This window comes from Schnuerera sp. xch1, assembly GCF_019931165.1.
In the GTDB taxonomy this organism is placed as follows: domain Bacteria; phylum Bacillota; class Clostridia; order Tissierellales; family Tepidimicrobiaceae; genus JAIOUP01.
This window is the reverse complement of record NZ_JAIOUP010000013.1, coordinates 1-57,671: the sequence shown is the minus strand read 5'-3', so window position 1 is coordinate 57,671 and position 57,671 is coordinate 1. Positions and strand designations below refer to the sequence as shown.

Sequence of the window (57,671 nt, the reverse complement as noted above, 5' to 3'; positions counted from 1 at the left end):
GGGTTAATGGTAGCAGTGCCATACTTACCATATAGTGTATATTTAGTTGAAGCTTCTAGTAACTCATTTAGAATCAATTTTACAAAAGAAGGTTTAGATATAGATAAGGCTAATGGATCTTTATACTATGAAGATTTGATAATTTCAACTATAGAATTAGACCATTCATCTTCTTGTATAGGTTATAGCTTCTGTATACCAAGAAGGCCCAAATTCAATCCTAAAAAGGCTAGATCACTGAACATACCTAAGAATCTGTGGAAAAACTTACAAAATGGCCAATCCATAGAATATGAAGGTCAAGTTATTAAGCCTAATACAGTCCTAGGTAACGAGAGAAGAGGCATTAAGTTAAGTTATATTACTGATACTAGACCTATTGATCCCATAGTGAATTTTATTAGAGAAAGTGATTTATTTATTTGTGAAGGAACTTATGGGGATAATGATGATTTGAAAAATGCTATTAAAAATAAGCATATGACATTTGCCGAAGCTGCTGATTTAGCATCAAGAGCCAATGTTAGAGAATTGTGGCTTACTCATTTCAGCACTGCTATGGATAATCCAGAAGGATATATTCACAATGCTACTGATGTATTTCCAAATACTAAAGTTGGATATGATAGGATGATGACCACTTTAAATTATAAAGATGATTATTGATAGGTAAAAACTATTTTTGACATTATATTATAAGAAATTTTTAAATAGAAACACTATTGAAATTATAGAAGGAAAAGCAATAAGAGTAAATGGACGAGTTCCAAGTTTAAGGAATTTGGAAAAGTTGATTGATTAGTACCTCTGTAAACCGACAAATTTTTTACCACAAATAGAGTTTTTTACCTAGTATTATCTCCATATAGAATGGAAGGATAATATTAAATAGATATAATGACAGAGGTTGATAATAGACATGAAGAAAAGATTTTTAGCACCATCAGAAGTTGCAGAGTCAACAATTATTTCAGCAGAGACAAAGGCTAATTTATCTACAACCAGATTATTACTTCTTGGGATAATGGCAGGGATCCATATTGGTTATGGAGCTTTTGCATATATTATAGTTTCTCAATCTTTAGGAAGTATAGATGCTGGTTTAGCTAAATTTTTAGGTGCTTCTGTATTTCCAGTAGGATTAATGTTAGTAATATTTACAGGAAGTGAACTTTTTACTGGAAATAATCTAATGACAATGGCTATAATGGATAAAAAAATAACCATAAAAGGTTTATTTAAAAATTGGTTTTTTGTATACTTAGGTAATTTTATAGGTTCAATACTGCTAGCATATACTATATCTAAGACTCAGTTAGTGAATAAAAATATTTTAGATTTCACACTTAATACAGGATTAGCCAAAACATCCCTTAGCTTTCAAGCCACATTTTTAAGAGGTATACTTTGCAATATATTAGTTGTTCTTGGTGTATGGTCATCTGCAGCTGCACAAGACATAGTCTCAAGAATATTTGCGATATGGTTTCCTATAATGCTATTTGTTGTATCTGGATATGAATACAGTATAGCAAACATGTTTTTTATACCTTTTGCGAAATTTATGGGATTATCTATTACCTGGGTGGATATTTGGATTTCAAATTTAATCCCTGTAACTTTAGGGAATATTCTAGGTGGTGGAATAATAGTACCCATTGTTTACTATATTGCATATATATTGCCAGCACAAAAATAGCTTTCTTTTTTGGTGTTTAACATTAAAAAAGAAAGTTTTTTATTAGTATTAATGAATTTTCTAAATTGTGTTGACAATATTTTGTTTTTAAAGTATTATTGTAGTAAGTGGTACGTACCATTATACGAAAAAGGTGATATATAGATGAAGAAAATAGATAAATCCAATCGAATTCCACTGTACTATCAATTGATGGATATAATTATAGAAATGATTGATGAAGGAAATCTTGAAGAAGACGATCAGCTACCTTCTGAAAGGGAGCTTTGCGAAATATATGATGTAAGCAGGTCTACCGTTAGACAGGCTATACAAGAATTAGAAAAGGAAGGATATATATATAAAGTTCATGGTAAAGGAACTTTTGTATCAAAAGAAAAGTTCAAACAAGATCTATTAGAATTTTATAGTTTTACAGAGGAGATGAAAAAAATTGGCAAAATCCCTTCGTCTAAAGTGTTGGATTTTGATATAGTAGAAGCTAATGATGAAATCGCAAGGAAAATGAAACTAAATCCTAAGGATAAGATATACGTATTTACAAGATTAAGATTAGCTGATGATGAACCTATGATGTTAGAAACATCTTATGTTCCTTATAGAAGGTTTCCTGGAATAACAAAAGAGAATTTAGAACATAATGCAATGTATGATATATTCACAAAAAAATATGCTGCTACTTTTACTGGAGCAGAAGAAATATTTCAAGCAGTGTTGACTAGAGAAGATGAGGCTGATTTATTAGAGTACTTTCCTGGACTTCCTAGTATGATGATAGAGAGAGTAACATATGAGAATGGTTCCATAATTGAATATACTAAGGGAATTGCAAGAGGAGATAGATTTAAGTACCATGTGTATTTAGGGAAATAATTTTTTAAACTAACTGGTAATGACAACATAACAACATTATGTATGTAATTTTTATAATAGGAGTGATTTGATGTTTGGTTTTAGCAAAGAAAAATGGAAAAAGTTAAATGGAGTTTATACAGCAACTGAGATATTTAACCAACCGGACCTTTGGATAGAGACTTTGAAGAATGTTGAACTAAACCAGGAAAAAATAAATAAATTTATGAAAGATAAAATAAAAAAGGGAAACCTTAGAATTATTTTTACAGGTGCTGGTACTTCAGCCTATATAGGGGAAATTATAACTCCTTATTTGAATAGAGAAAGAAAGCTAGATTTTCGAACTATACCTACTACAGATATTGTTTCTAATCCAAAAATGTATTTAAAAAACGATATACCCACAATAATGGTATCCTTTGCTCGTTCTGGGAACAGTCCTGAAAGTATAGCTACTTATAATTTAGCAAATAAATTGGTTGATGATATTAGCCATATATTTATTACTTGTAATAAGGAAGGCAAGTTAGCGAATATATCAGCTAAAGATGAGGACATTTTGCTACTTCTTATGCCAGAAGAATCTAATGATAAAGGATTTGCGATGACCAGTAGTTTTTCTTGTATGACAATAGCAGCCTTACTATTGTTTGATAAGGATAATTATGAAGAAAATAAGAATCAGTTGTTAGATACAGTTAAGATAGGAAAAATAATATTGAGCAATGATTATACAATTCTAGAAAAATTAATTGATGAAAATTATGGTAGAGTAGTTTATTTAGGGTCTGGAACTTTCTATGGTCTAGCAAAAGAAAGTAGTCTAAAGCTATTGGAATTAACTAGAGGACAGATAGTCCCCCATAACGAATCTGTACTTGGGTTTAGACATGGACCTAAATCAATAATAGATGGTAATACCTATATATTTATTTATATTTCTGATGACGATTATACTAAAAAATACGATAGAGACCTAATTAATGAAATACACAATGATGTAGGCGATCATAAATTAATAACTATAGCAAAAGAGTATTCTGAAGACCTAGAAAATATCTCTGATTTTCATATTAGTTTAAATAATGCAGATGGAATAAATAATGATGTATTTATTGGACTATTATATATACTTTATGCACAAATATTTGCATTATTATCTTCAGTGAAATTGGGGATAGAACCTGATAATCCTAGTCCATCTGGAGTAATTAATAGGGTGGTACAGGGAGTTAGGATATATGATTATTAATAATTATAGGGGTTGAGAGAAACAGCTATATATTTTTTTACCAGCATTTTTACAGCTGAAATTATGCTAAGATTTTAGTATTATTTTAGAAGTCTTTAAAAAATGATAATTTTATATTTCGTTAGGAGGGTTAATTTGAAGTATTTAGAATATTATTCAATTATTAAGGAACAGTTAGAAGCTCAATTTGAAGAAGAAGGAAAGAAAATTGAGGAAGCAGCTAAGTATTGTTCTAATTCGATTGTGAAAGATCGTCTAATACATGTTTTTGGTTGTGGGCATTCACAAATGTTTGCAATGGAAGTGTTTTACCGTGCTGGGGGACTTGTACAGGTTAATCCGTTACTTATTCCACATATGGCTTTAACACCTAAGGCTAAACTAAGTACTATACAGGAGAGAATCGAAGGTTTTACGCCATCATACTTAGAATTGGAGAATACTTCTGAAGATGACACTATGATCATAGTGTCAATTTCCGGAAGAAACGCTGGAGTCATAGATATGGCTTTAGCAGCCAAAGAAAAGGGTATGAAAGTAATTGCTTTAACCTCATTAGAATTTACAAATAGTGTTACATCACGTCATAGTTCAAGAAAGCTATTAAAGGATTTAGCTGATGTAACTATAGATATAAAGTGTGTTAGTGGTGACGCATGCTTATCAATTGATGGAATGGATGCACAATTTTGTGGGACTTCAACTGTACTAGGCATGGCAGTTATGGAAGCAATAGTTGCTCAGAGCATTGAAAACTGCGTAAATAATGGATATATTCCACCTGTATATGTAAGTTCGAATTTAGATAAGGGAGATGAAATTAATAAAGGGTATATAGAAAAATATAAAAATAAAATAGGAAGTTTATAAGGGAGGAGAAATAATGTTAAAAATAGTAACGGTGTGTGGTTTAGGTGTTGGTTCTAGTCTCATATTGAAAATGACAGTTGATTCTGTGACAAAAGAATTGGGTATAAAATGCAATATAGAGCATTGGGATATGGGCACTGTAAAGGGAAGAAAAGCAGATTTAATAATAACTACTAGCGAGTTTGAGAAGTCTTTTGAAGGACAGGAAAATGTTATTTTTATCGACAATATTGTAGATAAAAAGGAGATAAAAACTAAGCTAGTACAGTATTTTGACAAATAAATGAATTTTAAGGGGGAATAAAAATGTTAGATTTACTGTTAGGTATTTTAGGTACCCCAGCTATTATACTTGGCCTTGTTGCTATGATTGGTTTATTACTTCAGAAAAAATCTGTTGGACAAGTATTTGCTGGTTCATTGAAAACTGCATTAGGTATGCTTGTATTATCAGCTGGTGCAAGCCTAATTGTTACAGAGATCTTACCATTTGTGAATCTATTTACTCATGTATTTAATTTAAATGGATTTGCAGCATCATCGGAAGCAGTTGTAGGGGCTATGCAAACGACAGTACCTATTATCGCTTCCACAAGCGCGCTAATTATGGCTATTGGATTTTTAGTTAATATAGTACTAGCAAGATTTACGCCTTTAAAATACATCTTTTTGACCGGACATATGATGTGGATTTTATCCGTTGCATTATCTTATAGTCTGTATACACTAGGTTATAATGAGATTACAATTATAGTACTTGGTGCTTTATTACACGGATTGATATTGACCTTGTTACCTGCAATTGCACAGCCTATGGTAAGAAAAATTATTGGCAACGATAGCATTGCAATAGCTCATTTAACAACTCTGGGGACAGTTATTTCAGCACAAATTGGTGGCTTTGTAGGAGATAAATCTAAATCTGCTGAAGATATTAAGCTACCTGAATCATTGGAATTTTTTAAAGATACGTCCATTTCAGTTTCTCTAGTTATGATGATTTTCTATCTAGTTGTTGTAATTGCTGCAGGGGCAGATACTGTAGCTGAATACGCTGGAGAGCAAAATTATATTTTATTTGGACTGTTGAAAGCTATGGGATTTGCAGCTGGTATTTTGATATTACTGCAAGGTGTAAGGATGTTCTTAGGAGAATTAGTGCCTTCATTTAAAGGTATTGCTGATAAACTTGTTCCAGGAGCCATACCTGCATTGGATGTTCCGGCTTTATTTGGGTTTGCTCCAAATTCTCTAATGATTGGATTTATAATGGCTGTTATTGGTATGATAGTAGGCATGTTTGTGAGTTCAGCTGTGTTTGGTTCAACACCCCTTGTATCAATAATTGGAGCTTTTTTCACTGGTGGAGTCGCAGGGATAATGGGCAATGCTACTGGTGGCCGTAGAGGTTCAATTGTATCAGGATTTATATATGGATTCCTTTTGATTTTCCTATCTGGAATGCTTTACACTATGTTTGATTTTGCAGCAGTAGGTGCAGGAGGAGTAGGACATGATTGCATAGATATCATGGTGTTAATGATGCTTTTAAAACAACCATTTATTGGAATACCAATAATAATTGGGGTTTATGCATTATATAGTTACCGAGAAATAAACTACAGTAAGACTAAGAGGTCTTTGTCTTAAAATTGTATATTAGAAGAGGATTTAATGGAGCAATTCAAATAATATAAATTAACAAAATCATATCTTATTGAGGTGAGAATCTTGTTATTAGATTTATTAAATGAAGAAACTGTTAAAATCTATTCAGGGGCAAAGGACTGGGAAGATGCTGGAAGAATTGCAGGACAACCATTACTAGATAATGAGATGGTAGAAGATAGATATATTGATGCAATGATTGACTCTGTTAAGAAGTATGGACCATATATTGTTATAGCTCCTGGAATAGCATTATTTCATGCAAGGCCGGAAGATGGAGTAAAAACTATGTGTATAAGTCTAGCAGTTTTTAAAAAGGGAATAATTTTTAATGCTCAAAAAAATGATCCAGTTAAACTTGTATTTGTGTTAGGGGCTATAGATAGTGAATCTCATTTACAAGTTTTATCTGAAGCCATGTTATTATTGCAAGATAGTAGTGCTGTGAATAGTATTATAGCTTCTAATGATGAAAGTGAAATTATCAGAATAATTAAAAATGTTTTAGCCTAAGTTTTGTTGAATTTAGTGAAAGTTATGAAATAAAATAACCAAAATAAATTTTAATCACGATTTATCATAGCTAAGTATTTTAAAAAGAGAGGTAAGATATAATGGACATTATTTCTACAAAGGAAATGCTTTTAGATGCAAAAAAGAATAAGTATGCAGTTCCAGCATTCAATATACACAATTTAGAAACCTTTCAAGCGGTTTTAGATGGTGCATGGGAGATGAAGTCTCCTGTAATAATAGCCACTACTCCTGGAACTATTGACTATGCTGGATTGGATTATTTAGTGGCCATAGCAAAAACTGGCGCTAAAAGATATAATATACCATTAGCCTTACACTTAGACCATTGTGGTAGTATAGATTTTTTACAAGAGTGCATAATGGCTGGCTATAAATCAGTAATGATAGATGCTTCATTAGAGGGTTATGATGATAATATAAAGATTACTCAAAGGGTGGTTAATTTTGCTAGAGAGTACAATGTATCAGTAGAAGCTGAGCTAGGAAGAGTCGGTGGAGTAGAGGATGATAGAAAAATAAGCGAAAGAGATGTTTTACTTACAGATCCTGATGTTGCATTGGAATTTGTCAAAATAACAGGAGTGGATTCTTTGGCTATAGCCATAGGAACTGCTCATGGAGTATATAAAGATGAACCAAAATTGGATTTTGAGAGATTGGATATTATAAATAATTTAGTTGATGTTCCCCTAGTGTTACACGGAGCTTCAGGAGTACCAGATGAAAGTGTGAAGAAGGCAGTAAAAAAGGGAATTTGTAAGGTTAATATAGCTACTGAATTAAAAATTCCTTTTGGTAATGCAATTAGAAGGTTTTTTGATGAAAACCCCGAAGATAACGATCCGAGACATTATTTAACTCCTGCTAAGAATGTATTAAAAGAAGTTGTAGTAAAGAAAATTCAAGTTTGCGGTAGCGCAAATAGAGCATAAGAATAGTTAGTAAGGGGGATTAAAATGATTTTGACTGTTACATTAAATCCTTCCATCGATAGGAGATATAATATAAATGAATTCCAAAAGGGGAAAATTTTTAGAACTAATGATTTTCAATATACTCCTGGAGGTAAAGGTTTAAATGTATCGAAGGTAGTAAAAGTCTTTGGGGAGCCTGTGGTAGCAACAGGTTTTTTGGGTGGCATGTCTGGAAATTATATAGAAGAAAAATTAGATACTATGAATATTGGTCATAGTTTTGTTTCTATTGATGGAGAGACTAGGAGTTGTATGGCCATACTATCAGACGATGGTAGTCAAACGGAGATATTAGAATCAGGTCCTACTATAGCACAAAAAGATATTGGAAGATTTTATGATTTATATAAAAAACTTATCAAAGATTTTAATATAATTTGTGCCTCAGGAAGTGTTCCAAATGGTGTAAATGTAGATGTCTATAAAGATTTAATTAGTATAGCGAATAGGGAAGGAAAAAAGTTTATACTTGATACCACTGGACAGGCATTAAGGAAAGGTTTGGGAGCCAGTCCATATTTGATAAAACCGAACAAGGAGGAGCTAGAAAACCTTATTGGAGATACTGTTTTTTCAGAAGATGATATAATAAGAGGAGTAAAATTTGTATTAGAAAAAGGTGTTAAAATAGTTGCAGTATCATTGGGCAGTGAAGGTTCATTAATATTTAATGACAATTATATGTATAGAATCAAGGTTCCTACAGTGAAAGCTGTAAATCCAGTAGGCTCAGGAGATTCTATGATAGCAGGATTTGCAGTATCACTAAATAGAAACTATGATTTTGAAAGCATGTTAAAACTAGCATCTGCTTGTGGCACTGCAAATGCTATGGAGAAGGAAACTGGAAAAGTTGATATTGATAATATAAATAAACTCATGAAAGAAACATTTATTGAAAAAATTAGATTATAAGAAAGGGAGCACAACTAGAAGAGTATATTAAAGAACCAATATAGTAGAAATAAGCTACTACGATGGTGCCAGGCACCATCGTAGTAGCTTATTATTTTAACATTTCCTTAAATATTCTTTTAATATCCTAATATATCTATTAGCTTCTCTTAGAACATGATCTGCTAATAATGGTGTCATAATTGCTCTTATTTCACAATCTAGTAAACCTTTAGTGGAATTGGACTTAAATTCTTTAATTTCCTTAGTGGCTTCTAAGTTCTTTTTCGTAACTTTACAGATATCTTCCTTATCGGCTTCCTCGGTTTTTTTCAATAACTTTTCAAAAGTTTTGGCAAAATCATTAGCTGTTTTTATTAGCTGTTCTTCTGCTGGATCTAAGTAACCTCTAATAAATAAGGCATGTTCTTCCATTATATGGTTCCAGAAAATTTCTTTTTCTAAGATATCCTTTTTGGGTTTTGTTTGTTCTTGAAGATCCAAGAGCATTTCTAAATAGAATTTAGCTTCTCTTAGAAGGTGATCTAACATTTCGGGATATATTGATGTTAATAATTTACAGTTCAATACTTGATTCAATATTTCTTCTTTGAATTTTATAATATCTATAAGTAAATTGATAATTCGATTATTTAAATCAAAGACACATCCCTTTAAGCCAGGAGATAAATCAGAGTCCTTATTGGGTTTTAAGCCTAACTGAGCCCGAGTTATATTTTTATTGATACATGCTCCAGATAAAAATTCAACTTTACTTTCAGCAGCTAAAGTATACGGTGTGACGAATTCATTGGAGTCAATTGCCTCCTTACTTATAACTCCTTGAGATAAATCTACGGTTTCTTTTAGTATTTCTTCAAAACTTACTTTTAAGTTATCTGCTTCTAAGATATAATTGCTATCCTTTAGTAGGAAAGCAATTTCCATAAGTATCATATGTTCTTTCATTATTCTTCCGAAGAATAAATTTAATTCTAATGACATTTGAATAAATTCCTTTTGCGATAACACAGAATTCCCCCTTTATAATAAGATTAACTAGTAAAGTGTATTTCTCCATATAGGAATTTATTACAATATTTTTTCTTTAAGATATATCTTGACATTAATAATCTATACTGTTATGATTAGGTTGTACAAATTAATAATTAAGCTCATATATTTCTCATAATAAGGTTGAGGAGTCTCTACAAAATGACCGAAAATCATTTTTCTATGAGTGAAAGTGTACCTAGGGTTCCGAAGATTTATTCTTGTCTGGTCCAAGCGGTACAAATATTGTTTTATGTTGTATATAAATGATATTACACCGAAGGGATAAAAGCCCAGCCGGGTAGGTTTCGCTTTGAGCGCCTACTCGACTGGGCTTATTTGTTTTTTTGTAAATAATATAAATTTATTCATTTTAATAGATAAAAGTCTTTAAGAATAAGTAAGTGCATCTAGGAAAATATAACATCATGGAGGAGGAGTCACAATGGAGAACTTTTTTAATCTTAAGGGAAATAATACAAATGTGAAAACAGAAGTACTTGCAGGAATTACTACTTTTATGACCATGGCTTATATATTAGTTGTAAATCCTATTATTTTAGGAGATGCGGGTATGGAAAGTGGAGGGGTATTTACAGCTACTGCTTTAGCAGCAGTTATTGCTACGGCTGTTATGGCATTATATGCTAAATATCCATTTGCTTTAGCACCAGGAATGGGTTTAAATGCATTCTTTGCTTATACAATAGTATTAGGACCTATGGGAAAATCATGGCAGTTTGCATTAACAGCTGTATTGATTGAAGGTATAATATTCATATTATTATCGGCTGTTAGGGCAAGGGAAGCCATATTCAATGCGATACCTGCAAATTTGAAAAAGGCAGTCTCAGTAGGTATAGGATTATTTATTGCATTTTTAGGTCTTTCTGGGGCAGATATAATAGTTCTAAATGAAGATACTATAGTAGCTCTTGGAGATTTAAAATCAGCAGCATCAATTTTAGCAATTATAGGGTTGATTATCACTGGCATTCTTTTAGTCAAGAATGTTAAAGGGGCATTATTAATAGGTATTATCATAACAACTTTAATCGGTATACCTATGGGAGTTACTATGGTACCGGAAGATTTTAGCATAATATCATTACCTCCATCCTTAGAGGATGTAGCATTTAAATTTGTTGGCTTTGATGAGGTACTTTCTTTTGATATGTTAGTCGCAGTTGTTACCTTCTTATTTGTTGATATATTTGATACTGTAGGGACTTTAGTAGGAGTATCATCAAAAGCTGGTATGTTGGATAAGGAAGGGAAACTTCCAAGGGCGAGTAAAGCTCTAATGGCTGATGCCGTAGGAACAGTAGCGGGAGCATGTCTTGGAACCAGTACAACTACTACTTTTGTAGAATCTGCTTCAGGTGTAGCTGAAGGTGGCAGAACAGGACTTACATCATTGACTACAGCTGGTATGTTCGCTTTAGCTCTATTGTTTGCACCAGTATTCACCATGGTACCGTCAGCTGCTACAGCACCAACCTTGGTATTAGTTGGATTGTTTATGATGAGTTCAATCAAAGACATAGATTTTGATGACTACACAGAGGCAATACCAGCATTTTTGACAATAGTTATGATGCCATTTGCATATAGTATTGCAGAAGGTATAGTATTTGGTATGGTATCCTATGTAGTATTAAAGCTTTTAAGTGGGAAAGGCAAAGAAGTATCAACAGTTATGTATGTATTATCACTATTATTTATAGCTAGAGTTATATTGATGTAAAAAATAAGGAGAGATTTTATGAAGCTAATATATCAAGGGAAGACAAAAGATGTTTATGAATTAAAGAATGGAAATTATCAGCTTAAATTTAAAGATGATGTAACTGGGGAAGATGGAATTTTTGATCCAGGAGCTAATTCAATTGGGCTATCCATTGAAGGAGTTGGAAAAGCTGGACTTAAACTTACTAAATATTTCTTTGAGAAGTTAAATAGAATAGGTATTCCAACCCACTATATAGAATCTAGTATAGAAGATAATACGATGACAGTTTTGCCTGCAAAACACTTTGGTAAAGGTGTAGAAGTTATCTGTAGATACAGAGCTGTTGGAAGCTTCATACGCAGATATGGTCTATATGTTAAAGAGGGACAACTTTTGGATGCATATGTTGAGGTAACGTTAAAGGATGATAAAAGAAAGGATCCTTTGATTACAGACGAAGGATTGGAAATGTTAAATATAATGACTAAAAAAGAATACAAAATATTAGTAGAACTTACTAGGAAAATTGGGCAGGTAATAAAGGATGAATTAGCAATAAAAGGATTGGAATTATACGACATCAAATTTGAGTTTGGAAGGATTGGTAATGATAATCATATTGCACTTATAGATGAAGTTTCTGGCGGGAATATGAGAGTTTATAAGAATGGCGAATATATAGAACCTATTCTATTGGAGAAGATGATATTGGAAAGATAAATTAAATATAGTTTAACAGCTCGTATAAGTCCCATAATAGGGGTGGGACGTTTCTACAAAATGACCGTAAATCATTTAACTATGAGCGAAAGTGTACCTAGGGTTCCGAAGACTTATTCTTGTCTGGTCCGAGCGGTACGGATACTATTTTTGGTATTACACCGAAGGGATAAAAGCCCAGTCGGGTAGGTTTCGCTTGCCTACCCGACTGGGCTTTTATTATAAGGAGGTTAAAAAATGAAGAGGATAATTATTGAAAAGAAAAGGAATGTGAATGTTGAGGCTAAGAATTTGTTGAAGGAGTTTAGAAATTATCTAGGTATAAAGGGGTTGGAGGATGTAAGAGTATTAAACGTGTATGAGGTAATTGGTGGAAGTGATGAAGAATTAGATAGAATTACTGAAGATTTACTATATGAAGAGCCTCTAGATATCGTTTATGAAGATGTACCTCCTATGGAAAAGGATGAGAAAGCATTTAGAGTAGAGACTAATAGGGGGCAGTATAATCAGCGAGAGGATTCTGCTATAAATATTGTTTCTAAATATTTAGGTTTTGAAGGAGTTGATATTAAGCATTCAAAGCTTATAATTCTTAAGAATATATCGTATGAAGGTTTTGAAAAGGTTAAATCCTATTATATAAATCCCACAGAATCAAAAGAAATTCCATTAGATTACTTTTCATATGAAAGGGAAGTAGAAGCAGAAGGTACTGTTGAAGTAATTAATCGATTTACAGAGATGACTGAAAGTGAAGTAGATAATGTAAGGGAAACATTCGACCTTGCTATGGATATGGAAGATATTCTATATTGTCAAAAATATTTTAGTGAAGAGGATAGGGATCCAACGGTAGCAGAATTAAAGATAATAGATACCTATTGGTCAGATCACTGTAGACATACAACCTTTATGACTGAAATTACTGATATTGATATTGAAGAAGGTAAGTACAAGAAAGTATTTGAAAGAGCTATAAGGGAATATCTGCTATCTAGAGAATATGTATATAAAAAGGAAAGAGCAATCTCATTGATGGACTTGGCAACCATCAATATGAAGGAGACCGAGAAGAAAGGGCTTTTGAATGATAAGGAGGAATCGGAAGAGGCAAATGCTGCTTCCATAGAAGTAGATGTGGATGTAGATGGAAAAAATGAAAAATGGCTTTTAATGTTCAAAAATGAAACCCATAATCATCCTACTGAGATAGAACCTTTTGGAGGAGCTGCTACTTGTTTAGGAGGAGGAATTAGAGATCCGCTATCAGGGAGAGCCTATGTATATCAGGCAATGAGAATTACAGGTTCAGGTAATCCAAATCAACAATATGAAGAGACTTTGCCAGGGAAACTCCCACAAAGAAGGATTACTCAAACTGCTATGGAAGGCTATAGCTCTTATGGATATCAAATAGGTAGTGCTTCAGGATATATTAATGAATTCTATGATGAAGGATTTATTGCCAAAAGAATGGAATTAGGAGCATTGGTTGCTGCAGCTCCAAAAGATTGGGTTATTAGAGAAACACCAGAACCAACGGATTTAGTATTATTGATAGGTGGTAGAACTGGAAGAGATGGTATAGGAGCAGCAGTAGGCTCATCAAAGGAACAAAAAGACGATGCTTTACAGACTGCAGGGGCAGAAGTACAAAAGGGAAATCCATCTGTTGAAAGAAAAATAGTAAGGCTATTTAGAAATCCGGAAGCAACAAAATTAATAAAGAAATGTAACGATTTTGGAGCAGGTGGAGTAGCAGTTGCTGTTGGGGAATTGGCTGATGGTCTAAATATAGACTTGGACAAAGTGATATTAAAATACCCTGGACTTAAAGGATGGGAAATAGCAATATCAGAATCCCAGGAGAGAATGGCGGTAGTAATATCTAAAGATAACTTGGATAAGTTCATGAAATTAGTAGAAAAAGAGGACTTGGAAGGAACGGTAATAGCAGAAGTTACAGATAAGAATAGAATTCATATGGTATGGAAAGGAAATGTAATAACAGATATTAAGAGAGAATTCTTAAATACAAATGGAATTAGAAAGAAGACCAAGGTAAAACTATTGGAACCAGAAGATGAAGTCTATTTAGCAGAAAATCCAAGTCATATTAAGGAAGAAAGTTTAAGAGAAGATTTTATAAAGAATATATCTCAGCTCAATACAGCATCACAAAAGGGATTAATAGAAAGATTCGACAACACAGTAGGTTCAGGAACAGTATTGATGCAACTAGGTGGTAAATATCAGCTTACTCCTCAGGAAGGTATGGTTGCAAAACTACCGGTACTAGATGGGAATACCAAGACATGTTCTATAATGACCTGTGGATACGATCCAAAATTAGCAAAATGGAGTACTTTTCATGGTGGATATTATGCAGTAATTGAATCGGTAGCGAAAGTTGTAGCGCTAGGTGGGGACTTTAGAAAGATAAGGCTTACATTCCAGGAATATTTTGAAAAGCTAGGTATCGATCCTTCAAAATGGGGCAAACCATTTGCATCATTATTAGGCGCATTTCTAGTACAAAAAAATTTGGATATACCTAGTATTGGTGGGAAAGACAGCATGAGCGGAAGTTTTGAAGATATAAATGTACCACCATCATTATTTAGTTTTGCTGTAGTTACTGAAGATGTAGACAATATAGTATCAAAGGAATTTAAAAAGATAGGTTCAAAAGTTGTGGTAGTAAATTTAAATATAGATGAGAATGGCTTAATAGATTTTGAAGAATTGAAGAAGAACTACTTGAAAATCAAGGAATTAATAGATAATGAAAAAGTATTGTCAAGTTCCACTATTAAATTTGGAGGAATTGGAAGAAGTATAGTTGAGATGTCATTTGGAAACAGGATAGGATTTAAATTCAATGCTGAAATTATTGACAGATTATATAAGCCATTATATGGCTCAATTATATTGGAAATAAAGGAAGAAGAAGACTTAAAAACTTTGCTTAAGGATATAGATTATACATTAGTTGGAACAACCATGGAAGATGAACAAATAGAAATCAGCGATGAGATTATATTATTAGATGAGTTAATTGAAGAATGGGAAAGACCATTAAAGGAAATATTCCCTGTAGAAGAAGACGATGTGAAAGTGACAGATATTTCATATGATAAAGGGGAAAAAATAAAGAGAATAAAAAATGTAGTAAAAGTAAAGGTTCTTATTCCAGTATTTACAGGCACTCATGGAGAATACGATATGGCATTAAGGTTCAAAAAAGCTGGAGCAAAGGTAGAAACTTTTGTGTTCAACTCATTATCCGAGGATTCAATAAAACAATCCTACATGGAATTAGCTAAAAAGATCAGTCAGTGTCAAATATTAGGATTGGCAAATGGGTATCTTCTTGGAAATGAACCTGAAACCGGAGGAAAACTATTAAAGATAATATTCAATAACCCTATACTAAAAGATGCTATAAATGAACACTTAAGGATACAAGATGGATTGGTACTTGGTATAGGAAGTGGATTTCATGCATTGTTAAAATTAGGGCTTATAGAAAATGGAAAGATATCAGGTATAAATGAAAGTTCACCTTATGTATCCTATAACACATCAGGACAATTTATGTCTACCATTGTAGATATAAAGGTGGTATCAAATTTATCACCTTGGATGAGTGGAATGAGTGTGGGAGATATCTATTCTGCTCCAATAGCTACAAATGAAGGAAGAGTGTTAGTAGGTGGTAAGGATTTAATAAAAGCAGGACAGATTGCAACTCAATTTGTAGGTCATAATCCAACAGGCTCAGATTTAGCAATAGAGTCATTGACAAGTTCTGATGGAAGAGTGTTAGGAACTGTAACATCTATAGATAGAATCGAGAAAGATATATACAAAAATATTGATATAAAAGGGACTCATAATATATTCGAATCTGGAGTCAAATATTTTGGTTAGGAGGATTTAGAATGAAGGTCAGTATTGTTATGGGAAGTATATCTGACAAGGAAATAGGCGATAAGGTTACAAAAATATTGGACAAATTTGGAGTAGAGTATGAATTAAGAGTTATTTCAGCTCATAGAACTCCTCATATTGCTGTGGAGTTTGCAGAAAAAGTAGAGGAAAATGGAATAGAGGCAATAGTTGCAATAGCAGGGAAGGCTGCTCATTTGGCTGGAATAATAGCTGGAATTACTCCTATTCCTGTAATAGGTATTCCAGTTAAATCTTCAACTATGGATGGTCTAGATTCTCTATTATCTGTAGTACAGATGCCAAAAGGAGTACCTGTAGCAACAGTTGCTATCAATGGAGGAGAAAATGGAGGATTGTTGGCAGTTCAAATCCTTTCATTGAAATATCCGGAATTAAGACAGAAGTTTAAAGAGTATAAGAAGAAAATGTCTGAAGAAGTTATTAAAATGGATAAAGAAATCCAGTCATAGTGAGGAGGCTGTGCCTTGAGTGGTGTAGTAGGTATATATAGCAGAAATAGAAATGATGTATCCCAAATAGCATACTATGGGCTATATGCACTTCAACACAGAGGTCAGGTAAGCTCTGGTATTGCAGTGAACAACAATGGTTTCGTAGACTATTTTAAGGATTTAGGTTTGGTCAATGAGGTTTTTTCTAAGGAGTCAATGGAAAGATTAATAGGCAATATTGGAATTGGTCATGTTAGATATGCGTCTCAACATGAAGAAAGGAATTTAAACAATGCTCAGCCTTTAGTTGTGGGATATAAAAGAGGAGCATTAGCATTATCTCTTGATGGAAGCATAGTGAACTCTACAAAGTTGAGAGATGAATTAGAAGATAAAGGTAGTATCTTTCAAACGGATTTAGATGCTGAAGTAATTGCCAACTTAATAGCTAGATATCATAAGGATAATATTGAAGACGCTGTTATAAAAGCGACATCTATTATTGATGGTTCCTATGGTATGGTTCTTATGACACCAGAAAAATTAATTGGTGCGAGGGACCCCTATGGATTAAAACCATTATCATTAGGAAGACTTGGGGATGATTATATATTGGCTTCAGAAACATGTGCTTTTGATACCATAGGTGCAGATTTTGTAAGAGATGTAGAACCCGGAGAAATAGTTACTATAGATGAAAAAGGAATTAACACAATATTATACAAACCTATGAAGAGAAATCATTGTCTATTTGAACTGATATATTTCGCAAGGCCAGATAGTTATATCAACGGTAGGAGTATCTATAAGAGTAGGATTGAAGCAGGAAGACAATTATACAGGGAATGTATTACAGAAGCTGATATGGTAATAGGAGCCCCAGATTCAGGTATAGTGGCAGCTATAGGATACGCAGAAGAATCGAATATTCCATATGAAGAAGGGATAATAAAGAATAGATATGTAGGAAGAACTTTTATTCAACCGACTCAAGAATTAAGGGAACAGGGAGTAAGGATAAAATTGAATGCTTTAAAGGAGAATATCAATGGGAAAAGAGTAATATTGGTTGATGATTCTATAGTTAGAGGAACCACAATAAAAAGGACTGTGGCAATGTTAAAAAAAGCAGGAGCTAAAGAAGTTCATGTAAGAATAAGTTCTCCACCAGTGATCAATTCATGTCATTTAGGAATGGATACGCCAACGGAAGAAAATTTGATAGCTGCTAATATGACTGTTGAAAGGATAAGAGAAGAAATCGGCGCGAATTCATTATATTATTTATCATTAGATGGATTGATCAGAGCAGCAGGACAGGAGGGTGGATTTTGCAAGGGATGTTTTACAGGGGAATATGCGGTGAGATGTCCGTCCCATTTTACCAAATCAAAGGAAAGAGGTGCATAAAATGTCTCTAACATATAAGGATGCAGGAGTTAATAAGGAAGCTGGTTATAAAGAAGTTCAGCTTATAAAGAGATTAATAAATAAGACCTATATACCTGGTGTTTTATCGGATATAGGTGGATTTTCTGGCTTGTTTCAGTTGAATAATAATGAATTTAAGGAGCCTGTATTGGTATCTGGTACAGATGGAGTTGGAACAAAAGTGAAGATTGCCTTTATGATGGACAAACATGATACTATAGGCCAAGATTGTGTTGCAATGTGTGCTAACGATATTCTGTGTCAGGGAGCTAAACCATTGTTCTTTTTGGACTATATAGCAACAGAAAAATTAGTACCTAAAAAGATGGCAAGTATAGTAGAAGGAGTTTCCAATGGGTGTATAAAGGCTGGTTGTGCTCTTATAGGTGGGGAAACTGCAGAGATGCCAGGATTTTATAAAGAAGGCGAATATGATATAGCAGGATTTTGCGTAGGAATAGTTGATAAAAATAATATTATTACAGGTTCTACAATTGAAGAAGGGGATGTGGTATTAGGATTGCCTTCAAATGGGATCCATAGCAATGGATACTCCTTAGTTAGAAAAATAGTATTTGAAGAGAAAAACATGACTGTAGGCACATATATTCCAGAACTCAAAAATACTATAGGAGAAGAATTGTTAAAGCCTACAAGAATTTATACTAATCCAGTATATGACCTAGTCCAGAAATTCAACATAAAGGGAATAAGCCATATAACAGGTGGAGGATTTTATGAAAATATTCCTAGAATGCTGCCAGAAGGATTAACAGCATATGTAGATACTTCAATTATAGAGACTCCAGAGATTTTCAATCTATTACAACAATGGGGAAGCATTGATTCGGATGAAATGTACGGAACATTTAATATGGGAGTAGGCATGATTTTAGTAGTTAATAAAGAGGAATTAGAGTATATTAAGATGTATCTAGAAGAAAGAGAAGAGTGTTACTATGAATTAGGCCATATTGAAAAGGGAAACAAAGGAGTAGTACTATGATAAGAATAGGAGTATTGATTTCTGGAAATGGAACGAATTTGCAAGCCATCATTGATGGGATCAATCAAGGAGTTATAGATGGAAATATAGAATTAATCATATCCAACAATGAGAACGCTTATGGTTTAACAAGAGGCAAGGAAGCTGGAATTGAATCCATATATTTAAATCCAAAGGAATCTAGAGAAGATGTATATTACAGTCAAAAATTGATAGAGGAATTCAATAAGAGACATGTGGATTTGATAGTATTGGCAGGTTTTACAAAGATACTCTCAAAGGAATTTATTGAAACATATAAAAATAGGATAATTAATATTCATCCATCTTTAATACCTAGCTTTTGTGGTAAAGGATTTTATGGAGAAAAGGTGCATAAAGCAGTATTGGACTATGGAGTTAAGTACACAGGTGCTACGGTGCATTTTGTTGATGAAGGAGCGGATACTGGGCCAATTATTTTGCAGGAAATTGTAGCAGTTGATAAGGATGATACTGTGGATACATTGAAGCAAAAGGTGTTTAAAATAGAGCATCAGCTTTTAGTGAAAGCTATCAGGTTGTACTGTGAAAATAGATTGACGATAGAAGGTCGGTTAGTAAAATCAATTAGAGGTGATGAGATGAAAAGGGCATTGATTAGTGTTTATGATAAGACAGGAATAAAGGATTTTGCACATAAGTTAATGGATTTAGGCTGGGAGATTATTTCTACAGGAGGCACATATAAGGAATTGAAAAAAGCAGGAATAGATGTTATAGAGATAGAAAATATTACAGATTTTCCGGAAATATTGGATGGAAGGGTGAAGACATTAAATCCATACATTCATGGAGGAATATTATATAAAAGAGATGACAATTCTCATGTAAAAACAATAGAAGAAATGAACATTGGACCAGTAGATATGGTAGTAAATAACCTGTATCCATTTGAAGAAACTATAAATAAAGCTGATGTTTCTCACGATGAGATAATAGAAAATATAGATATAGGTGGACCTTCTATGATAAGAGCTGCTGCTAAAAACTATAAATATGTAAGCGTAATAGTTGATCCTAAAGACTATGATAAGGTTTTAGCTGAATTAGAAACAGATGAAGATACAAGTATAGAGACACGTAGGTATCTAGCTAGAAAGGTATTTAACTATACTGCATACTATGATGCATTGATATCTAATTATTTTAATCAATTAGATAATGTACAATATCCGGATTATGTAGCTCTTGGATATAAATTACAACAGGGATTGAGATATGGTGAAAATCCTCATCAAAGTGCAGCTTTTTATAGGGAAGCAGGCAAAATTAAAGGTACTATAGCAAATGGTGCAAAGCTACATGGGAAGGATTTATCATTTAATAATATCAATGATGCCAATGCTGCAATAGATATGATAAAAGAATTCGATGAACCAACAGTAGTAGCTTTAAAACATACAAATGCCTGTGGTATAGGAAGTGGAGATACACTTTTAGAAGCATATAATAAAGCCTACGAATGTGATACAGAATCCATTTATGGAGGAATCATAGTAGTTAATAGACAACTGGATAAAGATGTAGCAATGGAGATAAGTGAGATTTTCATAGAAGTTGTAATAGCACCTTCATTTACTAAAAAGGCCATGGATATTTTAACTAAAAAGAAAAACATAAGACTTATTCAGATAGAAGGTATAAAAAATATAAATAATAATGAAATAGATTTTAAAAGAGTATCAGGAGGATTGCTCATTCAGCAAAAGGATTCAATATTATTGAATGATGAAATAGAAGTTGCAACAGATAGGCAACCAACAAAGAAAGAGATGGAAGACCTATTATTTGCGTGGAAAGCTGTTAAAAATAATAAATCCAATGGAGTAGTCCTAGCTAAAGATAAAGCAACCCTAGGATTAGGAGCAGGTGAAGTAAATAGATTTTGGGCAGTGGAAAATACAATTGAAAGAGCGAAAGGTAAGGTAAAGGGGAGTGTATTGGCTTCAGATGCATTTTTTCCATTTAAAGATTCCATAGAAATACTTGCAAAAGCAGGTGTAACAGCAATTATTCAACCAGGAGGTTCCATTAGAGATAAGGAAGTAATAGAAGAAGCTAACAAGAATAATATGAGTATGGTATTTACAGGAATTAGGCATTTTAAACATTAGGAGGTTTAATATGAAGGTTATGGTTATAGGTAGTGGTGGAAGAGAACATGCTTTATGCTGGAAAATTGCACAGTCTCAAAAAGTAAACAAGCTATATTGTGCTCCAGGCAATGGTGGAACAAGTTTAGTGGCGGAAAACGTTGATATTAAAGCTAATGATATTGATGGATTATTGGATTTTGCAATAAAAAATGCTATGGATTTAACAGTAGTTGGTCCAGAAGAACCTTTAGTAATGGGTATAGTGGATAAATTTGAAGATAAAGGATTGAGGATATTTGGACCTAATAGAAGTTGTGCTAGATTAGAAGGAAGCAAGGAATTTGCAAAATCATTTATGAATAAATATGATATTCCTACTGCTAAATACAAGAGTTTTAGTAGCTATCAAGATGCTGTTGAACGATTAGATGAATTTTCTTTTCCATTGGTGATTAAAGCAGATGGATTGTGTTTAGGAAAAGGAGTATCAATTTGTGGCACAGAGGAAGAGGCAACTAATGTATTAAAGGAGATATTAAGAGATAATAAATTTGGTAAAGAAGGAGATACGGTAGTAGTGGAGGAATTTTTGGAGGGTATCGAAGCTTCACTACTATGTTTTGTAACAGAAGATAGGATAATTCCTATGGAAAGTGCAAAGGATTATAAAAAGATATATGAAAATGATTTAGGACCCAATACTGGAGGTATAGGATGTTTTTCACCAAGTCCGTTATTTACTGAGAAATTAATGAAAAAAATACAGAATGAAATATTGGATAGAATTTATTATGGTTTTAAAAGTGAAAAACTAAATTTCAAAGGAATTCTATATGTAGGGCTTATGGTAGTTTATAACGATCCATATGTTTTAGAATTCAATGTTAGGTTTGGAGATCCGGAAACAGAAGTTCTTATGCCTAGGCTTGAGTCGGATATAGTTGACCTATTTCAAAAGTCAATAGATTCTACACTAGATTATTCAGATGTCAAATGGAGTGATAAACATTGTTTGACTGTGGTAGCCACATCAAGAGGATATCCTATAGATTATAAAAAAGGATATGAAATAACTGGGTGTGAGGATTTAGATAGGAATATAATACTATTTCATAATGGAACAAAATATGATAATGGGAAACTTTTGACTAATGGCGGTAGAGTGTTGTCTATTACAGCATTGGAGGATTCATTACAAGAAGCTAGAAAAAGGATATATTCAAATATAGATAAAATAAATTTTGATGGTGTTTATTATAGAAAAGATATAGGAAAATAATAGATATATCCAAGAATTTTTCTGTAGTGATTAAATGAAATAAGCAGAGGGTTCTTGGATTTTTTTATTTCTTATGGTAATATTTTTATTGAGATACTAATATTTAGAAATTATTATATTATTTGCAGTAATATTATAGTATACTGAGAATAGAATCAGAGGGTGTGGATAGTGAGTTCATTGCAGAAGCCAATGCTGTATTCAATAATAATGTTTTTAGTTTATCTTGTAATTTATTTCATTCTCAAATGGAAGTTGAAAATAAATGAAGGAACATTTTTATTTCGATATGTTAATAAAATGCATAAATGGGTAGAAATTTTATTAGCTGTTGTGATGTTCGTAATTTATATTGTTACACTTATAATTGATAAACATTCACGCTATTTTATTCTTGGATATTTTTTTTGTTAAGTGGAATTCGAGCATTTATGGAATGGAAATTTGAAAAGGATTCAAAAAGATATGCTTTAAATGTTTTAACTATGGGGTTTATACTAACCTTTATATTAGGAGTGGAATTATTATTTTAGTAAGTTTTATTATAAAATATTTATTGTATATGAAAACCATTTCAAAAAGTCTGAAATATTTGATATAATACTATGAAATAATAAAATACTACATAGTACTTATTAAAATAATAAATTATGAATATTGATAGTATAAATAACTACAAGTATATATACCATTTAATTTAATAATGTTCATCCGGTTTTACCAAGGATGAAACTATAATAATAAAGGAGGTATGCAGTTGAAAACGGATGTTCAAATTGCTCAACAAGCTAAAATGCTACCAATAGTTGAGGTGGCTAAAAAAATAGGGCTAGAAGAGGATGATTTAATTCAGTATGGAAAGTATAAGGCAAAGGTTAGTTTAGATGTGTTTAAAAAATTTAAGGACAAAGAAGATGGAAAATTAATACTGGTAACAGCAATAAATCCAACTCCAGCTGGAGAAGGCAAGACCACTATAAATATTGGGCTTGCAATGGGGTTGAATAAAATAGGTAAAACTGCAATTACAGCTATAAGAGAACCATCACTTGGACCTAGTTTTGGTATAAAAGGTGGAGCTGCAGGAGGCGGATATGCACAAGTAGTACCTATGGAAGATATTAATTTACATTTTACAGGAGATCTTCATGCAATAACTACAGCTCACAACCTGATATCAGCTTTATTGGATAATCATATTCATCACGGAAATGAATTGAACATAGATCCAAGAAGAATTGTATGGAAAAGAGTACTAGATATGAATGACAGGGCGCTAAGAAATATAGTAGTAGGCCTCGGAGGCAAGGCAAATGGAGTACCAAGGGAAGATGGATTCGACATAACAGTAGCTTCAGAAATAATGGCAATCTTCTGCTTAGCAGAAGATTTACAGGATTTCAAAGAAAGAGTTGCAAGAATAATAGTTGCATATAAATATGATGGCAGTCCTGTATATGTTAGGGATTTAAAAGCACAAGGAGCAGTAGCTTTACTAATGAAAGATGCAATTAATCCAAATCTTGTTCAAACATTAGAAAATACACCAGCACTAATTCATGGAGGACCATTTGCAAATATAGCACATGGATGTAACTCTATGCAGGCAACAAAATTAGGATTAAAACTTGCAGATTATACAATTACAGAAGCAGGATTCGGTGCAGACTTAGGTGCAGAGAAATTTTTTGATATAAAAGCTAGATTTGGTGACTTAAACCCAGATGCTACTGTAATAGTAGCAACAGTAAGAGCATTAAAACATCATGGAGGAGCTAAAAAAGGTGAATTAGAAAATGAAGATCTAGATGCACTAGCAGAAGGGGTTGAAAACTTAGAAAAACATATAGAAAATGTTAATAAATTTGGGGTACCAGCAATTGTTGCTATAAACAGATTCCCTACAGATACAGAAGCAGAGCTTAACTTGTTAATGGAAAAATGTCAAGCATTAGGAGCAGAAACTGTATTATCAGAGGTATGGGCAAAAGGTGGAGAAGGTGCAATAGACTTAGCAGAAAAGGTAGTAAAAACATGTGAAACAAAAGAATCCAACTTTAAACCAATATATGATTCAGAAGAATCAATAAAGGCAAAAATTGATAAAATAGCTAAGGAAGTATACGGTGCTGATGGGGTTGAATATACTAAGAAGTGCGAGAAGAAAATAAAACAGATTGAAAATCTTGGTTTAGATAAGAAGCCAATTTGTATGGCAAAAACTCAGTACTCATTGTCTGATGATCCAAAATTATTAGCGAGACCAAAGGGATTCAAGATAACAGTTAGAGACATAAATGTATCTAATGGAGCAGGATTCCTAGTAGCTTTAACTGGGAACATAATGACTATGCCAGGACTTCCTAAGGTACCTGCTGCTAATAATATTGACATATTAGAAGACGGAGAGATAGTAGGGTTATTCTAGCATAAAAAGTCTGGGATTATAATCCCAGACTTTTTATATAGAAGTAGTGTAAAAATTGTTTTAAGGTGGTGATACTGTGGGAGGTTATAATTTTAAAATTAAAAGCGAACAGGTAGATGAGTTATTTAATGCAATTTTATTACTTAGAACTAGAGAAGAATGCTATAGGTTTTTCGAAGATATCTGTACAATAAAAGAAGTTCAATCTATCGCGCAAAGACTAGAAGTAGCCAAGCTTTTGACTACTAATAACACATATAATGAAATCGAGAAAAAAACAGGAGCCAGTACAGCCACTATTAGTAGGGTAAATAGATGTTTAAATTATGGGGCAGACGGATATAAGATTGCATTAAAAAGACTTGGGTTTTTAGAAGACCAAGAATAGATTTGGTATGTTATAATAATTCTGAATTAAATATAAAAATTTAATTGAACAGTCCGGCATTAATTTTACTAAATTTTATAATTAAAACATTAAAATATTAGTGCCGGCTACTTAGTTTAGTAGAGGTGATCTTGGTGAAAAGAGTTTTATCAAATTTTTTGAAAGGATTGGTTATTGGTACAGGAGCTATTGCACCAGGGGTAAGTGGTGGAGCAATAGCTGTAGTATTTGGAATGTATAGAAATCTTACTCGTGCAATAGCAAATATTTTTACAGATTTTAAGAATAAGGTCTTATATTTAATTCCCATAGGATTGGGTGGCATTATAGGAATATTAGTATTTAGTAATATTTTTAAATATCTTTTTAAAAATTATAATATAGAAATTAGATATTTGTTTATTGGACTTATGCTTGGAACATTCCCTTCACTGTTTAAGACGGCCAATAAAAATGGATTTAAAAAGAAGTATATGATTCCTTTTATTATAGCATTATCTATCACAGTAATGTTTACTCTTTCGGAAAATAATATAATTGATATTATCCCCAATGGAGAACCAGGAACAATACAACTTATTTTATATGGGATAATTATTGGATTTGGTACTATAATACCAGGAGTAAGTTCTTCTGTTATACTTATGTATATAGGTGCGTATGATTTTGTATTAGAAGCAATATCAACCATTGATTTATTATTGTTAATACCAATGGGAATAGGATTTGGAATCTGTTTTCTTTTGCTTGCGAAGGTGATATCCACATTATTTGATAAGTTATATGGATTTACATATTATGCAGTATTAGGTTTTGTTTTAGGCTCTATAATACCTATTTATCCTGGATTCATATTGAATTTTAAATATTTTATAGGTGTATTGATTATGATTGTAGGTTTCTATTTATCATTTTATTTAAGTATACGAGCAAAAATTAAAAAAATCAAATAAGAGAAATTTATAACCCAGTATTTTTAGTGCTGGGTTATTTCATGTGTAAATTACATTGACAATAAATATGTATTAGCGTACAATAATAATATAACATATGAACAATTGTTCAAGTGTTCATTTAAAAAGGGGTGTGAATTATGAAGCATAGCAATATCGACAGGTGTGATTGTACTCTTATTCATGAAGATGTTGTGAACAAAGTAAAAAGTAATATGCCTGAGGAAGAGACTCTCTATGATCTTGCTGAGCTATTTAAAGTATTTGGAGATACGACTAGAGTAAAAATACTTTGGGCATTAGATGAAACTGAAATGTGTGTTTGTGATATTGCAGCATTACTTAATGTTACTCAATCCGCGGTTTCTCATCAGCTGAGGGTTTTAAAGCAAGCAAGACTAGTAAAAAATAGAAGAGCAGGAAAAGTAGTTTACTACTCATTAGATGATGAGCATGTAAAGGAAATATTTAATCAAGGTTTAGTTCATATCAAAGAAGATTAAAGCATTAAGGGGGTATCGTATTGTGACAGCTGTTGTTAAGAGAGAACTGTTATTAGAAGGTCTGGATTGTGCTAATTGTTCAACTAAAATTGAAAAGGAAGTTAATGAAATAGATGGAATAAGTGCATCGATGAATTTTATGACAAAAACACTTACATTTGAAACCAGTAATGACAGTGAATTTGATAGTATTTTAGGGCAAATTAATTCTATAGTTCATAAGTATGAACCACATGTAAAAGTTATAGATAAAAATAGAGATAATGATGATAATGATGAAGATGATAATGATGAAAAGGAAAGTTATAAAGGGAAAATTATTCAAATAGGGGTAAGTGCTGTTCTATTTGCAATATGTTTAGCCTTAAACTTACCAAATTGGATGGAACTTACTATATTTTTAATAAGCTATCTAATAGTAGGAGGCGAAGTATTATTAAGGGCTATTAAAAATATTGCAAAAGGGCAAGTGTTTGATGAAAATTTCCTTATGGGGATTGCTACAATAGGTGCTTTTCTAGTAGGCGAGTTTCCAGAAGGTGTTGCAGTTATGTTATTTTACCAAGTAGGAGAACTATTTCAGGATATAGCTGTAGATCGTTCCAGAAAGTCAATAAGTGAATTGATGGATATAAGACCTGATTTTGCAAATCTAAAGGTTGGAGATAATATGATAAAGGTATTTCCTGAGGAAGTAAGTATTGGAGATATAATAGTTGTAAAACCAGGTGAAAAGGTTCCACTTGACGGTAAAGTTATAGAAGGATATTCAATGGCTGATACATCTGCATTAACAGGTGAATCTGTTCCAAGAGAATTGGAGCCAGGAAGTGATGCATTAAGTGGATTTATAAATAATAATGGAGTTTTAACTATAAAGGTTACTAAGAATTATGGGGAATCAACTGTTTCTAAGATTTTAGATTTGGTTCAAAATGCTAGTAGTAGAAAAGCTCCTACAGAAAATTTTATTACTAAATTTGCAAGATACTATACGCCAGTAGTTGTATTTGCAGCTATGTCAATTGCATTTATTCCGCCGATAATATTGCAAGATGCAACATTCTCAGATTGGATATATAGGGCATTGATATTTCTAGTAATATCATGTCCATGTGCATTAGTCATATCAATACCTTTAGGTTTCTTTGGTGGCATAGGAGGAGCTTCAAAGAAGGGTATATTGGTGAAAGGAAGTAATTTCTTAGAAGCTTTAAACAATGTAGAAACAGTTGTGTTTGATAAGACTGGCACATTGACAAAAGGAGTATTTAATGTAAGTGAAATAAATCCTCAAAATGGATTTACTGAAGAAGAATTAATAGAATATGCAGCCTATGCTGAAAGCTTTTCAAATCATCCTATCGCAACTTCCATAATGAAGGAATATGGAAAAGAAGTTGATAAGGCTAAGGTTGAAAGTTATGATGAAATATCTGGTCATGGTACTAAAGTGATAGTTGATGAGAAAGGGGTACTGGCAGGTAATGTGAAATTGATGAATAAAGAGAATATAAGCTACAGAAACGTTGAATCAATTGGAACCATTGTTCATGTATCAGTAGATGGGAAATATGCTGGTAATATAGCTATTTCTGATGAGGTTAAAGATGACTCAAAAATTGCAATTGAAACTTTAAAGGCTCTTGGTGTTAAAAAGGCAGTTATGCTAACAGGAGATACAAAAAAGGCTGGTGAAAGAGTAGGTCATGAATTGGGTTTGGATGAGGTTTATTCAGAGCTGTTGCCTACTGATAAGGTAGAAAAACTGGAATCACTTGATAGTCAAAAACCCTCTAAAGGGAAACTTGTATTCATAGGTGATGGTATAAATGATGCACCGGTTCTAGCTAGAGCAGATATTGGCATAGCTATGGGAGGATTAGGTTCCGATGCAGCAATAGAAGCTGCAGATATAGTAATAATGACAGATGAGCCATCAAGAATATCCTCGGCTATTAAAATTGCTAAAAAGACACAGAAAATTGTATGGCAGAATATTGTATTTGTAATAGGTGTAAAGCTTATTTTCCTAATAATGGGTGCATTTGGAATAGCCACAATGTGGGAAGCGGTATTTGCAGATGTAGGAGTAGCGGTTATTGCAATATTGAATTCCATGAGGGCAATGAGGTGATAATGTATAATTGAGAAACATAATAAACATTAAAATTAGGCTAGTGAATGGCTACGACATATTTAGAAAGAACGCGCTTCCATTCCAAGATTCGTGAAGTATTACGACACGGGAAAAAAGTGGCTGCGAAGATCGCTATCGCTATAATACGCAACTAAACGATTTTTTCCCCTAGTCGAATACTTTATACGAATCTTTCCGAAGTCGAGCTTATCTTTCTAAATATGTCTTCACTTATTAAGATTCCTAGGGTTTAACCCGAGTTTATTTTACATAATTAACCAAAGATCCAATCTTCTCTACATAACATTCCACTACATCTCCAGATTTCAAATACTTATGTGGTGTAAATCCTATTCCTACACCTGATGGGGTTCCTGTTAGTATAATGTCACCCGCTCTTAGAGTTAGCCCTTTTGATAGGTCTGAGATTATAGTTGGTATATCGAATATTAGATTTTTGGTATTAGAGTTTTGTCTAATTTCTCCATTTATCTTACAGTTGATATCCAATTCAATTGGAAAGCTTATTTCAGATTTATCCACTATATATGGTCCCATTGGAGTAAATGTGTCCAGGCTTTTCCCTTTAAACCACTGTACATGTTTAGTTTGAATATCTCTTGCTGATATATCGTTTCCGATGGTATAACCAAATATATAATCTTCAGCATCGTCAGGAGAAATATCCTTACCGTCCTTTCCAATAATAATAGCCAATTCTACTTCATAATCAATTTTTTCAGTATAATCCTTAGGTATTATAACCTTGTCCATATGTCCTATTGCAGGATCTGTCACCTTTGTAAAGTAAATAGGATAGTCAGGAACAGCTGCTTTTCCACCAGGCAAACTCTTTACTTCCATAGCGTGGTCAGCGTAGTTCTTTCCTAGACAGAATACATTTCTGCGAGGATATGGTATTGGAGCGGTGATTTTTATGTCATCAATAGATATAGTATTATCCACACTACCGTTTAAAACATTTCCTAATTCAAGTATTATATCATCGGAATAAGTACGAATGAATTCCAATAGATTTTCGAGTACTTTTCTGTTTAGCTTTCCAAGTAATACATTCATAGGGAATACACTAATATTATCTTCATTAAAAACTCCATAACCTTCATTTCCATCATATATGTACGAAACAAACTTCATTTTATCAACTCCCCCTTATTTATATTTACTATTATCTATATGATAACATAAATATATCATAATGAAGTTCATTAATCATAAGTGTCGTAAAAATTAATAGGGGAAGGAATTGTATAAAAAAATAGCTCCAAATCGAGCTATTTTTCAGGCAGTTTCATTTGATTTTTTCTTTAATTTAGGCATATTATCATATCTACCAATTCCAAATATTATTGTTACAAACATTACTGCAAGCATTGCATATGCATATAATACATATGGGGCAACTTGTGTAGCTGAAAGTGGAATAGGGCTATCCTTTGCAAAACTTATAGTATAGATTATAGCTGGTGTCCAAGGCAATGCATATGCAAATGTATTGGACTGTGCATCTAATAAGTTTGCAGTTCTATATGGGCTGATACCATATCTTTGACTTAATGGTTTAGCAAAAGAAGCACCCACTGCTAAGATTGCTGGCGCATTTAATCCCATTAGTCCAGATAGTATTATAATCATTGCGCTTATAACGAATTCTGCACCTTGTGCAGTTCTTGCAATTTTTCCAAGTACATTTAATAGTTTTATATCACCACGGCCTGCTCTCATTATTTCTATTGAACCAAAAAGTAGAAGGGCTAAGATAATAACTTGTATCATACTAAATAATCCTGAGTAGATGACACCATCAACTGTCCTATCCATACCAGTACCGGAAACTCTGATTAAGGCCTCTTTAGCTACATTTGCAGCAGGATCTATTTGTATAAAATTAAATAACCCAGCTAATACAGCTGTAGCACCTGCCAAAACGGAACCTATGGTAGTAGCAACTATTATATCGCCTACTTTTATAGCAATCATAATAGTAATGGCAACAGGAATCAACATCACCAAGGTTTTTGGATTGTATTCAACAGCTACTTGAGATGATATGGTTCCATCATAACCTGACCCTATAATTAAAATTCCAATGATGACTATAATACCAGCTGAGATGGCATATTTAAGTCTTGATTTTACTACTCCTGGTACATCAACCCCTTGGCTAGTTGCTGAGCAGATAGTAGTATCGGATATAGGAGCAACGTTATCTCCAAATATTCCACCAGATATTATAGCTCCGGCTAATAGAGCAGGATGAGCTCCTAAAGCAATACCTGCAGGATATAAAACTCCCATACCAGTTGCTATAGTACCAAACCCAGTACCAGTTGCGGTGGCAAATATAGCACAAGCTATAAAGCTGACAATTATGAAGAAAGTTCCTTTAATTCCTATTGAAGCAGCTACTCCTGCAATACCATTTGCCAATCCTGACGAACGAAGAATTGTGGCGAAAACTCCAGCAAATATCCAACAAACTATTGGGATAATTGCTTCTCTACTTGACATCCCCTTTATGATTGTTTCAGCATATAATTTTTTATCCTTTGCAAAGAAAAAGGCAATGATTAAGGCGCTAAATGCTGGTATCCAAAGTGCTCCATTAGAAGTTGACTTCCAGATAAATGTAGTGAGTACAATCAATACTAGGAATACAACAAATGGTAAAAATGACACCCATTCATTACCATAAAACTCCAGATCTGTAGATCGTTTTTCCATAATGATACCTCCTTGAAATTGTGTGGGCAAAAACAACTTAATAGAAAGTATAAAAGTGTAATGTACGTTAAAACACTGTGTAATATCATTCATTGTGAGAAGAACCTTTCTATATAATACCATAATAATACTATAAATATGATAATAATTGATAAGTTGATGAAATAAAAACGCAATGTATCACTTAGCTAGTTCATTGTGTTGTTTTAGACTTACCTGTTAAATAATCTTCTGAATTTAATATTGTTAAAATTATAATAATTAAAGCCTAAGGCTATCATGTTATTTAGGTATATTTGTTTTTACCAAATTTAATATTAATTTATAGAAATTTTGCTAGAGCATGTGTTTTATATTGACAGCTTCTTAGAAAGACTCAATAATTTAGAAATCAAACAAATTAAATTTTCTGATATCTAATAGTTGGTTTACTTGATTGCTAAAAATGTGTAAGCCAACTATTTTTTCATATTTACAATTGTAAATATATGAAAAAATATTGAAAAAATTTTGTACAATAAACAAAAAAGCATAAAAGCATAAATAATTTATAGAAAATTGTAAATAATCACAAAATTTATTCAAATAATTCATTGTACAATATTACTAAGTTTAGTTTATAAATTTTGTAAACTTAATGTTTATTATAAAAAATAATGAAATATTCTAACTCGCGTGTTTGATTTTCAATATAGAACCTAATTATATCACATAACTGTCAACATTTTATTTAAGTTTACAAGAAGTAATCATATTAAATTTAAAGGGGGTCAAATTTATGAAAGAGTATTTACAAGTAGCAAATCAACCTATGATGTGGTTGATGGTTTTACCAGCAATTATTGTAGTATTAGCTCAGGTATTTTTTATTGCTAAAAGAGCATTTGCCACAGCTGAAGAAGTGGAAATGACAAAAGAAGAATCAAGAAAAGCATTTAGAATAGGTTTTGTATCTGGTATTGGTCCTGCTTTATCCGTATTTATAGTAATGGTAGCTATGATAGCAGTTTTAGGAGGTCCTATAACTTGGTTGAGAACAGTTATTATAGGAGCTGCATCAACGGAACTTACAGCTGCAACTTTTGGAGCTGAAGCTATGGGAGTTGAATTTGGTAGTCCTGAATATGGAATTACAGAATATGCAAATTCCATATTAGCAATGGTATTGAATGGATCAGGTTGGCTTATAATTTGTGGATTATTTACTGATAAATTGGGTGTAATACAAGATAAAATAGCTGGTGGAAATACAGCGTTATACGGCATAATAGGAAGTGCAGCAATAACTGCAGCTTTCTCATTTTTATTAAGTGATCATTTAAGAGCTGGGGGAGGGAGTGCTCTAACAGCAGTTATATCTGGACTTACAATGGTAGTAATAATGCGAATTTGTAAGAAATATCCTAAGCTAGAAGAATTAAGTTTAGGAATAGCAATGGTAATTGGAATGGCTGTTAGTGCAATTGTCTTTCCACAATAAAGAGGGGGGTTAGATAATGGAAAAAAATATAGATCAAACTTATAATCAAAAATTCACGATACCAGTAATTAGAATAGGTAGAATTTCGATGTTTATAGCAACACTTGCATGTTTTGTTCCTTCAATTTATTTAGCAATAAGATATGGTGCAAGGCCACCGATAGGTGCAATATTAGCAGGATGGGGTTTAACAGCTGCTGTATACGCTCCATTTTATTTTATTGAACCTATATCTTATTTTCCAGTTTTAGGAATTGCAGGAACCTATATGTCTTTTTTGGCTGGTGAAATAGGGAATATGAGACTTCCATGTGCAGCTGTTGCACAAAGTGTTTTAAAAGTTGAAGAAGGAACCAAAAAATCAGAATTAGTCGGCACATTGGCTATAGCTGGATCAGTTGTTACTAGTGTAATAGCAGGAACGCTTTCAGTATTTGTAGGTAGTTTCATACTTAACGTGTTACCTGCTAGTGTTCTAAGAGCATTTGATTTCGTATTGCCAGCGGTATTTGGTTCAATGTTTGCTATTAAGGCTCCTAAATTTGGTGTTTATGCATTAGCATTAGTTTTAATTCTTAAAATATTTACTCCATTACCTGTATTTGCAATATTACCACTAACTGTATTTTCAACTATTGCATTTGGAATTTTTGAACACAAGAAGAAAAATTCTAAAGGAGCTGAAAAATAGACTAATACAAGAAGGTGAATATTATTATGATCAATAATGAAGTGATTTCAGATGAAACTTTAGTAGACGAAGCGGTTAAAGTGCTAAAGGAAATGGTGAATTTTAAAACTGTTAATGAACCAGGTGATGAGAAACCATTAGCAGAATATATAAAGAAATTTTTGGACGATATTGGCCTGGAAACTGAATTGGATGATTTAGGAGACAATAGAGCTAATGTTATAGGGAGATTAAGGGGAACTGGTGAAAGAGAAACTTTGTTATTTAACGGGCATTTAGATACGGTTCCACCTGGAGATATTGAATGGCAATATAACCCATACAGCGGAGATATAGTTGATGGGAAAGTCTATGGAAGAGGCACAGCAGATATGAAAGGTGGATTAGCTGCTATGCTCATAGCTCTTAAGACTATAAAGAATTCTGGATTAGAGCTGAAAGGAGATTTCGTATATTCTGCAACTGCAGGAGAGGAAACTGTTAGTATAGGTGCAGTTAAATTTGTAAATGATGGTGGATTAGATGATATTGGTGCAATAATCATAGGTGAACCTAGTTCTGAAAAAATTAATATAGCTGAAAAAGGTGCCTTTTGGATAGAAATAACTACTTATGGGCAGACAGCACATGGAGCGTTTCCGGGAAAAGGAGTAAATGCAGTTGTTTACATGAATTATTTAGTATCTAAGCTATTAAAGTATAAATTTAAATATGAGAAAAATGAAATTGTAGGACATCCAACGATGAATATCTCAACGATTCATGGCGGTGTTAAAACTAATGTAGTACCAGATAAGTGTAGTATTACTATAGATATGAGAACTGTACCAGGTATGGAACATGATGAAATAATAGCAGATTTTGAGAAGATTATTAATAAGTTATCAACTGAAATAAGTGGTTTCAAAGCTGATATTAAGGTATTGAATAACAGAAAAGCAGTAGAGACTAACAGTGATCATCCTTTTGTAAAACTTGCTGAAGACACATATAAAGAAGTATTTGGTAAGTATATAAAAGCAACAGGGGTAAGCTTTTATACAGATGCCTCGATATTTTTACCAGCTAAGCAAGTCCCTTGTATATTCTATGGTCCTGGTGATTCGAATATGGCTCATCAACCAAATGAATATATTACAATTGATAGCTTAGAAAACGCAATAAAGTATTATGTTGGGTTAATTGAGAATTATTTGGTAAGATAGGAGGGAATCTAATGGATGTTATTAAAAAAGCTAAAGGTGTTGAAGAATATATAATAAAATGTAGGAGAGATTTACATCAGATACCTGAACTTGGATTGAATTTGCCCAAGACTTCTGCATATGTTGCAAGCGAGATTAGAAGTATGAGTATTGAATTTAGGGAAAATGTAGCAGGTTCTGGAGTAGTAGGATTAATAAAGGGTAGTAAAGATGGTAAAACTATAGCTTTAAGAGCTGACATGGATGCTTTACCAATTAAAGAGGAAACTGGTTTATCTTTCGCATCACAAAATGATAATATGCATGCTTGTGGACATGATGCTCATACGGCTATACTATTAGGAGTTGCTAAAGTACTTAGTGAAAATAAGGATGAAATATATGGAAATGTAAAGCTTATATTTCAGCCAGCTGAAGAAAGTCCTGGTGGAGCTAAACCAATGTTAGAAGCTGGGGCGTTTGAAAATCCTAAAGTAGATGCAGTTTTAGGTCTTCACGTTGGGAATTTAATAAATACCGTTACTAAAAACGGGTCTATAGGGGTATGCTATAGTAATATGATGGCTTGCCTAGATAGCTTTAAAGTTAAGCTTATAGGAAAAGGTTGTCACGGCGCATATCCTCAAAGTGGCGTGGATCCTGTAGTTGTCGTAAGTCACTACTTAACAGTTATTCAAACCATAATAAGTAGAGAACTGGCAGGAACAGATAGTGCTGTTATTACAGTGGGAAAAATAAATGGAGGGCAAGCGTATAATATTATACCCAACAGTGTGGAATTAGAAGGAACTGTAAGAGCAGTAGACCAGAATATAAGAGAATATATTGCCAGGAGACTTGAGGAGATAGCCAAGGATTTATCGAAGACCATGAGAGGAACTTGCGAATTTAGTTATAATTTTGGATATCCTCCGTTGGTAAATGACGAGGAATTTACAAAGTATTTTGTAGAATCTGCTAAGAAAATTGTTCCTAGGGAAGATATTATTGAACTGAAGAAACCATCCATGGGTGGAGAAGATTTTTCATATTATTTGAAACAGGTACCAGGAACCTTTATATTTATGGATACTCCAATGGCAATAGATGGCCACGTTTATCCAAATCATAATCCAAAGTTTGCTATTGATGAATCCCAGCTATTTAAAGGAGCAGCTTTGTTAATACAAGGAGCATTGGATTATTTAGAATAGATTCCAGAGATTAAAAACAACCTTTATTATATAATAGAGGTTGTTTTTAATATTATACTATAATTATCTTATAGCGAGGGGTGCATATGGATGGGTGTTAGTATTAATGAAATATTACGGTCAAGATTTTTTAAGGATTACTATTTAATCGCAGGAACAAGTGATATGAATATAAGCATACAAGGCGTAGTACTATTTGATGCTCCAGACGGCTATAAATGGATGAAAGGAGGGGAGTTTGTATTAACTACTGGGTATTTTTTTAAGGATAATATTGAACATTTTAAAGAAGTTATTAAGTTTTTAAATAGTAAAGGCAATTGCGCTCTAGGAATTAAAAAGGATAGATTTTTAAAAGAAATTCCTGAAGAAATAGTGAATTTATGTAATAAAATAGCTTTTCCACTAATTAATATACCTTATGAAGTAGCATGGATTGATATAATAAATGCGATTAATTCTATTGTTATGAATAGATTTATTATTCGAATAAACGAAGTAAATTATATGAGTCAACATTTCACGAGCAATAATTTTTATAAAAAGATTGAAAATATAATGATATGCTTATCTAAAGAAGTGAATTGTCCGATTTCAATAATAGATACCATAGATAATAAATTAATTATTTACCCTACTGACTTTAAGTCAAAAAAAGAATTAAAAGTTTTGCTGGGAAATGTATTATCCAATTATCAAAAAGAATTGTTGAGTGAGCAATTAAATATTTACCGTATTACTGATATGAGTAATAAAAAATCTTGGATTGAAATGGATATAAAAATTAACAGTTCATCTGTATCGAAACTGATAGTATGGGAAAAAAATAGGAAAATAGATTACTATGATATGTTTGCATTAGAATTAAGTTATTCATTGATTATGGAAGTATATGAGCAAATCTATGTTATGAATTCATTTGAAAAATTGTATTATGATGATCTTATTAAATCGTTAGTTAATGGAACTATAGATTGTAAGTGGGAGCTCATTAGAGCAAAAAAGAAAATTCATAATTTCAGATTGAATATTGATAGCAAGTTCATATGCTTAATTTTAAAACTAGAGGAGAAAAACCTATCTTTTTATTCAATAAGAGAAAAAATATATGGTAACTTATTGTTAAAAATTCCAAAGAATGAAGCTATATTTGGTATTGTAGATGATAATATTTTAGTGATTATTAAAGATGTATCGAAGTATAAAAGTGATGCAGTGAAAAATGTTCAGAAAGAGTTTAGGGAATTGCTAGAAAAAACAGGAGATCAATTTAAATTAAAAAATATAAAAGTAGGTATAGGTGATATAACAGATGATATCTGTTCGATAAAGAGAAGTTATATTGAGGCTTTAAAAGCTATAGAAGTAGGAAAGTATATTTATCCAGACAAAAGGATAATTAGTTTCGAAGATCTAGGACTATTTGGGTTATTTAGAATAGAAAACATTCAACGTAAGAATTTTGAAAACACCTTGAAGACAATTTATCCTATATTTAAAGAAAGTAATTGGGAAGAGCTATTAACAACTCTAAAGGTATATTTGGAAAGTGCATCTAATAGCAATGTTACTGCAGAAAAACTATTTGTCCATAGCAATACAGTTAGATATAGAATCTCCAAAATTAAAGAATTATGCAATGTAGATCTGGAGGATTCCACAGAAAGATTGAAAATGGAGATAACTTTGAAGTTTATTGAGGTTCTAAAAAAGGAATTTAAAAGTGGAAATTATACTTTATAATTTCAATCACTAGATATTACTTTAGAAATCTAGTGCTGATTAGAAATTTAAATGAACTATAAGGGAAGATTTTCCACATATTTACTGTGTTTACAGCCAAAAAATAGTTTCCATAATAAAAATTTTATTATATAATATGTATTATATTTTTTATTAGAAGGGAAGTTATTTATGCAGAAAATACTAGATACTAGAGATGAACAAATAAGATGTATTAAAAGAATAATAGAAGAAAAGAACGTTAGATTTATTGTTTTACAATTAGCGGATATATTAGGATCTGTAAAGAGTACTACATTGCCAGTAAATCAGATCGATAAGATATTAAATAATGAGATTATGTTTGATGGATCATCAATAGATGGATTTACACGTATAGAAGAATCGGATATGTATCTCTATCCAGATCTATCAACATTCGTTTTGTTTCCATGGCCAACTCACAATGGATATACAGTAGCTAGAATGATATGTGATGTATACACTCCTAATGGAGAACCTTTTGAGGGATGTCCTAGAAATGTACTTAAAAAAGCATTGAAAAAAGCGTGTGATATGGGATATACATTTTATGTAGGGCCTGAACCTGAGTTTTATATGTTTAATGTAGACGAAAAGGGAAATCCTGTACTGGAGAATAATGACAAAGCGGGATATTTTGATATGGCTCCAATGGACAAGGGTGAAAGTGTACGAGAGGCCATAACCATAGCATTAGAAGGTTTTGGATTTGAGGTTGAAGCTTCACATCATGAAGGTGGACCAGGTCAACATGAAATAGATTTTAAATATGCAGATGCACTTACTACTGCAGATAATATAATGACTTTTAAATATGTGGTTAAGAAAATAGCAGATGATTTTGGACTATTTGCTACCTTTATGCCAAAGCCAGTAGAAGGAATTGCAGGTTCTGGAATGCATTTAAATATGTCTTTGTTTGAAGGTAAAGAAAACATATTCTATGATAAAAATAAAGAGAATGGTCTAAGTGATGAAGCTATGTATTTTATCGGTGGATTATTAAAAAATGCCAAAGGATTTGCAGCTATTACAAATCCACTAATAAATTCTTATAAAAGGTTGACAAATGGATTCGAAGCTCCAGTAAATATAGCTTGGTCGGAAAAGAATAGGAGTCCTCTTGTAAGGGTACCAGCCAAAAGAGGATTAAGTACAAGAGTTGAGCTAAGAAATCCAGACCCATCCTGTAACCCCTATTTAGCTCTTGCTATAGCTTTAACTGCAGGACTTGATGGAATTGCAAACAAGATAGTTCCACCACAGCCTATTAATAGGAATATTTATGAAATGGGTTTCGAAGAAAGACAACAAAATCATATTGAATCCTTACCTAAGAATATATATGAAGCATTGATGGAATTATCCAGTAATGATTTGATAAAAGGAGCTTTGGGGAGTCATATAACAAATAAATTTACTACCGCTAAATTTGAGGAATGGAAAGATTACACAATGAAAGTTCATGAATGGGAGATAGATCAATATTTAAGAGCATATTAAATGGAAAAGTGAAATTAAAAGCAAGGTAATTACCTTGCTTTTAATTTTTATCTATATTGATGATTCGATTTCAGTTAAATCAGAAATACAATGAGGACATTTTGTAGCGTCAATATGAACTTCTGAATAACAATAAGGACATTTTTTTGTAGTAGGTTCTGCAACTGGTGCAGGTTTTCTCAATTTATTTATCCATTTAATTATTATGAATACAACGAAGGCCATTATTAGGAAGTTCAAAACTCCAGAAATAAATGTACCGTAATTTAATGTGGCTACATTAGCTTTCTGCGCAGCTTCTATTGTTGCATATTTTTTCCCATCTAATGCAATGAATAATTTACTAAAATCAATGCGTTTTGTAAATATGCTAAGTATTGGCATGACAATATCATTAACCAATGAATTAACTATTCCATTAAACGCACCACCTATAATAATACCCACTGCCATATCGATCATATTGCCTTTCAATGCGAAATTTTTAAATTCTTTTAACATAGTTTCCTCCATTTTATTTATACCGATAGCCTCTTGTATTGGTATTAAATCGCTATCTTGATAGTATCAAAAATTTATAATGTATATTCATTATAATACATTTTTTTCGTTATATAAATAGACAATCATTACTAGTATTTTAAAATTAATAAAACAGGTTTATAGGATGGATTAGTAGAATTGCAACAAACAAAGACCATAGATTGGAAAAGGAAAGAAGAAAGTAGAGAGAAGATTCATGAAGTAATAGTAGACGAATTAGAGTAGCTTAAAATCAATTATATTATTTGTTGGCATAATTATATGAATATAGTTGAAGTCAGTGGGTATCAATAAAATGATTAAAATTAGATGTACTAATTATATGAAAGGAGATATAATAATGGTTGAGAAGAGAACTGGCTTAGTAACTATGGGAGGCAATCATGTAACTCTTATAGGCAAAGAAATTAAGGTAGGAGATGAAGCACCAGATTTCACTGTACTTAATGGGGATTTAGAAGAATATTCTTTAAAGGATATAGGAGATAAAATAAAGATAATTAGTGTAGTCCCATCATTGGATACAGGAGTATGTGAGATGCAAACTATGCGATTTAACGAGGAAGCTTCACAATTAGAAGATGTTGTCATACTAACTATGAGTGTAGATTTACCTTTTGCACAGAAAAGATTCTGCAGTACTCATAGCATAGATAAGGTCATTACATTATCTGATCATAGAGATCTTTCCTTTGGTATGAATTACGGATTTGTTATGGAAGAGCTAAGGCTTCTGAGCAGAGGTATAGTAATTCTAGATAGAGATAATGTGGTACGATATGTTGAGTACGTAAAGGAAGTTGGAACACATCCAAATTATGATAAGGTAATAGAAGAAGCAAAAGAGCTTGTATAATGCAATGATGATGAAATGAAGACGAGGGTTATCAGAATTAACAGAGCAAGTTGCCATATCTAGTGATGGCGATAAATTTAGTATAAAATAATTATTGGAATATCAAAGAAGTTTACTTTATAAAAGAATCTGTATGATTTGAGAAAAGATAAAAAATACCCTGCTATTAATAGCAGGGTATTTTTTATGTACGGTTCAAACCAATAAGCAATACGATACAATTATATTTTTTAACAAAAGCGTATTGACAGAACCAATACATTTTAGATACAATAAATATAAAGTATAAAGTGTATCTATAAAAATAAAGGGGGAGGAATATGATGAAAGATATAACATGTGAATTAAATAGCAAGCTTAAAGGTGGAGTAATAATGGATGTGGTTAATGCTGAACAGGCTAGAATTGCTGAAAAGGCTGGTGCAGTATCTGTTATGGCGTTGGAAAGAGTCCCAGCGGATATCAGAAAAGAAGGTGGAGTAGCTAGGATGTCAGATCCAAAGTTGATAGAGGAAATATTAAATGAGGTTTCTATTCCTGTAATGGCAAAAGTAAGAATTGGACATTTTGTCGAGGCACAAATTTTAGAATCAATTGGAGTTCATTACATAGATGAAAGCGAGGTATTAACTCCAGCTGATGATGATTTCCATATAGATAAGGGAAAATTTAGCACACCATTTGTTTGTGGAGCAAGAAATTTAGGAGAGGCATTGAGACGTATTAGAGAAGGAGCTTCCATGATAAGGACTAAAGGAGAAGCTGGAACGGGGAATGTAGTTGAAGCAGTAAGACATATGAGAACTGTTATGTCACAAATTAGAAGACTTGAGAATATGCCTAAAGAAGAACTAATGACTGTTGCAAAGGAAATGGCAGCGCCTTATGAATTGATACTATATGTAACTGAAAATGGGAAATTACCAGTATTAAATTTTGCAGCAGGAGGAATAGCCACACCGGCAGATGCTGCTTTGATGATGCAGCTAGGTTGTGATGGTGTTTTTGTAGGTTCAGGTATATTCAAATCTAAAAATCCAGAGAAAAGGGCAAAAGCCATAGTTGAAGCCGTTAAAAATTATGATAATTCAAAGGTATTAGCAGAGGTATCAAGAGATTTAGATAAAGCAATGACAGGCATAGAGATTGATCAGCTGCCAGAGGAAAATTTATTTGCAAAAAGGTAATAAACCAAAAGTGTTAAACTTTGTAGGGAATCCAACAATTAGGATATAGTTCATTTATAGCTATATGAAAAGCATATCTTAAATATTATAGTAAAATTTAATATTTAGAGGTATGCTTTTTTTAATTTGGAATAATCCTTTCTTTATTATATAATTAATGAGAAATGATAATTAGGAAGGTGTGAATTGATGGACTACCTAAAGGGTTTAAATGATAGACAAAGAGAAGCCGTTCTTCATGAGGGAGGGCCTTTATTAATTTTAGCAGGAGCAGGATCAGGGAAAACTAGAGTATTGACTCATAAAATAGCGTATTTAATCGAAGAAAGAAGGATTTTCCCTGGAAATATATTGGCGATAACCTTTACCAATAAGGCAGCAAACGAAATGAAGGATAGAATTGGCAATTTATTGGATAATAATGTAGAAGATATATGGATGGGTACTTTTCACTCCGTATGTGTAAGGATACTCAGACGTGATATAAATAGAATTGGATTTGAAAGAAGCTTTTCAATATATGATAGAGATGATCAGATAACACTTATGAAAGAATGTATAAAAGAAAGAAATCTAAACAAGGAAATGTATAAGGAAAGGTCTGTTCTTAGTAAAATTAGTGAATTAAAGGACAGCATGGTACATTCAGATACATATATAAATGAGAATTATAGTGATTATTACTTAAGAAATATTGGTGAGTTATATGCTCTATATGAGAAAAAACTTAAAAGCAATAATGCATTAGATTTCGATGACTTGATTATTAAAACTGTAGAGCTATTTAGGACAAACCCAGAAGTATTAGACTATTATCAAAAGAAATTTAAATATGTATTTGTAGATGAGTTTCAAGATACTAATAAGACTCAGTATGAGTTGGTTAGGTTGATAACAAGCAAACACAAGAATATATGTGTAGTAGGGGATGAGGACCAATCAATCTTTGGTTGGAGAGGAGCAGATATAACTAATATCTTAAACTTTGAAAAGGATTTTTCAAGTAGTAAAATTATTAAATTAGAGCAAAACTACAGATCTACTAAAAAGATACTAAAGGTAGCAAACCATGTCATAAAGAATAACTTTGATAGAAAAGATAAGAACCTATGGACTGATAATGAGGAAGGAAGTCAGGTAGTAGTTGAGAATCTATTAGATGCACAAGATGAGGCCTATTTTGTAGCTAATAAAATTGAAAAGTTAGTAAGTGATGGCTATGAACTTTCGGATTTTGCGATACTTTATAGAACCAATGCTCAATCAAGATCTTTTGAAGAATCATTTATGAGGAGAAATATACCATATAAATTAGTTGGTGGATTGAGATTTTATGATAGAAAAGAGATAAAGGATATAATGGCATATCTAAAGATGATTCAAAATCCAGCTGATGATATTTCCTTAAAAAGGATTATAAATGTTCCTAAAAGAGGAATAGGTAAAGCTACTATAGAAAAGATTGAAGAATATGCAAATCAAATTGATGAGAATATGTATAGTGTATTATTAGAAATAGATAACATACCAAAACTATCAACAAGAGCAAAGAATAATATAAAAACTTTTGTGGATATAATAAACAAGTTTATGGCTATGAGTGAGGTAGTGAGTGTAAATGAATTTATTGAAAAGATAGTTTACGGTATAGGCTATATTAAACAATTAGAAGATGAAGGAAGCATTGAGTCTCAAACTAGACTGGAAAATATAAAAGAATTTATATCTGTAGCAGTAGATTTTGAAGTCAATAATCCAGATGGGACACTAGAGGATTTTCTTGCCAATGTATCTCTACTTTCTGATGTTGATAAGACAGAAGATGTTGATAATTCAATAACTCTATTGACAATACATTCCGCGAAGGGACTAGAGTTTCCTGTTGTATTCTTAGTAGGTATGGAGGAAGGATTATTCCCAATATCTAGGGCTATAGATAATGAATCGGAACTGGAAGAGGAGAGAAGGTTATGTTATGTAGCTATAACTAGAGCCGAAAAGTTACTGTTTATAACTCATTCAAAGATAAGAACTATATATGGTAAGACTGAGTATTCATATCCATCACGTTTTTTAAAGGAAATGCCGAAGGATTTGATAGAACCTTCTATTAGCAATGGGAAATCCATTAATAGAACAAAAGAAAAGGATGATGAAAGATTGGTTAATTTTGTGGATTATTCTAAAAAGGCTAAGCCTACTATTAATAGACCAATGCCAAAACAAAATGTGAACAGTTCAGAAGTGAAAGTAGGAATAAAGGTTAGCCATAAAAAATGGGGTATAGGAACCATAGTACAAGTAAAGGATAAAGATAACGATAAAGAAATAGTAATTGCATTTGATAAAGTAGGACTAAAGAGACTACTATTATCAATTGCTCCTATAGAAATAATGAAAGGATAGTAGTGTTATGGATAAGATGAAAAGAATGGAAGAACTTATACACACTATAAATGAGTTAAATTATTACTATTATACTTTGGATAATCCTAAGGTAAGTGATAAGGAATATGATGTTCTTTATGATGAACTAGTTAAATTGGAAAAGGAGACAGGCGTAGTTAAGGAATATTCTCCTACTCAACGAGTTGGAGGAGAAATACTAGATAAGTTTGAAAAACATGTTCATATAGGTAGGCTTTTAAGCTTGGATAAAAGCCAAGATTATGGTAATTTGAGAAATTGGGACACTAGAGTAAGACGAATGATTGCGGATTACAATAAGCATCATGATGATAAATTACCTTCTCCAACTTATATAGTAGAGTATAAGTTTGATGGACTTACAATTAATTTAACCTATAGAAATGGAGTGTTAGTACAAGGTACGACCAGAGGTAATGGAACTATAGGGGAAGCTATTTTACCACAGATAAAGACTATTAAAAATATCCCTTTGAGTATTAACTATAAAGGAACTATGGAAATACAAGGAGAGGGACTGATGCCACTATCGGCTTTCAAGGAATACAATAAAACAGCAGATGGACCATTGAAGAATGCACGAAATGCAGCTGCAGGAGCATTAAGGAACTTGAATCCTAAAATTACATCTAGTAGAAATCTAGTAGGTTATTTCTATAGCATAGGATATATCGAAGGAAAAGAATTCAAAACGCATATGGAGATGTTGGAATTTATAAGAAACAATAGACTTCCTGTATATGATTATGTAAAAGAATGTAGTTCCATAGATGAGGTTATAGAGGAAATAGAAAAGATAGATGAAGAAAGACATAAAATAGATATACTAACTGATGGAGCGGTTATTAAGATAGACGATATGAAAACTAGAGAAGTATTAGGATATACTATGAAATTTCCACGTTGGGCTATGGCCTATAAATTTGAAGCAGAAGAAGTCACAACTAAGTTAATAGGTATTCAGTGGAATGTAGGTAGAACTGGCAAGGTCACTCCTAGTTCAATACTCGAACCTGTTGAAATTGCAGGAGCTACCGTAAGAAGAGCAACTTTAAATAACTATGATGATATAAAGAGAAAAAAGGTAGCTATAGGTTCAAGGGTGTTGGTTAGAAGATCTAATGAGGTCATTCCTGAGATATTAGGAGTAGTGGACTCAGATGAAGAGGTTCAAGAAATAGAAAAACCTACTCATTGTCCTGCTTGTAATTCGGAGTTGATACAGGATGGAGTTCATATATTTTGTCCTAATTCATTATCATGTAAGCCACAATTAGTATCCAGAATAGTTCATTATTCTAGTAGAGATGCCATGAATATTGAAGGATTTAGTGAGAAAACAGCGGAAAAGCTATTTGAGGAATTGGACTTAAAGGATATACCTCAAATCTATGAGATTAAATATGAGGATTTAATAGAATTAGAAGGTTTCCAAAAAAAGAAATCTCAAAATTTAATTGAAGCTATTGAAAAAAGCAAAGATTGTAATTTGGATGCATTTATATATGCACTGGGAATACCAAATGTAGGGAAGAAAACAGCTGAAGATTTAGTTGAACATTTTAAATCTCTAGAAAATATCAAAAATGCTACATATGAAGAGCTGATGGCTATAACAGATATTGGACCTAAGATTGCTGAGAGCATAGTAGAATTTTTCCATGATGAAAGAATTCTCAATAGTATAGATAAGCTGCTGGCGGAAGGTGTTAATCCTCGCTATGAAGAAAAAGAAGTAAAAGAGTCTATATTTACTGAAAAGAACGTAGTTCTAACTGGAACAATTAAGACCTATACACGAAAGGAATTAAAGGAGATAGTAGAAGAAATGGGAGGCAATGTAACAGGTTCAGTTAGCAAGAATACTGATTATGTAATAGTAGGGGAAAATCCAGGTTCTAAATATGATAAGGCAGTGGAATTAGAAATTGAAATAATAGATGAGAAGAGACTATTGGAGATAATTGAATAATTGATTTTTCCATATGAAAAATGATAAAATGATAAGGTTAAAAGATATACCTTGATCAAGGTTAGGCTTATCTTTCTAAATATGTCTTATAAGCGTGAGAAAGGAGGGTAATAAATGGTTTCGAAAAAAGATGTAAAACATATAGCTGAATTAAGTAAGCTGGAATTCTCTGATAAAGAATTAACTTATTTTACTGAGGAATTTTCGAACATTGTAGAATATGTAGGGGAATTAAAAGGAATTGATATTGATGAAGTAGAACCTACTTATAATATAAGCTCCAAAATTCAACCTTTAAGAGAAGATAATATAAAACCAAGTTTACCTAGAGAAGAAGTACTTAAAAATGCGCCTGAAGAGCAATATGGTTATTTTAGATTGCCAAGGGTGATGGATTAGAGAGAGGTGAAAGAATGGACATTACAAGTTTAACTGCAATAGAAATGAGAGAAAATCTTTTAAATAAAAAGATATCCAGTACTGAAATAATTAAGGCTCATTTTGATAAAATTGAGAAAATGGAGCAAGACATAAATGCCTTTATAACGTTAACTAAGGAAGAAGCCTTGGAGGCAGCAAATAGAGTAGATGAAAAGATAAAGAATGGAGAAGATGTAGGACTATTAGCCGGTATCCCAGTAGCAGTAAAGGACAATATAAGTACCAATGGTATTAGAACTACCTGTGGCTCTAAAATGCTTAGAGATTACATACCTCCTTATGAGGCAACGGTTATTGAAAAGATAAAAAGTGAAGATGGAATAATAGTAGGAAAGACCAATATGGATGAGTTCGCCATGGGTTCGTCTACTGAAACATCATACTTTGGACTAACTAGAAATCCTAATGATACTGAAAGAGTACCTGGAGGTTCTAGTGGAGGATCTGCTGCAGCAGTAAAAGCTGAAGAGGTGCCTTTGGCTTTAGGAACGGATACTGGTGGTTCTATAAGACAACCTGCAAGTTTTTGTGGAGTTGTAGGGATTAAGCCTACATATGGTTTAGTATCCAGATATGGAGTAATACCTATGGCAAATTCACTAGATCAAGTAGGACCTTTTGGAAGAAATGTTTCAGATGCAACATTATTATTAAAAGTTGTTGCGGGATATGATGAAAGAGACTCAACATCTATGGATGTAGACATCATTGATTATTTAGCAAATATAGGTGATGATATAAAAGGCATGAAGGTGGCTATACCAAAAGAATATATTGATTTAGAAATTGATAGCAATATTAAAGATAGGTTTATAAAAGCTATTAAATTATTTGAAGATTTAGGAGCGGAAGTAGATGAAATATCATTACCAAATTTAAAATATGGATTATCAAGTTATTATATAATTTCGACCTCAGAGATTAGTTCCAATATGTCCAGGTTTGATGGTGTACGATATGGCTACAGAGCCAAAGATTATTCGAATTTGGATGAACTATACAAAAAAACTAGATCAGAAGCCTTTGGAGATGAAGTGAAGAGAAGGATAATGTTAGGAACATATTCTTTAAGTAAAGGCCATGCTGATGAATATTATAAAAAGGCACTGAAGGTAAGAACTCTAATTAAGAATGATTTTGACAAAGCATTTGAAAAATATGACATAATATTAGGGCCAACAACACCAAATTTACCTTTTAAAATGGGAGAAATAACAGATCCAATTACCATGTATAAATCTGATTTATTTACTGTAGCAACTAATCTGGCAGGAATCTGTGCATTATCCATGCCTTGTGGCTATGCAGAAGGATTGCCTGTTGGGCTACAAATAATTGGAGATAGATTCAAAGAAATAAACATATTAAAAGCTGCTTATACTTTAGAAAAGAATTTAGGGGGTGTTAGGTAATGGCATATAAAACTATAGTAGGTTTAGAGATTCACGTCGAACTTATGACTAAAACTAAAATATTCTGTAATTGTGCTAATGAATTTGGCGGAGATGCTAACACCCAATGTTGTCCTGTATGTTTAGGATTACCGGGAGCCCTTCCAGTGTTAAACAAATCAGTAGTAGAATATGCCATAAGGGCAGGATTAGCTTTCAATTCCCAAATTGCTATGAATACCATGATGGATAGAAAAAATTATTTTTATCCTGATTTGGTAAAAGGATATCAAATAAGTCAAGCAGATGTTCCTTTATGTTCAGAAGGATATATAGAGGTAGATACTGAAAACGGACTTAAGAAGATAAGGTTAATAAGAATTCACATAGAAGAAGATACCGGTAAGTCCATTCATACGGAAGCTGGTGATTCTCTATTGGATTATAATAGAGCTGGGGTTCCTTTGATTGAAATAGTTACTGAGCCTGATATAAATACAAAGGAAGAAGCCCAAGATTTTCTTGAAAAATTAAAGGCAACATTACAATATCTTGAAGTTTCAGATTGTAAAATGGAGGAAGGTTCTTTAAGGTGTGATGTCAATTTAAATGTTGTAGATACTGAAAAGGGTACAAAGACCAAAATATCTGAGCTTAAGAATTTGAATTCATTTAGTGCGGTAGGAAAAGCGATAGAATATGAAGAAAAAAGACATATTGAATTATTAGAGAAAGGGAAAAATACACGTAAGGAAACAAGAAGATGGAATGAAATGGAAAATAAAACTGTGCTCATGAGAAGTAAAGAGGAAGTCGCAGACTATAGATATGGAGCTGAGCCAGATATAGCTCCTATTAAGATAGATGAAGATTGGATTGAAGAGATAAGAAACAATCTACCAGAATTACCGGAGCATAAGAAAGCGAGATTTATGGATAAATATGATCTTCCAGAATACGATGCTGGTGTATTAACTCAATCCAAAGAACTGTCCATATTCTTTGAAGAAACTGTCAAACTATCAAAAGATCCTAAGCAGGTAAGCAACTGGATAATGGGAGATGTATTGAGAAGATTAAATGATGAAGAGATAGAAGTAGAAGATCTAAGATTTGAAGCTAAGGATTTAGCTGACCTTCTAAGGCTAATAGATGATGGTAAGATAAGCAATAATATAGGGAAGAAAGTCTTCAGGGAAATGTTTGAAACAGGCAAGAAACCAGAAACGATAGTTAAGGAAAGAGGTTTAATTCAGATTAATGATGAAGATGAGCTAAAGAAAATAGTTGAGAAGGTATTAGAGGAAAATGAACAATCCATTATAGACTATAAGAATGGTAAGGATAGAGCCCTAGGATATCTAGTAGGACAGACAATGAAAGTCACAAGAGGAAAGGCTAATCCTCAAATGGTAAATAAGATGATAAGAGATATAATAAGTGAGAAATGATGAAATCTATTCAGATTTCATCATTTTTATTATTAGGATAATCTTTAATAAACTCAATAAGTGTGTATTAAAAGTGTTTGCATTCTGATACAATATACTTGTACAATAATTAGGATATAATATTGGCAAGGAGGATTTTTATATGGAAATAGGTAAATTACCAAATGAAATTTTGAGTAAAATAGTATTTAATAATATAAAAAATAAAAGAAAGGAAGTTCTAGTAGGTGCTGCTATAGGGGAAGATAATGCAATATTAGATTTTGGAGATGAAGTTTGCATTGTATCCTCTGACCCTATAACAGGGGCTACTAAAGATATAGGCAGATTATCAATACATATATCCTGTAATGATGTATCAAGTAGTGGAGCAGAACCTATAGGAGTTCTTTTAACTATTTTAGCTCCTCCATATATAACTGAGGATGATATAGAAGTTATAATGAAAGGAGCAGGAGAAGCTTCCAAAGAATTGAATGTAGAGATTATTGGCGGACATACTGAAATTACAGACGCTGTAAATAGGGTGGTTATCTCTACTACAGTTATAGGAAAACAAAAAAAGAAAAAGATGATAAATTCAAAAGACGTTAAAGTAGGAAATAAGATACTCATGACTAAATATGCTGGCATTGAAGGAACTGCAATAATAGCAAAGGAATTGAATGATTATCTAAAAGGTAAAGTGGATGAAGAAAGAATAGTTGAAGCAAAAAATATGTATAATATGATATCTGTTGTAAAAGAAGGAGTAATATGCGGGAATATAGGAGTAAATTATATGCATGATATCACTGAAGGAGGAATATTGGGAGCTGTATGGGAAGCTGCTGTAGCGACTAATAGAGGCGTAAAAATATATAAAGACTTAATTCCTATGAAAAATGTTACTGCGGTAATATCAAACATTTTAAATATAAATCCTTACAGATTAATTTCCAGTGGTAGTATGCTTATTATTGCTGATGAAAAAAAGGTTAATATACTTGAAAGCAAATTGAAAGAAAATGGTACTAAAGTCACTGTAATAGGAGAGGTAATAGATGAAGGAATATTAATAGAGGAGGATGGAAAGATAAAGGACATAGAAGCACCATCAAGCGACGAATTATATAAAGCACTTTCCATATTATATTGAATATTACATTATTATTACAAAAATTCCATTTCATTGACATAATAGCTTATGAAATGATATAAATAATTTAGGCGTGGAATAGCACAAAAGATGATGTAGAAAGGGGCAATCAGTATGAAGAAATGGAAAGTGTTTCTATCCTTTTTGTTTATACTAATATTCATTACCTCTACTGCAATTGCAGCTAATTCTAGCAATGATATTTTGGTTAGTATCAATGGAGAAAAAGAATCAGTAAGAGAAGTACCAGTCGTTATGGATGGACAAGCAATACGCTTAGATATGCCATCTTTTATTACAAATGGTACCACTTTTGTACCTGTAAGGTTTATAGCAGAACATTATGGAGCAGAAGTTGACTGGGAACAAAGCACAAGGACAGCTACTATTACTACTGAAGATAAGAAAATAGAGTTAAGTATTAATAAGTCAGATGTATTTGTTAATGGAGAAAAGGTAGTGTTGGATAGCGCTTGGATTCCTAAACTTGTAACTTTTAATGTTGGAAATTCAAGAACTGATTCTAGAACTATGGTACCATTGAGATTTGTTTCGGAAACACTGGGATATGAAGTAGGATATGATGAAACAAATAGATTGCCATTTATCAATACTGCTAAGAATGGGGATGAAGATAAGGATGAAAACACTAATACTAGTCAAGTAACAAATGTTGTAGTAGAAAAAGGAAGTACTAATAAGCCAAAGGTAACAATACAAGGGACAGAAAAATTAAATTATTCTACATTATCATTGAAAAATCCTACTAGATTGGTTATAGACATTGAAAATGCAACATTAAATGTAAAGGATATACCTTTTGAAGATGGAATAGGTAAAATTGATGTAAATAATGGTCCAATCAAAAGGATGAGTGTATCTCAATTTTCTAAAGAGCCAAATGTAGTCAGGATAGTTCTTAATTTAACTGAAGAGGCTGATTTTGATCTAGTGTCAGGTGATGATGGCAAGTCATTAACTCTTTCTTTTGTAAACAAAGTAAAAAAGATTGAAAAGGAAGAAATAGACGGAAAGGAAGCCATAGTTATTCACAATACTAATAAAGCTGAAATAAGAACAATGAATTTAACAAATCCAGAAAGAATAGTTGTTGATTTATTGGATTCCTCATTAGAGGGTGGAAATTATTTTGAATACGACTATAGTTTAGGAGTTGTTAAAGGTGTAAGAGTATCGCAATTTGTCCCAGATAATCTTTATAAGCCTAATGATAGAATAGTAAGAATGGTATTAGATATTAAAGATGGGATTACTGATCCTGAAGTTAGTATCAATACATATGATGACAAGATGGTTATCATTCCAGAGGCTAATTTACAGGAAGCAATCGATTATTCTATGAAGGATGGTAATGGAGAAATTTCAATTAGTACAAATAAAAAAACAGATTATGATGTAAAATATAATGAAAAAGAGAAAACAATGGTAGTTGAAGTTCCATCTGATAGGTTAGATATAAAAGAGGGATTTCTAAGTATTAATGATGGTTTGGTTAATGATATAACAGTCAAAGAAGAGGACAATAAATATAAGATCATTGTATCATTTAGAAGAGGAATTGAATATACTGTTTTATCCAATTCCATGGATGATGAGATAATTTTAAACTTTAATAGTACTGAAGAAATAGAAACTTCTGATAAGACCATAGTAATTGATGCAGGGCATGGTGGACATGACCCAGGAGCAGTTCCTAATGGAGTTAAAGAGAAGGATGTAAATCTAGCAGTGGCATTGAAGCTTAATGAATCATTGCGAAATAAAGGTTATAACACCATAATGACAAGAGATGATGATAATTTCGTAGATTTAGATGAAAGAGCGAATATTGCTAATAGAAATCAAGCAGATATATTTATAAGTCTTCATTCTAATTCCATAGGTAATAGCGATATAAGTGGTATACAAGTATTATATTGTCCAGCTTTTGATTCTGAATTGAAAGAGAAAGACAATTATCCTTTATCAGATGCGCTTATGGATGAAATAATAAAGGGCACAGGAGCTGTTAATAAAGGAATACTTAAGAGACCACGCTTAGTAGTTTTAAGAAAGACAGCTATGCCTGCAGCATTAATCGAAATGGGATTTTTAACTAACTCTGAGGATGCAAAGAACTTGCAAGATGATGCTTATCAAGATATTATGGTTGATTCAATTATAAAGGGTATTGAAAGATACTTTGAAACATATTAATATATAGTATAGCGGAGACTTAGTCTCCGCTATATTTAAGTATCGGGGGGGATTTGAATGAGTGTTTTATTAGGGTATTTATTCATTTTTGTTGCAAGAGTATTAGATGTAACACTGGCAACTATTAGAATGTTGATGGTGGTACAGGGTAGAAAGATTCATGCTGCAGTTATTGGATTTTTTGAAATAATAATTTATATTACAGCATTAAACCAAGTAGTAAATAATTTGGACAATATAGGTAATTTACTAGCATATGGGTTAGGTTTTGCTTGTGGAAACTATGTAGGTATAACTTTAGAAAATAAGATTGGACTTGGAAATTTAGGAACTCAGATAATACTTAGAGATGATAACAATTCTGAATTAGTTAATTGTTTAAGAGATAGTGGATTTGGGGTTACTGTACTAGTAGGTCAAGGTAGAGAGGGTAACAGAGAAGTATTAAGTGTAGTTATTAAAAGAAAGGATTTAGGTAATCTAAAGAAGATAGTTTATGATTATGATCCTAAAGCATTTATTACCACAAATTCAATAAGTCCTATAAGTGGAGGTTATTTTTCAACTGTTAAAAAGAAATAATAATCATAGTATTGCTTATCCTCTAATATAATGTAATAAAACGTGAAGGGGGGTAAGTGATGGTAAATAAAAATAGAAGAATAATACTAATCCTATTGGTAGTATTGGTATTATGTATAATTATAATTAGTTGCAATAGAAATAAAGATGACAAAAGTTCGAGGATTTTAACTGAGGATGATGAAATTGAAATCATAAGATCAGATGAAGATTATGAATTTGAAGTAACAGATGATGAAAGCATAAGAGAAACAGTACTCTATTTTAAAGATAAGCAAGGATTACTTGTTCCTGTTATGAGAAAAATTCCATGGGAAGAAGGAATAGCTAAGCTTGCATTAAAAAATATGGTAGATAGTCCTGAATTAAGAGAAACTATTAGTTCTACTGGTTTATCTCCTATAATACCAACAGGAACTGAAATTTTAGGGATGTCTATAGATGAAGAAACTGGAATTTGCAAAGTAGATTTTTCTGAAGCAGTTTTAAACTGTGAAACGGAAAAAGATGAAGAGAATTTAATAAACGGTGTGGTCTATACATTAACCGAATTTCCAAATATAAATGAGGTCCAATTTTTAGTAGAAGGAGAAGTAGTTCCAACTTTTAAATTTGGAACTGAAACAGCTAGTTCATTTAAAAGAGAAAACATCAATTTAATAGGAGACTTAAATGAAGAAGGGTCAAAAGTAGTAGTATATTTTAAAGGGGAAAATTTTGAAGAAGAATTTCAGTATTACGTTCCAGTAACTATTCCAACTTTGGCACCAGTACCAAATATGTATACTGCTCTTGAATCTCTATTTGATGGGCCACCTATGGAATTAGGCCTTAGTTCCGATATTGCTGAGGGAGTAAACTTTCATGGAGTAGATGTTAGTGATGGAGTAGCATATGTAGATATTTCATTTGATTATGAGTATCCATCAGATGTAGATGTTGTACTCAATAATATGGCAAGAAATATTGCATTAACACTAAGTGAATTTAAAGAAATAGAGGAAGTAGAGTTACTCGTTGATGGAAAAACTCTAGAAGAGGCTGGTTTAGATGTTTACATAAATGATTCAGTACCAACCTTTGCCAATGAATATTAAGCTGTCTATAGACAGCTTATTTTTTTATTTGCAAAAATAGTTATAAATGATAAAATAAATTTGGACAATAATTAATACATCAAATATGAGGATGGAGAGACTAACAGATGAAAAGAAGAAGTTTAATACTATCCACAGGTAATCCTAATAAAGTAGAAGAGATAAAAAATATTTTAAGGAATTTACCTATAGATGTTATTTCAAAAGATAAAATAGGTTTCAAGGGTTTTGAAGTAGAAGAAGATGGAAATACTTTAGAAGAAAATGCAATAAAAAAAGCACAATCTTTAGTGGGAAAAGTAGACGGTATAATTATGGCTGATGATACTGGATTGTTTGTTGATCATTTAAATGGTGAGCCTGGAATAAATTCTGCTAGATATTCAGGTGCTAATGCTACATCTGAAAAGAATATTATAAAATTACTAAATAAATTAGAAGATGTTCCCATGGAAAAAAGAACAGCAACCTTTAAAACCGTTATTGCATTAATAACTGAAAAAGGCAATATTATTACTGTTACTGGGGAGTGTAAAGGCTATATTGGTTTTGAATTGAGAGGAAACAGTGGATTTGGCTATGATCCATTATTTATAGTAGAAGGCTATAATAAGACTTTTGCAGAACTTGGAGATATAAAAAATAAAATCAGCCATAGAGCAAAAGCATTAGATAAACTTAAGGTCGAAGTTATGAATATCCTAAAGGATGATGTATATGAAAATAGTAGTGATAAGTGATACGCATGGAAGAACAGATGAAGTTATTCATAAAGTGAAAAACATGAAAACACCAGATTTAATTGTGCATCTAGGAGATTATGTAGAAGATGGTGAAAAGATAAAGAAGGAAATTGGAGTAAGGACTGCTATCGTCAAAGGTAACGGAGACTTTTTCAATCAGGATTATGATGAAGACGAGATAGTAGAAGTAATGGGTAAAAGGATGCTTTTGACTCATGGACATAAGTATGAAGTTCGATATGGCACAAATAACTTACTATATAGAGCAGAGGAATTAAATGTAGATATAGTACTATTTGGGCATACCCATATACCCGTTATATTTGAAGAGTCGGGTATAATAATAATGAACCCTGGGAGCCCTTCTATACCTAGAGGTTATAAGAGAAGAAAGACACTTGGAATCATAGAAATTAAAGAAAAAATCAAGGCAAAAATAATAGAAATTGATGATTAAAAAACCAAAATAGCTATTGACAACATTAAGAATACCTGCTATAATCTTATATTGTCAGCAAGATTCGCATGAAAAGTAATGCGGGTGTAGCTTAATGGTAAAGCGCTGGCTTCCCAAGCCAGTAACGAGGGTTCGATTCCCTTCATCCGCTCCAGGAATTTTCATGGTGGATATGGCCTAGCTGGTTAAGGCGCCAGATTGTGGCTCTGGAGATCGTGGGTTCGAATCCCATTATCCACCCCATTTTTTTTACTGCAAATTTGACAAATAAAACTGAAATAATTTATTATGACCCATTAGCTCAGGCGGTAGAGCACCTGACTTTTAATCAGGGTGTCCGGCGTTCGAGTCGCCGATGGGTCACCATTTTATGCGGGAGTGGCGGAATTGGCAGACGCGCTAGACTTAGGATCTAGTGTCTTATGACGTGGGGGTTCAAGTCCTCTCTCCCGCACCATAATACACAATTGGCGAAAGCCAATTTTTTTAAACTCTTTTTGTTTTGGAGAGTGAAAAGATAACTATGAAAATAATATGGATGATATGGTTGGCTTTAATACTAATTTTTATATATAACTATGTACAAATAAGTAGGTTTTATATAAATAAACCAGTTTTTCATAGCAATAAAATATCTAATGATTTGAGGATTACCCAAATATCAGATTATCATGAAAATAGTTTAATCGATAAAAACAGGCTATTAGATAAAATTTTAAATTTTAATCCTCATATAATAGTTCTAACTGGGGATATTATTGATAGTAAAACTGAAGATATTGATTCTGTCTTGATGTTAATTGAAGAGATCTATCAAATAAATAAAAGAGTGTTTTTTGTTATTGGAAATCATGAGTTAAGAAATGTTCAAAGAGATAGATTTATTTCAAAGTTAAGAGAAATTGGAGTCATTATACTGGATAATGAAAATACAGTACTAGATATTAATGAATACAATATAAATATTATAGGTTTGAGTTTTTTTGCTAGTAGAGAAGATTACAAGAAGGTCATAAAGGGAATAGATATTAAAAATTTTACTATAATATTATCCCATTCACCAAGTAGACCTATATCATATGTATCAGGTATAGAGGATTTGATACTATCAGGACATACTCATGGAGGGCAAGTAAGATTGCCTTTAATAGGTGCATTAACAGTTCCAGGTCAAGGCTTGTTACCAGAATATGATAAAGGCGTTTTTGAATTAGGAGATACTATACTATATATAGATAGTGGGCTAGGCAACAGTGTATTTCCAATTAGACTTTTTAATAGAATCCAAATAAGCAATATAACGATTAGGAATTGACAATTTAATATTTACAGCTATAATATAATTAGATGTGCACCCGTAGCTCAACTGGATAGAGTCCTTGACTTCGAATCAAGTTGTTGGGGGTTCGAGTCCCTCCGGGTGTGCCAACCTTAATATTAAGTTTATAATAAGAGTAATAAAGGGGCTGTTTCAAAATAGAAAAGCCTTAAAAGAAAAACAGGTCGAAGAGCGCTAGCTCTGATATGATACTTCCAAAGTAGACAGTCTAATTAATTAAAATTAGATTTTCTACTAGGAGGTTTTTTTATGGGAAGAAAAGTAAAGTTTTGTAAGGAAGTAAAATTACAAGCTTGCAAAGATTATGAGGAAGGTATACA

47 protein-coding genes, 5 tRNA genes, 2 pseudogenes and 2 riboswitches (1 of these 56 running past the window's edge) are annotated in these 57,671 nt (G+C 32.3%); of the genes and pseudogenes, 50 read left to right on the top strand and 4 right to left on the bottom strand.

Annotated elements, in window-relative coordinates; all coding sequences use genetic code 11:
* The 10 genes from K8M07_RS09705 to pfkB form a co-directional block, all read left to right on the top strand.
* Positions 1 to 666: the 3' portion of a ribonuclease Z gene (locus K8M07_RS09705; protein WP_223378273.1), read on the top strand. Its footprint begins 297 nt before the window's first position; 666 of the gene's 963 nt are visible here — the last part of the coding sequence; its start codon lies off the left edge, out of view; it ends in the stop codon at positions 664 to 666.
* Positions 667 to 919: 253 nt separating this feature from the next.
* Complete coding sequence (locus K8M07_RS09700) at positions 920 to 1,699, top strand: formate/nitrite transporter family protein (RefSeq protein ID WP_223378271.1); 780 nt, start codon at positions 920 to 922, stop codon at positions 1,697 to 1,699.
* A 144-nt stretch (positions 1,700 to 1,843) separates the two neighbouring features.
* A complete protein-coding gene (locus K8M07_RS09695) occupies positions 1,844 to 2,572 on the top strand; it encodes a GntR family transcriptional regulator (protein WP_223378269.1) in 729 nt (242 codons plus the stop codon).
* 70 nt (positions 2,573 to 2,642) lie between these two features.
* Positions 2,643 to 3,806: an SIS domain-containing protein gene (locus tag K8M07_RS09690; RefSeq protein ID WP_223378267.1), complete on the top strand. Its 1,164-nt coding sequence runs from the start codon at positions 2,643 to 2,645 to the stop codon at positions 3,804 to 3,806.
* A 135-nt stretch (positions 3,807 to 3,941) separates the two neighbouring features.
* A complete protein-coding gene (locus K8M07_RS09685; RefSeq protein WP_223378265.1) occupies positions 3,942 to 4,676 on the top strand; it encodes a sugar isomerase domain-containing protein in 735 nt (244 codons plus the stop codon).
* A 13-nt stretch (positions 4,677 to 4,689) separates the two neighbouring features.
* A complete protein-coding gene (locus tag K8M07_RS09680) occupies positions 4,690 to 4,959 on the top strand; it encodes a PTS sugar transporter subunit IIB (protein ID WP_223378263.1) in 270 nt (89 codons plus the stop codon).
* Positions 4,960 to 4,982: 23 nt separating this feature from the next.
* Positions 4,983 to 6,326 carry a PTS ascorbate transporter subunit IIC gene (locus tag K8M07_RS09675; protein WP_223378261.1) on the top strand — a complete coding sequence of 448 codons (1,344 nt, stop codon included), beginning with the start codon at positions 4,983 to 4,985 and terminating at the stop codon, positions 6,324 to 6,326.
* An 81-nt stretch (positions 6,327 to 6,407) separates the two neighbouring features.
* Positions 6,408 to 6,857 carry a PTS sugar transporter subunit IIA gene (locus tag K8M07_RS09670; protein WP_223378259.1) on the top strand — a complete coding sequence of 150 codons (450 nt, stop codon included), beginning with the start codon at positions 6,408 to 6,410 and terminating at the stop codon, positions 6,855 to 6,857.
* Between the two features lie 101 nt (positions 6,858 to 6,958).
* Positions 6,959 to 7,813 (top strand): class II fructose-1,6-bisphosphate aldolase, encoded by an 855-nt coding sequence (gene fba / locus K8M07_RS09665; protein WP_223378257.1) that lies wholly within the window; start codon positions 6,959 to 6,961, stop codon positions 7,811 to 7,813.
* A 24-nt stretch (positions 7,814 to 7,837) separates the two neighbouring features.
* Positions 7,838 to 8,770, top strand: a complete 933-nt coding sequence (gene pfkB / locus K8M07_RS09660; RefSeq protein ID WP_223378255.1) for a 1-phosphofructokinase — start codon at positions 7,838 to 7,840, stop codon at positions 8,768 to 8,770.
* A 96-nt stretch (positions 8,771 to 8,866) separates the two neighbouring features.
* On the opposite strand, the gene K8M07_RS09655 is transcribed toward pfkB, so the two are convergent.
* Positions 8,867 to 9,781 (bottom strand): DUF2935 domain-containing protein, encoded by a 915-nt coding sequence (locus tag K8M07_RS09655; protein ID WP_223378253.1) that lies wholly within the window; start codon positions 9,779 to 9,781, stop codon positions 8,867 to 8,869.
* A 123-nt stretch (positions 9,782 to 9,904) separates the two neighbouring features.
* Positions 9,905 to 10,006: riboswitch (purine riboswitch) on the top strand.
* Between the two features lie 241 nt (positions 10,007 to 10,247).
* Between K8M07_RS09655 and K8M07_RS09650 the strand changes: the two genes are divergently transcribed.
* The 15 genes and pseudogenes from K8M07_RS09650 to K8M07_RS09580 all read left to right on the top strand — a co-directional run bounded on the left by K8M07_RS09650 (position 10,248) and on the right by K8M07_RS09580 (position 28,926).
* Positions 10,248 to 11,549 carry an NCS2 family permease gene (locus tag K8M07_RS09650; protein ID WP_223378251.1) on the top strand — a complete coding sequence of 434 codons (1,302 nt, stop codon included), beginning with the start codon at positions 10,248 to 10,250 and terminating at the stop codon, positions 11,547 to 11,549.
* Between the two features lie 18 nt (positions 11,550 to 11,567).
* Positions 11,568 to 12,254 (top strand): phosphoribosylaminoimidazolesuccinocarboxamide synthase, encoded by a 687-nt coding sequence (locus K8M07_RS09645; RefSeq protein WP_223378249.1) that lies wholly within the window; start codon positions 11,568 to 11,570, stop codon positions 12,252 to 12,254.
* A riboswitch (purine riboswitch) is annotated at positions 12,255 to 12,356 on the top strand.
* Between the two features lie 135 nt (positions 12,357 to 12,491).
* Positions 12,492 to 16,190 carry a phosphoribosylformylglycinamidine synthase gene (locus tag K8M07_RS09640; protein ID WP_223378247.1) on the top strand — a complete coding sequence of 1,233 codons (3,699 nt, stop codon included), beginning with the start codon at positions 12,492 to 12,494 and terminating at the stop codon, positions 16,188 to 16,190.
* An 11-nt stretch (positions 16,191 to 16,201) separates the two neighbouring features.
* Positions 16,202 to 16,681 carry a 5-(carboxyamino)imidazole ribonucleotide mutase gene (purE, locus tag K8M07_RS09635; protein ID WP_223378245.1) on the top strand — a complete coding sequence of 160 codons (480 nt, stop codon included), beginning with the start codon at positions 16,202 to 16,204 and terminating at the stop codon, positions 16,679 to 16,681.
* A gap of 15 nt (positions 16,682 to 16,696) precedes the next feature.
* On the top strand, positions 16,697 to 18,073 hold the full coding sequence (gene purF, locus K8M07_RS09630; RefSeq protein WP_223378243.1) for an amidophosphoribosyltransferase: 1,377 nt from the start codon (positions 16,697 to 16,699) through the stop codon (positions 18,071 to 18,073).
* A 1-nt stretch (position 18,074) separates the two neighbouring features.
* The gene (purM, locus tag K8M07_RS09625) at positions 18,075 to 19,100 is read left to right on the top strand and encodes a phosphoribosylformylglycinamidine cyclo-ligase (protein ID WP_223378241.1); all 1,026 of its coding nucleotides are present in this window, start codon (positions 18,075 to 18,077) and stop codon (positions 19,098 to 19,100) included.
* Positions 19,097 to 19,675, top strand: a pseudogene (gene purN, locus K8M07_RS12865) (phosphoribosylglycinamide formyltransferase); the annotation flags it as partial. The gene purM and the pseudogene purN, both read left to right, overlap by 4 nt.
* Positions 19,676 to 19,723: 48 nt before the next feature.
* On the top strand, positions 19,724 to 21,256 hold the full coding sequence (gene purH, locus K8M07_RS09615) for a bifunctional phosphoribosylaminoimidazolecarboxamide formyltransferase/IMP cyclohydrolase (protein ID WP_223378310.1): 1,533 nt from the start codon (positions 19,724 to 19,726) through the stop codon (positions 21,254 to 21,256).
* A gap of 10 nt (positions 21,257 to 21,266) precedes the next feature.
* Positions 21,267 to 22,517 (top strand): phosphoribosylamine--glycine ligase, encoded by a 1,251-nt coding sequence (gene purD / locus K8M07_RS09610; RefSeq protein WP_223378239.1) that lies wholly within the window; start codon positions 21,267 to 21,269, stop codon positions 22,515 to 22,517.
* Between the two features lie 395 nt (positions 22,518 to 22,912).
* Positions 22,913 to 23,050: pseudogene (locus K8M07_RS12860) on the top strand (DUF4181 domain-containing protein); the annotation flags it as partial.
* Between the two features lie 224 nt (positions 23,051 to 23,274).
* A complete protein-coding gene (locus K8M07_RS09600; RefSeq protein ID WP_263282513.1) occupies positions 23,275 to 24,945 on the top strand; it encodes a formate--tetrahydrofolate ligase in 1,671 nt (556 codons plus the stop codon).
* Positions 24,946 to 25,021: 76 nt separating this feature from the next.
* Complete coding sequence (locus K8M07_RS09595; RefSeq protein ID WP_223378233.1) at positions 25,022 to 25,333, top strand: YerC/YecD family TrpR-related protein; 312 nt, start codon at positions 25,022 to 25,024, stop codon at positions 25,331 to 25,333.
* A 134-nt stretch (positions 25,334 to 25,467) separates the two neighbouring features.
* Entirely contained in the window at positions 25,468 to 26,286 is an 819-nt protein-coding gene (locus K8M07_RS09590; protein WP_223378231.1) for an undecaprenyl phosphate translocase family protein, read from the top strand.
* A 140-nt stretch (positions 26,287 to 26,426) separates the two neighbouring features.
* The gene (locus K8M07_RS09585) at positions 26,427 to 26,789 is read left to right on the top strand and encodes an ArsR/SmtB family transcription factor (RefSeq protein WP_223378229.1); all 363 of its coding nucleotides are present in this window, start codon (positions 26,427 to 26,429) and stop codon (positions 26,787 to 26,789) included.
* Positions 26,790 to 26,811: 22 nt separating this feature from the next.
* Positions 26,812 to 28,926, top strand: coding sequence for a heavy metal translocating P-type ATPase (locus K8M07_RS09580; RefSeq protein WP_223378227.1), 2,115 nt, complete (start codon positions 26,812 to 26,814; stop codon positions 28,924 to 28,926).
* A gap of 264 nt (positions 28,927 to 29,190) precedes the next feature.
* Here K8M07_RS09580 and K8M07_RS09575 read toward each other — a convergent pair whose 3' ends face one another.
* Both K8M07_RS09575 and K8M07_RS09570 read right to left on the bottom strand, forming a co-directional pair.
* Positions 29,191 to 30,087, bottom strand: a complete 897-nt coding sequence (locus tag K8M07_RS09575; protein WP_223378225.1) for a fumarylacetoacetate hydrolase family protein — start codon at positions 30,085 to 30,087, stop codon at positions 29,191 to 29,193.
* A 144-nt stretch (positions 30,088 to 30,231) separates the two neighbouring features.
* Complete coding sequence (locus K8M07_RS09570; protein ID WP_223378223.1) at positions 30,232 to 31,674, bottom strand: Na+/H+ antiporter NhaC family protein; 1,443 nt, start codon at positions 31,672 to 31,674, stop codon at positions 30,232 to 30,234.
* 778 nt (positions 31,675 to 32,452) lie between these two features.
* Here K8M07_RS09570 and K8M07_RS09565 point away from each other — a divergent pair.
* From K8M07_RS09565 to glnA, 6 genes are all read left to right on the top strand, one after another.
* Complete coding sequence (locus K8M07_RS09565) at positions 32,453 to 33,154, top strand: DUF5058 family protein (protein WP_223378221.1); 702 nt, start codon at positions 32,453 to 32,455, stop codon at positions 33,152 to 33,154.
* 16 nt (positions 33,155 to 33,170) lie between these two features.
* Positions 33,171 to 33,845, top strand: a complete 675-nt coding sequence (locus K8M07_RS09560) for a hypothetical protein (protein WP_223378219.1) — start codon at positions 33,171 to 33,173, stop codon at positions 33,843 to 33,845.
* A 26-nt stretch (positions 33,846 to 33,871) separates the two neighbouring features.
* The gene (locus K8M07_RS09555; protein WP_223378217.1) at positions 33,872 to 35,050 is read left to right on the top strand and encodes a M20 family metallopeptidase; all 1,179 of its coding nucleotides are present in this window, start codon (positions 33,872 to 33,874) and stop codon (positions 35,048 to 35,050) included.
* 11 nt (positions 35,051 to 35,061) lie between these two features.
* Positions 35,062 to 36,243, top strand: a complete 1,182-nt coding sequence (locus K8M07_RS09550) for a M20 family metallopeptidase (RefSeq protein WP_223378215.1) — start codon at positions 35,062 to 35,064, stop codon at positions 36,241 to 36,243.
* A gap of 90 nt (positions 36,244 to 36,333) precedes the next feature.
* Positions 36,334 to 37,986, top strand: a complete 1,653-nt coding sequence (locus K8M07_RS09545; protein ID WP_223378213.1) for a PucR family transcriptional regulator — start codon at positions 36,334 to 36,336, stop codon at positions 37,984 to 37,986.
* A gap of 171 nt (positions 37,987 to 38,157) precedes the next feature.
* Positions 38,158 to 39,510 carry a type I glutamate--ammonia ligase gene (glnA, locus tag K8M07_RS09540; RefSeq protein WP_223378211.1) on the top strand — a complete coding sequence of 451 codons (1,353 nt, stop codon included), beginning with the start codon at positions 38,158 to 38,160 and terminating at the stop codon, positions 39,508 to 39,510.
* A gap of 51 nt (positions 39,511 to 39,561) precedes the next feature.
* Here glnA and mscL read toward each other — a convergent pair whose 3' ends face one another.
* Positions 39,562 to 40,023 carry a large conductance mechanosensitive channel protein MscL gene (mscL, locus tag K8M07_RS09535; protein WP_223378209.1) on the bottom strand — a complete coding sequence of 154 codons (462 nt, stop codon included), beginning with the start codon at positions 40,021 to 40,023 and terminating at the stop codon, positions 39,562 to 39,564.
* Between the two features lie 370 nt (positions 40,024 to 40,393).
* Here mscL and tpx point away from each other — a divergent pair, with 370 nt between their 5' ends.
* From tpx to K8M07_RS09440, 19 genes are all read left to right on the top strand, one after another.
* A complete protein-coding gene (gene tpx, locus K8M07_RS09530) occupies positions 40,394 to 40,909 on the top strand; it encodes a thiol peroxidase (RefSeq protein ID WP_223378208.1) in 516 nt (171 codons plus the stop codon).
* Positions 40,910 to 41,229: 320 nt separating this feature from the next.
* Positions 41,230 to 42,096, top strand: coding sequence for a pyridoxal 5'-phosphate synthase lyase subunit PdxS (gene pdxS / locus K8M07_RS09525; protein ID WP_223378206.1), 867 nt, complete (start codon positions 41,230 to 41,232; stop codon positions 42,094 to 42,096).
* Between the two features lie 189 nt (positions 42,097 to 42,285).
* Positions 42,286 to 44,502, top strand: a complete 2,217-nt coding sequence (gene pcrA / locus K8M07_RS09520; protein WP_223378204.1) for a DNA helicase PcrA — start codon at positions 42,286 to 42,288, stop codon at positions 44,500 to 44,502.
* Between the two features lie 7 nt (positions 44,503 to 44,509).
* The gene (ligA, locus tag K8M07_RS09515) at positions 44,510 to 46,495 is read left to right on the top strand and encodes an NAD-dependent DNA ligase LigA (RefSeq protein WP_223378202.1); all 1,986 of its coding nucleotides are present in this window, start codon (positions 44,510 to 44,512) and stop codon (positions 46,493 to 46,495) included.
* Between the two features lie 114 nt (positions 46,496 to 46,609).
* Entirely contained in the window at positions 46,610 to 46,894 is a 285-nt protein-coding gene (gatC, locus tag K8M07_RS09510; protein ID WP_223378200.1) for an Asp-tRNA(Asn)/Glu-tRNA(Gln) amidotransferase subunit GatC, read from the top strand.
* A 14-nt stretch (positions 46,895 to 46,908) separates the two neighbouring features.
* Positions 46,909 to 48,348: an Asp-tRNA(Asn)/Glu-tRNA(Gln) amidotransferase subunit GatA gene (gene gatA / locus K8M07_RS09505; protein ID WP_223378198.1), complete on the top strand. Its 1,440-nt coding sequence runs from the start codon at positions 46,909 to 46,911 to the stop codon at positions 48,346 to 48,348.
* On the top strand, positions 48,348 to 49,778 hold the full coding sequence (gene gatB, locus K8M07_RS09500; RefSeq protein WP_223378189.1) for an Asp-tRNA(Asn)/Glu-tRNA(Gln) amidotransferase subunit GatB: 1,431 nt from the start codon (positions 48,348 to 48,350) through the stop codon (positions 49,776 to 49,778). The genes gatA and gatB overlap by 1 nt, the downstream gene beginning before the upstream one ends.
* 142 nt (positions 49,779 to 49,920) lie before the next feature.
* Positions 49,921 to 50,916, top strand: a complete 996-nt coding sequence (locus K8M07_RS09495; RefSeq protein ID WP_223378180.1) for an AIR synthase family protein — start codon at positions 49,921 to 49,923, stop codon at positions 50,914 to 50,916.
* Between the two features lie 114 nt (positions 50,917 to 51,030).
* Positions 51,031 to 53,133 (top strand): N-acetylmuramoyl-L-alanine amidase family protein, encoded by a 2,103-nt coding sequence (locus tag K8M07_RS09490; protein ID WP_223378178.1) that lies wholly within the window; start codon positions 51,031 to 51,033, stop codon positions 53,131 to 53,133.
* Positions 53,134 to 53,190: 57 nt separating this feature from the next.
* Positions 53,191 to 53,715 carry a DUF2179 domain-containing protein gene (locus K8M07_RS09485; protein WP_223378176.1) on the top strand — a complete coding sequence of 175 codons (525 nt, stop codon included), beginning with the start codon at positions 53,191 to 53,193 and terminating at the stop codon, positions 53,713 to 53,715.
* A gap of 59 nt (positions 53,716 to 53,774) precedes the next feature.
* Complete coding sequence (locus K8M07_RS09480; RefSeq protein WP_223378174.1) at positions 53,775 to 54,812, top strand: GerMN domain-containing protein; 1,038 nt, start codon at positions 53,775 to 53,777, stop codon at positions 54,810 to 54,812.
* Between the two features lie 107 nt (positions 54,813 to 54,919).
* Entirely contained in the window at positions 54,920 to 55,552 is a 633-nt protein-coding gene (rdgB, locus tag K8M07_RS09475) for an RdgB/HAM1 family non-canonical purine NTP pyrophosphatase (protein WP_223378172.1), read from the top strand.
* Positions 55,530 to 56,012, top strand: coding sequence for a metallophosphoesterase (locus tag K8M07_RS09470; RefSeq protein WP_223378170.1), 483 nt, complete (start codon positions 55,530 to 55,532; stop codon positions 56,010 to 56,012). The genes rdgB and K8M07_RS09470 overlap by 23 nt, the downstream gene beginning before the upstream one ends.
* Positions 56,013 to 56,092: 80 nt before the next feature.
* Positions 56,093 to 56,166, top strand: a tRNA-Gly gene (locus K8M07_RS09465).
* A 12-nt stretch (positions 56,167 to 56,178) separates the two neighbouring features.
* A tRNA-His gene (locus tag K8M07_RS09460) sits at positions 56,179 to 56,255 on the top strand.
* A gap of 47 nt (positions 56,256 to 56,302) precedes the next feature.
* A tRNA-Lys gene (locus tag K8M07_RS09455) sits at positions 56,303 to 56,378 on the top strand.
* 6 nt (positions 56,379 to 56,384) lie between these two features.
* Positions 56,385 to 56,469, top strand: a tRNA-Leu gene (locus K8M07_RS09450).
* Positions 56,470 to 56,535: 66 nt separating this feature from the next.
* Positions 56,536 to 57,327 carry a metallophosphoesterase gene (locus K8M07_RS09445; RefSeq protein ID WP_223378169.1) on the top strand — a complete coding sequence of 264 codons (792 nt, stop codon included), beginning with the start codon at positions 56,536 to 56,538 and terminating at the stop codon, positions 57,325 to 57,327.
* Between the two features lie 36 nt (positions 57,328 to 57,363).
* Positions 57,364 to 57,440, top strand: a tRNA-Arg gene (locus K8M07_RS09440).
* Positions 57,441 to 57,671: the final 231 nt, after the last annotated feature.

Coding starts and splice junctions, on each gene's coding strand:
- K8M07_RS09555 (WP_223378217.1), top strand. CDS start 33,872: ATGATCAATAATGAAGTGATTTCAGATGAAACTTTAGTAGACGAAGCG.
- K8M07_RS09640 (WP_223378247.1), top strand. CDS start 12,492: ATGAAGAGGATAATTATTGAAAAGAAAAGGAATGTGAATGTTGAGGCT.
- K8M07_RS09470 (WP_223378170.1), top strand. CDS start 55,530: ATGAAAATAGTAGTGATAAGTGATACGCATGGAAGAACAGATGAAGTT.
- K8M07_RS09565 (WP_223378221.1), top strand. CDS start 32,453: ATGAAAGAGTATTTACAAGTAGCAAATCAACCTATGATGTGGTTGATG.
- K8M07_RS09585 (WP_223378229.1), top strand. CDS start 26,427: ATGAAGCATAGCAATATCGACAGGTGTGATTGTACTCTTATTCATGAA.
- K8M07_RS09700 (WP_223378271.1), top strand. CDS start 920: ATGAAGAAAAGATTTTTAGCACCATCAGAAGTTGCAGAGTCAACAATT.
- purD (WP_223378239.1), top strand. CDS start 21,267: ATGAAGGTTATGGTTATAGGTAGTGGTGGAAGAGAACATGCTTTATGC.
- ligA (WP_223378202.1), top strand. CDS start 44,510: ATGGATAAGATGAAAAGAATGGAAGAACTTATACACACTATAAATGAG.
- fba (WP_223378257.1), top strand. CDS start 6,959: ATGGACATTATTTCTACAAAGGAAATGCTTTTAGATGCAAAAAAGAAT.
- purM (WP_223378241.1), top strand. CDS start 18,075: ATGTCTCTAACATATAAGGATGCAGGAGTTAATAAGGAAGCTGGTTAT.
- tpx (WP_223378208.1), top strand. CDS start 40,394: ATGGTTGAGAAGAGAACTGGCTTAGTAACTATGGGAGGCAATCATGTA.
- K8M07_RS09495 (WP_223378180.1), top strand. CDS start 49,921: ATGGAAATAGGTAAATTACCAAATGAAATTTTGAGTAAAATAGTATTT.
- purE (WP_223378245.1), top strand. CDS start 16,202: ATGAAGGTCAGTATTGTTATGGGAAGTATATCTGACAAGGAAATAGGC.
- pdxS (WP_223378206.1), top strand. CDS start 41,230: ATGATGAAAGATATAACATGTGAATTAAATAGCAAGCTTAAAGGTGGA.
- K8M07_RS09550 (WP_223378215.1), top strand. CDS start 35,062: ATGGATGTTATTAAAAAAGCTAAAGGTGTTGAAGAATATATAATAAAA.
- glnA (WP_223378211.1), top strand. CDS start 38,158: ATGCAGAAAATACTAGATACTAGAGATGAACAAATAAGATGTATTAAA.
- K8M07_RS09560 (WP_223378219.1), top strand. CDS start 33,171: ATGGAAAAAAATATAGATCAAACTTATAATCAAAAATTCACGATACCA.
- gatA (WP_223378198.1), top strand. CDS start 46,909: ATGGACATTACAAGTTTAACTGCAATAGAAATGAGAGAAAATCTTTTA.
- mscL (WP_223378209.1), bottom strand. CDS start 40,023: ATGGAGGAAACTATGTTAAAAGAATTTAAAAATTTCGCATTGAAAGGC.
- K8M07_RS09570 (WP_223378223.1), bottom strand. CDS start 31,674: ATGGAAAAACGATCTACAGATCTGGAGTTTTATGGTAATGAATGGGTG.
- gatC (WP_223378200.1), top strand. CDS start 46,610: ATGGTTTCGAAAAAAGATGTAAAACATATAGCTGAATTAAGTAAGCTG.
- K8M07_RS09645 (WP_223378249.1), top strand. CDS start 11,568: ATGAAGCTAATATATCAAGGGAAGACAAAAGATGTTTATGAATTAAAG.
- K8M07_RS09490 (WP_223378178.1), top strand. CDS start 51,031: ATGAAGAAATGGAAAGTGTTTCTATCCTTTTTGTTTATACTAATATTC.
- K8M07_RS09445 (WP_223378169.1), top strand. CDS start 56,536: ATGAAAATAATATGGATGATATGGTTGGCTTTAATACTAATTTTTATA.
- K8M07_RS09485 (WP_223378176.1), top strand. CDS start 53,191: ATGAGTGTTTTATTAGGGTATTTATTCATTTTTGTTGCAAGAGTATTA.
- K8M07_RS09675 (WP_223378261.1), top strand. CDS start 4,983: ATGTTAGATTTACTGTTAGGTATTTTAGGTACCCCAGCTATTATACTT.
- K8M07_RS09480 (WP_223378174.1), top strand. CDS start 53,775: ATGGTAAATAAAAATAGAAGAATAATACTAATCCTATTGGTAGTATTG.
- gatB (WP_223378189.1), top strand. CDS start 48,348: ATGGCATATAAAACTATAGTAGGTTTAGAGATTCACGTCGAACTTATG.
- K8M07_RS09545 (WP_223378213.1), top strand. CDS start 36,334: ATGGGTGTTAGTATTAATGAAATATTACGGTCAAGATTTTTTAAGGAT.
- K8M07_RS09650 (WP_223378251.1), top strand. CDS start 10,248: ATGGAGAACTTTTTTAATCTTAAGGGAAATAATACAAATGTGAAAACA.
- pcrA (WP_223378204.1), top strand. CDS start 42,286: ATGGACTACCTAAAGGGTTTAAATGATAGACAAAGAGAAGCCGTTCTT.
- pfkB (WP_223378255.1), top strand. CDS start 7,838: ATGATTTTGACTGTTACATTAAATCCTTCCATCGATAGGAGATATAAT.
- rdgB (WP_223378172.1), top strand. CDS start 54,920: ATGAAAAGAAGAAGTTTAATACTATCCACAGGTAATCCTAATAAAGTA.
- purH (WP_223378310.1), top strand. CDS start 19,724: ATGAAAAGGGCATTGATTAGTGTTTATGATAAGACAGGAATAAAGGAT.
- K8M07_RS09575 (WP_223378225.1), bottom strand. CDS start 30,087: ATGAAGTTTGTTTCGTACATATATGATGGAAATGAAGGTTATGGAGTT.
- K8M07_RS09695 (WP_223378269.1), top strand. CDS start 1,844: ATGAAGAAAATAGATAAATCCAATCGAATTCCACTGTACTATCAATTG.
- K8M07_RS09680 (WP_223378263.1), top strand. CDS start 4,690: ATGTTAAAAATAGTAACGGTGTGTGGTTTAGGTGTTGGTTCTAGTCTC.
- K8M07_RS09690 (WP_223378267.1), top strand. CDS start 2,643: ATGTTTGGTTTTAGCAAAGAAAAATGGAAAAAGTTAAATGGAGTTTAT.